The following is a 57671-nucleotide window of genomic DNA, read 5'->3' on the forward strand; positions in this document are numbered from 1 at the left end:
TGGTCCGACATCGTGGAGGATTCGAGAACGGATTGAAGGCGATGGAGAAGGGCGACGCCGGCCCGATGCAGCTCTTCGTGAACGAGACGCTGGGCGAGACGTGGGAACTGGCCGGCGAGCGCACCGATGAGCACGTGCTGCAGGCCCGGGCCGAGCCCTACAAGCTGCAAACCGTGCCCGTGGGTTGCCTGGTGCTCACGGCCGGCGTCGATGTGCAGCGCAACCGGTGGGAAATCACGGTGTGGGGTTGGGGCCGCGGCCTGGAGTCCTGGGTGATCGACGTTGTGGTGATCGAGGGCAATCCGGCGGTGGACGAGGAGTGGGCCGCCGTCACCGCCCAGCTCCAACGCCGGTACCGGCAGGATTGGCACGGCGGCAGTTTGGGGCTGAGTGCCATCAGCATCGACAGCTCGGACCAGACGCAGGCGGTCTACAACTGGGTGAGCAAGGCACAGCATGTCCTGCCGCAGCTGCGAGCCATCAAAGGCGATGGGAACGAGGCGATCAGCATCCTCGGGCCCAGCAGTCTGCAGGAAGTGAACTGGCGCGGCCGAAAGATCGCCCGCGGCATCAAGCTATGGCGCGTGGGCACGGATGCGGCGAAGGACCTGTTGCTTGGTCAGCTTGCCATTGACCAGCCCGGCCCGGGCTACGTCCACTTCTCTAACGAGCTCCCCCGCGAGTTCTTCGAGCAGCTCACGGCTGAACAGCGGGTGCTCGCCAAGCTGAACGGGCGCGATGCCTACCGGTGGGTGAAGCGCCGCCCGCGTAATGAGCAGCTCGACAACAGGAATTACGCGGTGCACGCAGCTCTTGGGCTGGGGCTTGAACGGCTAAGTGAGGAGCGGTGGTCCAAGCTAGAGGCGTGCGCGCAGCCGCCCAAGGATTTGTTCGCCTACACCGTGCCTATCGAAGTGAAGGATGCGATCGCACCGCCACATTTAGGAAGGTCGAATGACGCCACCGAATTTAATCATCGAGATCGCAAAGATGAAGTATTCTTTGCGCCAATCCAACTATGAACACGCCCGACCATGCTCAAGAATGTCCGCTTTCAATCATCGCGGACGAAGCTCGAAACGTCGCGATATGCTGCGGTGCGCAATGGTCTCCAGGCGCAACAGCCGACCTTATGCGACGATTAGCCGCTTGCCTAGGGGGGATGGAAATCTACATTCCGCGAGAAAGCGCAGCCGAAAGGCTGACGCGCCATGAAAAAATTCGGAATCGCTTCAATGGCCGCAATGTCAGAGAATTAGCTAAAGAATTCGGAATTTCGGAACGAACCATTCGACGGATATTGCGTGCGAGCGATTAGTTGGAACAAGTTCGATTTTATATTGTTATGCTTGCTGCTGCTCTTCCATCGTTCACGCCGCTGTTAGGGCAAAATTAAAGATAGCAAAAATTTTTTAATATAGGTGTTTTATGCTTCATACCCTGGGTCTGCGCATTGAACGGCTGCTCTATTTTGGCTTTGTATTGCTGCTTATTTGCGCTCTCGAAGTATATTTCACCGCTGCGGCTGCTTATTTCAATGCGACGGAGACACGCGCACTGGACTCTTTAATCGAAATTTTCGAAAAAGATCGCGACCAGCTCAAAGGGCTCTACGATGAGTCTAGAAAACCCTACCGCCCCTCGACGGATAGAGAAAATAAAGTGGCGGAGATGAGGGCTAGCCTCGGGCTGCCCGCTAAGAAAGGAGGGCCGCCCGGAGACGGGCCAACATATAAGAGCAAGGTAGAAAGCCTGCTTAACTCTTCGCCGGGAGCATGGCAAATTCAGGGGCAAATAGGAAGTTCACTTGATCTAGAGAAAAATCCCGATCAAATTCTTGATGCCCTGAAAAATTTGAAGAATCTTAGCAATCGAGAAAGAGGGACTGTACTCGGTATCGAAACACCTCGACTTTTAACCCTTCAATATGGCTCGGCAGATTTTAGGATATCCGCTCAGTTTCTCGCCGGGGGGCTATTAGTTGCACTTTATCCGCTGTCGCTCGTGTGGCTTGGTTCATTTTACATCACAAGACAGCGAGAACTTCTCGGGATACGGGCTACGCGAGACCTTAAAGATGTGTTCCCTCACATCTTAAACATCTTAGCTGTTGATTTCTCTGGGTTACGGCGGCGACTGGGTTTGAGTGTTAAGCCCCGAGACGCTCTCATAAACCTCGGGATAGCGCGAATAGCATCTATTTCACTTCGTAGCTTGTTCATAATTATCGCAGTGTTTCCCTACTTGCTGCATTAGGCTATTGCACTTTAGAACTTGTGGTTTTCTTTAAACTATCATATTTTTTGACCGGTATTGCTATAGTTGCGTATTTATTTCTAGTGCTTCTTGCAATATCATTGGTGGCACAAGAAGCATTGACCTTGCGCGGAAAGATATTCTATGAATAAGTGTATTCTTAAGTATTCTTTGATGATTGTCCTTGGCTGCTGGAGTTGCGCGCATAGCAAAGACAGAGAAATAACGATTCTTGCACCAATACGCTGCCCCGATTGGATCGAGGGAAGGAAAGAAGATAATTCTGTAAAGCTTAGCAATTTCAACTTTTTGGGGTTCCGCAACAAGTTCTGGATTTTGGGACTCGTTACCGGACTAAATTCAAATCGCAGCGGCCCCAATTTGCTTGAATCTGTGGACAGCGAATTAATATTTGATTGGTTGGACGCCTACTGTGCAAAAAATCCAAGTGCAGAGTTATTTGATGGAGCAAAAGAATTTTTGAATGAGGTCTCACGTCAGCGGAGACAGTAATTTTGATAAATATTGAATATCGCTGACGGATAATGTAGAGTTTGCATAACAAGCTATCCGCTGCGACTGCCGTACTCGAGATATCAATCCTTCTTCTGTCGTGCTAATTTTCGCGTCTCGCCTTTTTGCTGCGCGCGTGGCTTTGCTGCACCGCTACCATCATTTAGACTGCGGTTTAATCCAGTCGCCCCAGATATTTTTCTCTGGTTCAGGTTTAAGAATTAGCGAGACAACGTCGGACGCCCGAATGCGAACTGTGGATTCTTTTAGGGAAAAATATAAATGGGATGAGTTTTGATGAATTAGTTTCCCCTCTACTAGTTGCCGATCGGTCGTGACGAGTTCCGTCGGAATCTTCTTCAAGGCGTCGTCTGAAAGGCCAATTCTCACGGTTTGTGGTTTCGCGCCGCCGAGTTTAAGACTTACTTGTCCGTAGAACTGAGTGCCGAAACTCACCGCAGCACCGATTATGAATACCGTGCTGTACAGCCCAGTAAATAACATCTGGTCCCATGTAGTTTTATTTTTTGAAGTGACATGTAAGACGATATTTAAGTAAAACATTCCTCCAAGATAATGCGTGAAGACGATGATCATCATGTCTGTGTCGCTTCGGGAAAAAAATATATATATGGCGAATGTCTTCAGCATCGATTCTGCGATCTCTGAGCTTCGTGGAAAGCGGGCGTCGGCCCCTGTAATTTGTAATGTGAATGAAATTAAGAGAACCAGTGCGAGCGCTGAGTAGAAGAGAAAAGTTCCTGAGGCTCCAACAGCAAGTGAGCCAAACAGTGCTGCAGAAAGACAGCAAAAAAGAACCGTTTTGACGAGGGAGTGAAGAAAAATAACTTTAGGCCAAATCCTGCTTGGAAGTAGCTCTCTTTTGTCTTCAAGAGATTCTCTAAACCATGTGCTCCCATTTATGATTGATCGTGCGGCGAATAGATAGAAGCAAGTCAAATAGAATATAAAATTTGCGCCCGCAAGAAAATAACGCGCGTTAACGAACTCGATGTCTAAAATCCCTGATTTTGCCAAGTGTGAGTTCAAAACTAGAAAACCTGAGACATATATGAAACCTATGAATAAAGCGTAAAAAGATAGCCCAATTTCTTTAAAATCGGACAATTGTCGTATAAAGAGGCTGGGGTAGAGTTTTGAGCTCATTTTCGTGTCTGAATGATCCGGGGACGATATCAATTTATTAACGGGACAACGTTCCGAACTGTACCTCTTGCGAGCTCGTAGTGTCTGTCATAGCTCCGAAAAAAAGTCGCGTAGTGTTCTACGAGCTCAATACGTCGACTGGGTGAGCCGTCCCTTGTGCCAGTAAATTAGGGATCAGGGCTGGCTAGGTTTTTTTGTCTAAAGCAAGTCGTCGAAGACACATGCTTTTTGACATTGCCTCTGTGACTTGCCATGCTAATTCAGGTCTCATGCATGCATGGGCCTATACCGCCATTCGACCGATCAAGAACTGCAGCAGCTTCGCGCCAAGCTGTTTGCTTCGCTACATGAGCGCCTGACGGGCCCCACCTCGGCGACCGTCGACGGACGAGGCGTCCAGTACCAGCAGCGCGTCGATGAGCTGCGCCGCGAGCTGGCGGATATCGATGCCGAGCTGAATCGGCGCGCTGGCGTGCCGCTGCGCGGCCCCATCTACATCGTCTGAAGATGGGCCGCCGCGCGAAGCGCTTCGCCCGAAGCGCATCCCTTGCTGTGGCCGAGTCCGGGGCTGCGTCCGGCCCCAGCATGGCCGCCCACCACGCGGCCGGCCATGACCACGCCATGTTCGATTGGTACCCGGGCGGCGGCAGTGCCGACGCTGACCTCCTGCCGGACCTGGACCTGCTCACCGCCCGTTCGCGCGACCTCACGCGAAACAACGGCCTCATGGCCGGCGGCATCCAGACGCTGCGGGACAACATCGTGGGCGCGGTGCTCCGCCTCTCGTCCACGCCCGACTACCGCCTGCTCGGCTGGTCCCGCGAGAAGGCCCGCGACTGGGGCAACAACACCGAAGCCCATTTCCGTTCCTGGGCCGAGACGACGGAATGCGATGCGGGCCGTTCGCTCAACCTTCTGGGGCTCACGCTGCAGGCGCTGAGCGGCAGCATGGTCAATGGTGACGGGCTGGGCCTGCCCCTCTGGCTGCCGCGGCCGGGCAGCTCCTGGGGGACCCGCATCATGATGGTGGAGTCCGACCGGCTCGCCACGCCTTCGGCCTTGGCCGCCAATCCCAACATCCGCGGCGGGATCGAGTTTGACCAACACGGCGCGCCGACCTTCTACAACGTGCGCCGCACGCACCCGGGCGATGCCCTGGGTGCATGGGCATCCGGCGCCGACGAGTGGGAGCGCATTCCCGCGTTCACCGCCTGGGGCCGTCGCCGCGTCCTTCACCTGCACGACAAGGAACGCACGGGCCAGTCCCGCGGGAAACCCATCGTGGCCGCGGTCATGCGCGAATTCCACATGGCCGGCAAATACTCCAGCAACGAACTGGAGGCGAGCGTCGCCAATTCGCTGGTGGCCGCCTTCCTCGAATCGAACCTCGATGAGGAATCGGCCGGTGCGCTCTTCGGGCAGGACCCGCGCGCGCCTGGGGCGAGTCGGTCAAGCAGGCGCGCAACCTGCGGCGCATGCAGGGCGCGGCCATCATCCCGCTGCCCGTGGGTGCCAAGGTGTCGAGCTTCACGCCGGGCCGGCCCAATGCCGCATTCGAGGCGTTCATGCTGGCCGTGCTGCGCCACATCGCCGCGGGCCTGAATCTCCCCTATGAGCTGCTGCTGAAGGACTTCAGCAAGACCAACTACAGCAGCGCCCGTGCCGCGCTGCTCGAAGCCTGGCGCTACTTCCATGGCCGGCGCCGCTGGCTCATGGACTACTGGCTGCGGCCCATCTATGAGCTGTGGCTCGAAGAAGCCATCAACTCCGGCCTGGTCGAAGCCCCGGACTTCTACGCCAAGCGCTATGCCTACTCGCGTTGCCGTTTCATCTTCGGCGGCCGCTCGCGAAGACGCCATGGGCAATGTCGACGTTCGCCTCTTGCTGCTTGCCTTTGATTCGCCCGGCAGCGAAGTCGCCGGCGCCTTCAATCTGGCGGAGCGCATCCCGGGCCTGTGCGGTCGCAAGCCCATACAGGCCATCGCCGACGGCAGGCGTAGAAGCGTCTGAATTGCGAGAGCATCCGCAGCTCTTCGGATCTCAACGACTGACAAACGGCACCCGGACGCTATCGGACGCGCGGGGCAGCCGACCGGCCGTCCCAAGCCGGACAAGCACGGGTCGTTGACGTGGCGGCTCGAAGAAAATCGCGGCCACTCCATGGCCCCCGCCGTTCCGCCCCCCGTCGACACCGCCACCCGCGCCACCCCGCGCTGGCCCCGCCTTGCCGCCTGGGCAGCCCTGCTCGCCGCCGCCATCCTCATCATCGCCCTGGCCGGCCAATGGGCCGCCGACCGCGCCGCGCGCAACCAGGCCGACGAGATCCGCCGCGCGGCGGAGGTCCAGCTCTCGGGCCTGCGCGACGCCACCGGCCGCTACCGGCACCTGCCTTTCACCGCGGCCCTGCATCCCGTGGTGCTGGCACTGCTGAACGCGCCTGGGCAGGCCGCACTTGGCCAGAGCGCCAACCGTTACCTGGAAGAGCTCAACCGCCTGGCCGGCTCCGATGTGCTCTACCTCATCGACGCGCGCGGGGTCACGCTCGCCGCCAGCAACTGGGCGCTGCCGCAGAGCTTCGTCGGCCACAACTATGCCAATCGCCCGTACTTCACCGAGGCGCTGGCGGGACGCAGCGGGCGCTTCTATGGCGTGGGGCAGACCACTGGCGAGCCGGGGCTGTTCATGTCGGCGCCGGTGCGGGGCGATGGGGGGCAGGTGCTCGGGGTCGTCACGGTCAAGGTGAGCCTGCGGCAGGTGCAGGAATCGTGGCGCCTGGCCAAGGAGCCGATCCTGCTCACCGACGCGCGGGGCATCGTCTTCCTCAGCTCCGTGCCGCAGTGGCTCTACCACGCCACGCGGCCGGTGGATGCCGAGGGACTGGCGCAGGTGCGGCGCGACCAGCAGTACGGCCCGCGCGCCCGTTTTCCGCAGCTGCCCTGGCGGGTCACGCCGGACGGCGACCGGCCGGGCGTGCTGATCCGCACGCAGATCGACGGCCAGGTGCGCCGCTTCCTGGCCGTGAGCGAGCCCGTGGAAGACCTGCCCTGGACGCTCACGGTGATGGCCGATCACGAGCAGGTGCTGCGCACGCGTGAAAGCGCCTGGATGGTCGCCTTCCTGTGCCTCAGCCTGCTGCTGCTGGCCGGTCTGTACTGGCGCCTGCGCGAGCGGCGCTTCGCCGAGCAGCGCGACGCCCGCCGCGAGCTGGAGTTGCGCGTCGAGGAGCGCACCCACGCCCTGGGCGAGGCGAATGCCTTCCGCAAGGCCATGGAAGACGCGCTACCCGTGGGCATGCGTGCACGCGACGTGGACGGCCGCATCACCTACGTCAACCCCGCCTTCTGCCAGATGACCGGCTTCGAGGCCGGCGAGCTGCTGGGCCGGCTGCCGCCCTATCCCTACTGGCATCCCGACGAGGTGACGCGTCACTGGCACCACTACGAGGCCATGATGAGCGGCCAGCCCTCGCAGTCCGGCCACGAGTCGCGGCTGCGGCACAAGGACGGGCACGAGGTCATCACGATGGTCTACACGGCGCCGCTGATCGATGCCGAAGGCCGGCACGCGGGCTGGATGAGTTCGGTGGTCGACGTGACCGAGCAGCGGCGGGCCGAGCTGCTGCAGCGGCAGAACGAGGCCCAGCTGCAGCACGCGCAGCGCCTGGCCAGCCTGGGCGAGATGGCCTCCACGCTGGCCCATGAGCTCAACCAGCCGCTGATGGCGCTCAGCAGCTTCGCCAGCGCGGCCAAGGCCTTCGCGCAGCGCGGCGAGGGCGCGCTGCTGGCCCAGAGCCTGGACGACACCATCGCCCAGGCCCAGCGCAGCGCCGAGATCGTGCGGCGCATCCGCGGCTTCGTGCGCCAGCGCACGGCCGGCGCCGAGGACTGCGCCGTCGCCACGCTGGTGGCCCAGGCGCTGGCTCTGCTGCGCGGCGAGCTGCGCGAAGGCCAGGTGGTGCCCGAGGTGCGCATCCCCGACGACCTGCCGCTGCTGCGTGGCGACCGCGTGCTGCTGGAGCAGGTGCTGCTCAACCTCGTCTCCAACAGCCTGCATGCCATGCGCGGGGTGCCGCCCGCCGAACGCCGGCTCGAGATCGACGCCGAGCGGCGCGACGGCGGCATCCAGCTGCGCGTGGCCGACCGCGGCACCGGCATCGACCCGGCCATCGCCGACCAGGTGTTCGCGCCCTTCTTCACCACGCGGGCAGGCGGGCTCGGCCTGGGCCTGAACATCTGCCGCACCATCGTCGAGGCCCACCGCGGCCGCCTCACCTTTGCCGGGCGCGAGGGCGGCGGCACCGTCTTCACGCTCGAACTGCCCATCGCCCCACCATGACCCTGCCCGCCAACAACCTGTGCGTCGTCGACGACGACGAGGCCGTGCGCCGCTCGCTGGGGCTGCTGCTGCTGTCGCGCGGCTATGCGGTGCGCACCTTCGAGAGCGGCGAGGACTTCCTGGCCGGGGTCGACCTGCAGCATCCCGGCTGCGTGATCCTCGACCTGCGGCTGGGCGGCATGAGCGGGCTGCAGGTCTTCGACGCGCTGCGCGAGCGAGGCAGCGCGCTGGAGGTGCTCTTCCTCTCCGGTCACGGCGACATCCCCATGGCGGTGGAGGCGGTGCAGAACGGCGCGCTGGGCTGGCTCGAAAAGCCCTGCAACGACGAGCGCCTGCTGGCCGCCGTCGCCAAGGCGCTGGAGAAGGCCCAGGCCGGTGCCGAGCGCAGGCAAGCGCTGCAGGCGGCCCAGGCGCTGTGGCAGAAGCTCACGCCGCGCGAGATGCAGGTGGCGCGGCTGGTGGCCGAGGGCAAGCCCAACAAGGAGATCGCGCAGGAGCTGGCACCGGTGGAGCTGCGCACCATCGAGACCCACCGCGCGCATGTCTTCGCCAAGCTGGGCGTGGCCAACAGCCACGGGCTGTACCGCTTCCTGCGCGAGCACGGCCTTTAGAACGGCGCGTGCCGGGATTGGGGATAACCCCTGCGTAGCCCCACGGAGGCCGCCGGCCCGCGGCTACGGACGACGCCGCGCCGCCGCCGCGCCACACTGCCGGCCGGCCCGCAACGAGGCCGCTCCCGATCACGACAAAGGAAACAACCATGCAACGCAGTCCCTGGAAGGCAATGGCGAGTGGCGCCGTGCTCGCCGCCCTCGTTGCGGCGCCCGCCGCATTCGCGCAAGGCTATCCCGAGCGGCCGATCGAGCTGCAGGTGCCCTTCGCACCCGGCGGCACCACCGACATCGTGGGCCGCGTCATCGCCGATCCGCTGGGCAAGATCCTCGGCCACCCGGTGGTGGTGGTGAACAAGGCCGGCGGCGGCGGCGCTGTGGGCGCGCTGGAAACCGCGCGTGCCACGCCCGACGGCTACAAGCTGGGCGTGGCCACCGTGTCCAGCACGGCCGCCAATCCGGCGATCAACCCCAAGACGCCGTACAACCCGCTGACGGACTTCACGCCCATCATCAACATCGCGGCCACGCCCAACGTGATTGCCGTGAACCCGAGCTTTCCGGCCAAGGACTATGCGGGCTTCATCGCCGAGTTGAAGAAGAACCCCGGCAAGTATTCGTACGGCACCTCCGGCACGGGCGGCATCGGTCACCTGCTGATGGAGTTGTACAAGAGCGTGACCGGCACCTTCATCACGCACATTCCCTACCGCGGCGCCGGCCCGGCCCTCAACGACGTGGTGGCGGGCCAGGTGCCCATGATCTTCGACAACCTGCCCTCGGCGCTGCCCTTCATCAAGGCCGGCAAGCTGGTGCCCATCGTGGTGGCCGCACCGCAGCGCCTGAAGGAACTGCCCAACGTGCCCACCTTCAAGGAAGTGGGCCTGGAGCCGGTGAACCGCATGGCGTACTACGGCATCCTGGGGCCCAAGGGCCTGCCGAAGGAGGTGGTGGACAAGATCAGCGCCGGCACCAAGAAGGCCCTGGAAGACCCGGCCGTGCGCAAGCGCATCGAGGACACGGGCTCGATCATCGTGGCCAACACGCCCGAGCAGTTCGCCGAACAGATCAAGGCCGAGTACGCCGTCTACAAGGACGTGGTGCAGAAGCAGAAGCTGACGCTCGACAACTGAGGCGCGTCCTGCAGGCCGGCACGTCGCCGTGCCCGGCCTGCACCGCCAACGCCCGCCCGCCCGGCCTGTCCGTGCGGGCGTTTTCGTTGCGGCGGCCCCTCGCGACGCGATGGACAGCGTCGGGGCAGGATCGGCCGGCACCCACGCACCCACGCACCCACGCACCCACGCACCCACGCACCCACGCAGGCATCCGGCCCCCTCTCCCCTCGCGGGAGAGGGCTGGGGAGAGGGGGCAGCCGCCGTCGCAAGGTGCAAGCTGCAAAGCCGAAAGCGCAAGGCGGAAAGCGCAGGGGGCACGGCACAAGGCCGTTGCCGTGCGTGTGCCCCCTCTCCCCAACCCCTCTCCCGCGGGGGGAGAGGGGCTCAAGGCAGCGTTGGGGCTGGACGTCGCTTCAGCGTTGCATGACGTCGCGCAGCGAGACCTCGTCGCCCGTGTTGCCCCAACTGCTGCGCACATAGCTCAGCACTGCGGCGATCTCCTCGTCGCTCAGCACGTGGCCGAAGGGCGGCATGCCGTAGGGGCGGGGATTGCCCTCGGTGGCCGGTGGGTAGCCGCCGCGTCGCACCACCTGCACCAGGTTGACCGGGTTGGCCAGGTTGACCGCCCGGTTGCCCGCAAGTGGCGGAAAGGCGCCCGGCTCGCCCTGGCCCTGGTCGCCGTGGCACCAGGCGCATTGCTGGGCATAGACCTTCTCGCCGCGCGCCAGCAGCGATTCGTTGCGGCGCGGCGGCTGGGCGGGGGCGGGCGGGGACGGCTGCTGTGGCAGGTCCTTGAGGTACAGCGCCATGGCCTGCAGGTCCGCATCGCTCAGGTGCTGGGTGCTGCGGTAGACCACCTCGGCCATCGGCCCCAGCACCGAACCGTGCTCGGTGCGGCCGGTCTTGAAGAGCGCCACGACGTCCTGCAGCGGCCAGTTGGCCACGCCCGCCTCGTGCGGGGCATCGAGGGCCGGTGCATACCAGTTCTCGCCCGGCAGCATGCCGCCGGCCAGGCCGCGGCTCACGTCGGTCGCGCCCAGCGTGTTGCGGCTGCCGTGGCAGGCGATGCAATGGCCCAGGCCCTGCACCAGGTAGGCGCCGCGGTGGTGCTCGGCCGAGCGGCCGGGCTCGGGCACGAACTCGGCCGGCCGGAAGAACAGCGCTCGCCACACGGCCAGCGCGGCCTGCGTGTCGTAGGGAAAGCGCAGCGTGTGCGGCCGGTTGGCCTGCGTCATCGGCGGCAGGCTCTGCAGCCAGGCGAAGAGCGCGTCCGAATCCTCGCGCGTGACCTGCGTGAAGCTGGTGTACGGAAAGGCCGGATACAGCAGCCGCCCGTCGCGCGAGCGGCCGTGGTGCAGGGCGCGCCAGAAATGGTCGGCGTTCCATTGGCCCAGGCCCGTGAGTGGGTCCGGCGTGAGGTTGCCGGCGTAGAGCGTGCCGAAAGGCGTCTCGATGCCGCGCCCCCCGGCATAGGCGGCGCCGCCGCGGGCGGTGTGGCAGCCGGCGCAGTTGCCCGCCAAGGCCAGGTAGCGGCCGCGTTCGAGCTGCGCGGCCGAGGCCGCGGGCGGCGGCAGGTCGTCGCGGATCGGGGCCTCGCGGCGCAGGTTGAGCGCCACCACGGTGGCGGCGAGCGCGGCCAGTACCGTGCCCAGGGCCAGGGCGGTCCACAGCAGGGCGCGGCGCAGCGTCGACGGACGGGCCGCGGGTGCGCCTGGGAGCGGGGCGTTCATCGGTGCGCCTCCATCGCGCTGCACGCCACCGGCAGGCCGGCGGGCAGGGCCGAAGCGGGCACGGCCTTGTAATTCGCCGGCACCGGTTGCGCGGCCAGCCAGCCGGCGACGGCGCGGATGTCATCGCTCTTGAGGCGCCGGCCCACCTCGGCCATGCAGTCCGGCGCCAGGGCGCGCCGGTCGCCGGTGACCCAGGCGCCCAGCTGCGAGGCGATGTACAGGCGCGGCAGCCCCAGCAGCCCCGGGATGCCCGGCTGCACGCCGGTGAGCGCCGGTCCGTGGCAGCGGACGCAGGCCGGAATGCCGCGCGCCGTATCGCCCTCCAGCACCAGCGCCCGGCCGCGGGCGAGCTCCGCTGCGGGCAGGTCGGAGGGCGTGGGCGCGGGATAGGGCAGGTCCAGGCCGGCGAAGTACTCGGCCATCTCGCGCAGGTAGGCGTCCGAGAGCTGGGCCAGCAGGTGGTTCATGTCGGCCTGCTGGCGCCGGCCGTCGCGGAAGCTGCGCAGCTGGTCGTACAGGTAGCCGGCCGGCTTGCCCGCCAGCCGCGGGAAGTAGCCGGAATTGGTCGCCAGCCCCTCGCGACCGTGGCAGGTGGTGCAGGCGGCCATGCGGCGCTGCATCTCGTCGGCGGCCTGGGCGCTGGTCGCCGTGCCGGCCAGAAGTGCCAGGGCCAGCACGACCCCGCGTGCAAGGCGTGGGCGCACGCCGGGTCCCTGCCGCGCGCGGGCCGCCTCCGGCCCGCCTTGTCGTTTCGTCACCGTTTTCTTCATGGTCGACTCCGTGGCTCCGTTGCGTCCTCAACCCGCCGGGCGGGTCGCCCGGTGCAGGGCCCGCACCACGTCCGACTGCGTGATGATGCCCACCAGCCGCTTGTCGGCATCGATCACCGGCAGGTGGTGATGGCCCGCCTCGGCGAACAGCGGCACCAGCTCGGCGATGCGGCGGTGGCTGCTCACCACGCGCACCTCGCGGGTCATGATCTGGCCGACGGTCTCGGGCTTGTCGGAATGGGTGAGGCCGTCGCGCCGCAGCAGCGTGCGCAGGCGCTCGCCCACGCCCTCGCGCTGCTCCCAGCCCGCGTGCCGCAGGAAGTCGGCCCGCGTCAGGATGCCCACCACACGCTGCGAGCGGTCCACCACCGGCAGGGCCTTCACGCCCCGGGCGCGCATCAGCGTCCAGGCCTCGTCCAGCGGCGTGCCGAACTGCACCGACGCCGGCTCGGTCGACATTACCTCGGCGCACTGCAACTGGCCGAAGTTGCGCTCGTAGGCGGCCGATTCGGCGTACTGCAGGATGTCCTGCAGGTCGTCGCGGCTCACGTCCAGCACCTGGTTGTAGTGGGCCAGGGCCGCATCCAGGTCGGCGGCGGAAAAGCGGTCGGCCGCCGACGCGGGGGGCGGGGCCTGCGGCGCATGCGGATAGCGCCGGCCGGTCAGGCCGTTGTAGAGCATGCCCGCCAGCACCAGCAGCAGCGAGTCGACCAGCATCGGAAAGAGCGCGAAGCCGAAGCCCACCCCGCCCAGCGCCGCCAGCAGGGCCGAGGCGCCGCCCGGCGGATGCAGGCAGCGCAGCGCGAACATCACGGCGATGGCCGCCAGCACCGCCACCGCGCCCGCCCAGGCCGGGTCGGGAATCAGCAGGGCGCAGGCGCTGCCCACCAGCGCCGAGACGGTGTTGCCGCCCACCACGGCCCAGGGCTGGGCCAGCGGGCTGGCCGGCACCGCGAACACCAGCACGGCGCTGGCGCCCAGCGGGGCCACCAGCCAGGGGGCGCTCATGCCGGCGCGCAGCGCCCACCAGCGGGCGATCAGGGCCGTGAGCAGGATGCCCAGGCCGGCACCGGCGAAGGCACGCAGCCGTTCGCGGGCGTCCACCCGGGCGGAGGCGGGACGGAAGCGGGCCGCCAGATCGGCCCAGGAGAGAGATGGCATGGTCACGCAAGCAATGCCGGCGCGCGGGTGCCGGCGGGAAGAGGCTGGCCGGCTCGGGCGGCCGGTACGGGGCGGTCGGTCCGCCGGCCTGCATCCTACGTGGCGCACGGCTTTGGTGCATCTGCCCGGGCGCTCGCGGGCGACATCGGCGCGGCCCGCGGCATGCGATCAGCTGCAACCAACGTACCCGTACGCACGGGTCCGTCCAGACCCGCCGCCGTTCAGAAGCTCGGCGGTCCCAGGTGCTCCCAGGCCTGCCGAGCGCTGACGATGGGGATGCCCTCGTAGCTGGCCATCGGCAGCAGGTCGCGTCGGTCGCCCGAGACGATGAGGTCGGCGCCGACGCACAGGGCCGCAGCCAGGACGTGATCGTCGTCCGGATCAGTGGGTACGGCGCGCGGGACGTGGGTCGGCGAGACCACCAAGGCCAGCCGCCGTAGTTCGCCAACAATATCGAGCGGCGTCAGCCCCGCCTGTGTCAACGCCTGCACGAACTTGCCGCGACCCAGCACGTCCTCCAACTCGGCCAACAGGACATCGCTGCTGCACAGCTCGAACACGCCGGCGCGCGCAGCATTCAGCAGTTGCCGCGGCAGGCCCCTGAAGAGGACGCCCGAGACAAGCAGGTTGGTGTCGATGACGAATCGCATCAAGCCGTTGCCCCGTCGTCCGGTCGCTCACGCGTTCTTGCGGCGGGACTGGCGTGCGGCTTGCACCTCTGCTTCGATGTCGTCCTCGGACAGGGGGGGCAGATTCAGCGCATCGATCCGGGCAAAGGCGTCGGCCAGGCGGTCGGCTGCAGCAGCACGCTGTTCGCGCGCGGCCAGGAATTCCACGAAGTCCACCACCTCGGCCATGCGGCTGGGCGGCAGCTTCTTGAGGCCTTGCATCAGGCGTTGTTCAAGGGCGGTCATGGCAACAGTGGGCAACTCGGAGGAAGGACAGGGTGGGACGCCGTTGCCCGCGTCGAATCAACCACAGGGCAGCAGCAGCGCAAGTATGCGCGGATTCGGTAGAGCCTTTGCTCTGTGCGGGCCCATGGGCCGAGTCGAGAAGCAGGCCGCACGACTCGCCTGCGGGATGGCCCTGCTAGGCGCAGCCGACGCAGGTTCCCGTCAGGTTGAGACGCCGACCATCCCGCGCCCGGCCGGCCGCATGGTGCGGCCCGCCCACCTGGAGACATCTTCGTGACCCTCAATCGCCGCCTCTTCAACACCGGCCTCGCCAGCCTGGCCCTGCCGCTCGGCTTCGACGCCGCCGCGCAGGACGGCTATCCCAACAAGCCGATCCGCATCGTGTGCCCCTTCGCGCCCGGCGGCGGCTCTGACTTCATCGCCCGCGTGGGCTCCAACCTGCTGGCCAAGGGCGTGGGCCAGTCGGTGATCGTCGACAACCGGCCCGGCGCCGGCGGCACGCTGGGGACGGACTACGCGCTGCACCAGCCCGCCGACGGCTACACGCTGCTGCTGGTGGCCGGCAGCTACACGGTCAATCCGGCGCTCTACAAGCTCAAGTTCGACCCGGTGGCCGACATCACGCCCGTGATCCAGCTGTCCAAGGGCGCCTATGTCCTGTGCATCAACCCCAACAAGGTGCCGGCAAAGAACATGGCCGAACTGCTGGACTACATGCGCAAGAACCCTGGCAAGGTCGCCTTCGCCTCGGCGGGCAACGGCAGCCATCTGCACATCACGACCGAATACCTGTTCGGCATGGCCAAGGTCAAGGGCACGCACATTCCCTACAAGGGCACCGGCCCAGCCGTCACCGACCTAGTGGCCGGCAACGTGGACCTGCTGGTGGCGGGCACCGAGGCGCTGATGCCGCATGTGAAGGCCGGCAAGCTGCGTGCCCTGGGCGTGACCACGGCCCAACGCCTGGCGGCCTACCCCGACCTGCCCGCCATCGCCGAAGCTGGCCTGCCCGATTACGACGTGGTGGCCTGGCACGGCCTGATCGCGCCCAAGAACCTGCCGCCCGCGGTGCTGGCCAAGATCAACGGCGCCATCAACACGGGCCTGAAGGCGCCCGAGCTGGTCGCGCAGCTGGAGCCCACCGGCGTGTCGCCCGCGGGTGGCACGCCGGAGCAGTTCGGCGCGCTGATCAAGGCCGAGATCCCGCGCTACGCCAAGGTGGCCCGCGACAACAACATCCAGGCCCAGTAAAAACGGGCCGGCCGGCGCGGGCCGCCGGCCGTCTTCCCGCAACGCGGCGGCGCCTCCGTGCGCCGCCCGCTCCACGATCCCATGAACCGCCTCCACCGCCAGCCGCTTCCCGCCACCGACCTGCATTTCTACGATGCCCGCGCCGCCATCGAGGCGCTGCAGCCCGGCGCCTGGGCCCGGCTGCCCTACACCGCGCGGGTGCATGCCGAGAACCTGGTACGCCGCGCCGACCCGGCCCAGCTCGACGACTACCTGCGCCAGCTGATCGAGCGCCGCCGGGACCTGGACTTTCCCTGGTACCCCGCACGGGTGGTGTGCCACGACATCCTGGGCCAGACCGCGCTGGTGGACCTGGCCGGCCTGCGCGATGCCATCGCGGCCGAGGGCGGCGATCCGGCGGCGGTGAACCCGGTGGTGCCGGTGCAGCTGATCGTGGACCATTCGCTGGCCGTGGAGTGCGGCGGTTTCGACCCCGAGGCTTTCGCGAAGAACCGCGCCATCGAGGACCGCCGCAACGAAGACCGCTTCCACTTCATCGACTGGACCAAGCGGGCCTTCGACAACGTACAGGTGATCCCGGCGGGCAACGGGATCATGCATCAGATCAACCTGGAGAAGATGTCGCCGGTCGTCGCCGTGCAGGACGGCGTGGCCTATGCCGACACCTGCGTGGGCACCGACAGCCACACGCCGCATGTCGATGCGCTGGGTGTGATCGCCGTGGGCGTGGGCGGCCTGGAGGCCGAGAACGTGATGCTGGGTCGCGCGTCGTGGATGCGCCTCCCTGACATCGTGGGCGTGGAGCTGGTCGGCGAGCGCCGGCCGGGCATCACGGCCACCGACATCGTGCTGGCGCTCACCGAGTTCCTGCGGCAGCAGAAGGTGGTCGGCGCGTATGTCGAGTTCTTCGGCGAGGGCGCGGCGCGCCTGTCCATCGGCGACCGCGCCACCATCTCCAACATGTGCGCCGAGTACGGCGCCACCGCCGCGCTCTTCGCCATCGACGGCCAGACGCTGGACTACCTGCGGCTGACGGGCCGCGAGGAATCGCAGGTGCACCTGGTCGAGGCCTATGCCAAGGCGGCCGGCCTGTGGGCCGACACGCTGGCCGAGGTCGCGTACGAGCGCGTGCTGCGCTTCGACATCGGCACGGTGGAGCGCAACTTGGCGGGCCCCTCCAACCCGCACCGCCGCCTGCCGGCCAGCGCCCTGGCGGAGCGCGGCATTGCCGATGCGGCCAAGCTGGCGGCCGGCCGCGCCGACGAGGCCGCGGGCCGTCTGCCCGACGGCGCCGTGGTGATCGCCGCCATCACCAGTTGCACCAACACCAGCAACCCGCGCAACGTCATCGCCGCCGCGCTGCTGGCGCGCAATGCCAATGCCCATGGCCTGGTGCGCAAGCCCTGGGTCAAGACCTCGCTGGCGCCCGGCTCCAAGGCCGTCGAGCTGTACCTGCAGGAGGCCGGCCTGCTCGGCGAACTGGAGCGCCTGGGCTTCGGCATCGTGGCCTTCGCCTGCACCACCTGCAACGGCATGAGCGGCGCGCTGGACCCCGTGATCCAGCAGGAGATCGTCGAGCGCGACCTGTACGCCACGGCCGTGCTCTCCGGCAACCGCAACTTCGACGGCCGCATCCACCCGTATGCGAAGCAGGCCTTCCTGGCCTCGCCGCCGCTGGTGGTGGCCTATGCCATTGCCGGCACCATCCGCTTCGACATCGAGCGCGACGTGCTCGGCACCGACGCCCAGGGCCGGGAACTGCGCCTGGCCGACCTGTGGCCCAGCGACGCGGAGATCGACGCCGTGGTCGCGGCGAGCGTCAAGCCCGAGCAGTTCCGCCGCGTGTACGAACCCATGTTCGCGATCCGCGCCGAGGGCGAATCGCGCGCCAGCCCGCAGTACGACTGGCGCCCGCAGTCCACCTACATCCGCCGCCCGCCCTACTGGGACACCGAGGGCATGGGCGCGCTCGCGGCGCAGCCCCGCACCCTGCGCGGCATGCGGCCCCTGGCCCTGCTGCCGGACAACATCACCACCGATCATTTGTCGCCCTCCAACGCCATCCTGGCCGACAGCGCGGCCGGCGAGTACCTGGCCCGCATGGGCCTGCCGGAGGAGGACTTCAACTCCTACGCCACCCACCGCGGCGATCACCTCACGGCCATGCGCGCCACCTTCGCCAACCCGCAACTGGTCAACGAGATGGCCGTGGTCGATGGCGTGGTGAAGAAGGGTTCGCTCGCCCGCATCGAGCCCGAGGGCCGCGTGGTGCGCATGTGGGAGGCCATCGAGACCTACCTGCAGCGCCGCCAGCCGCTGGTGGTCATCGCCGGTGCCGACTATGGCCAGGGCTCCAGCCGCGACTGGGCGGCCAAGGGCGTGCGCCTGGCCGGCGTGGAGGTGGTGGTGGCCGAAGGCTTCGAGCGCATCCACCGCACCAACCTGATCGGCATGGGCGTGCTGCCGCTGGAGTTCCTGCCCGGCACCACGCGCCTGACGCTGGGGCTGGATGGCACCGAGACCTACGACGTGGAGGGCGAGCGCACGCCCGGTGCGCAGCTGACGCTGGTCGTCCACCGCCGCAGCGGCGAGCCGATGCGCGTGCCGGTGCGCTGCCGGCTGGACACGGCGGAAGAGGTGTCGGTGTACGAGGCCGGCGGGGTGCTGCAGCGCTTTGCGCAGGACTTCCTGGCGGGGCAGACTGCCCCTCTTCAACCGGCCACGCACTGACCCATGCCCATCCCCCAGATCAAGATCCCCGCCACCTACATGCGCGGGGGCACCAGCAAAGGCGTGTTCTTCCGCCTGCAGGACCTGCCCGCGCGGGCCCGCGAACCCGGCCCGGCGCGCGACGCACTGCTGATGCGTGTGATCGGCAGCCCCGATCCGTACGGCAAGCAGACCGACGGCATGGGCGGCGCGACCTCCAGCACCAGCAAGGTGGTCATCCTGTCGAAGAGCACGTGCCCCGGCCATGACGTGGACTATCTCTTCGGCCAGGTCGCCATCGACAGTGCCTTCGTCGACTGGTCGGGCAACTGCGGCAACCTGTCGGCGGCCGTCGGGCCCTTCGCCATCGCGGCGGGCCTGATCGATGCGGCGCGCGTGCCGGCGGACGGCGCGTGCACCGTGCGCATCTGGCAGGCCAACATCGGCAAGACCATCGTGGCCCATGTGCCCATGGTGGACGGCCAGGTGCAGGAGACGGGCGACTTCGAGCTCGACGGCGTGACCTTCCCGGCCGCCGAGGTACCGCTCGAGTTCCTCGACCCCGCCGAAGACGGCGAGGGCGGCGCCATGTTCCCGACCGGCCGCGTGGTCGAGCAGTTGGAAGTGCCCGGCGTCGGCACCTTCGCGGCCACGCTGATCAATGCCGGCATCCCCACCATCTTCCTCAACGCGGCCGAACTGGGCTACACCGGCACCGAGCTGCAACCTGCCATCAATGGCGACGCCGCCGCGCTGGCGCGTTTCGAGGCCATCCGCGCCTGGGGCGCCGTGCGCATGGGCCTGATCCGCGATGTGGCCGAGGCCGCCACGCGGCAGCACACGCCCAAGGTGGCCTTCGTCGCGCCGCCGCAGGACTATGTGGCCTCCAGTGGCAAGACCGTGCGCGCGGCCGACATCGACCTGCTCGTTCGCGCCCTCTCCATGGGCAAGCTGCACCACGCCATGATGGGAACGGCGGCTGTGGCCATCGGCACCGCGGCGGCCATTCCGGGCACGCTGGTCAACCTCGCGGCCGGGGGCGGCGAGCGCAGCGCCGTGCGCTTCGGCCATCCCTCTGGTCTACTGCGGGTCGGCGCCGAGGCGCGGCAGGTCGATGGGCCGGCCGGGCCGCAATGGCAGGTCACCAAGGCCCTGATGAGCCGCAGCGCCCGCGTGCTCATGGAAGGCTGGGTGCGCGTGCCCGGCGACTGTTTCTGAACCGGACGGCCTACACGCGCCAGACACTCCTTGCGCCCGACCGTCGAACCCCTCGCTTGCATGTCCACTCGCAAACAACTCAAGACCCTGGTCGAGGCCCGCCGCGGCGTGCTCGTGCCGGGGGCCTTCAATGCCCTCTCGGCCCGCGTGATCGAAGACCTCGGCTTCGAGGCGATCTATGTCACCGGTGCCGGCGTCACCAACATGTGGTTCGGCATGCCCGACCAGGGCTTCATGGGCCTGGCCGAGATCGCCGACCACACGGCGCGCATCCGCGATGCGGTGTCGCTGCCGCTGATCGTCGATGCCGACACCGGCTTCGGCAATGCGCTCAACGTCCATCACACCGTGCGCACGCTGGAGCGGGCCGGCGCCGATTGCATCCAGCTGGAAGACCAGGTCGCGCCCAAGCGCTGCGGCCACTTCTCGGGCAAGGAGGTGATCAGCACCGAAGAGGCCGTGAGCAAGATCAAGGCGGCCGTCGATGCGCGGCGGGATGCCGACCTGATGATCCTGGCCCGCACCGACGCCGCCGCCACGCACGGCTTCGAGGCCGCGGTCGAGCGCGCCCACAAGTTCGCCGAGGCGGGGGCCGACATCCTCTTCGTCGAGGCGGTGACGAAGGCCGACGAGGTGCGCGCCCTGCCGCAGCGCCTGGCCAAGCCCCAGCTGATGAACATGGTGATCGGTGGCAAGACGCCCATCTTCAATGCCGATCAGCTGGCCGGGCTGGGCTACGGCATCGTGCTCTATGCCAATGCGGCGCTGCAGGGCGCGGTGATGGGCATGCAGCAGGCCCTCACGGTGCTGCGCGACCAGAAGGAGGTGCAGGAATCGAGCGGCCTCGTCGCACCCTTCGCCGAGCGCCAGCGCCTGGTCGGCAAGCCGGATTGGGACGCGCTGGAAAAGCGCTACACGTGAGGCCTCCACCCATGCCCACGCGACGTGCCTGGCTCGGCGCCGCTGGCGCCGCGGTGGCCCTGCTGGCGGCCGGCTGCGCGCCCGCGCCGATGCGCCTGGACGGCACCTTCCTGCAGCCCTGGCGCAGCCACGAGGCGCTGTCGCTCGAGGAGTGGCAGCGCCGCCTGCGCGTGACGCGCGAGCTGGGCTGCCGCGAGGTGGTGGTGCAGTGGATGGGCCTGTACGGCGGCGCCAACGACTGGATGCTGACGCCCGCGCTGCTGCAGATGCTGTTCGACGAGGCCGCGCGCCAGGGCATGGGCGTGCGCCTGGGCCTGCCCTACGACGAGCGCTGGTGGACCACGCTGGGCGCCCGGCAGCCCGAGGCGCTGCCGGCCTTCCTGGACCAGACGCGCGAGCGCAGCCTGGCCGCCATGCGCAGCGAGCCCTGGCCGGGCCATGCCGCCTTCCGCGGCTGGTACCTGCCCTACGAGATCGACCAGTACAACTGGGCGACGCCGGAGCGGCGGCGCCTGCTCACCGCCTGGCTGCGCGAGCTGGCGGCCGAGCCCCTCAGGCGCAGCCAGCCGCGCCTGGCCGTCTCCACCTTCTACAGCCGCCTGCCCACGCCGGGCTCGCTGGACGGCCTGTGGGCCGAGATCCTCGACGCGGCGCAGCTGCGGCCCATGCTGCAGGACGGCGTGGGCGTGGCCGGCATGGGCAACTACGCCGGCCTGGAGCCGCTGCGCCGCCTGCTGCGCCAGCGCGGCGTGGCCTTCGACCTCATCGTGGAGCTGTTCGAGCAGTTGCCCAACCCGCCCGGCCAGCCCGATGGCTTCCGGGCCCGCGCGGCCACGCTGGAGCGCGTGCGTGCCCAGCTGGAGGTGGCGCGCACCTATGGCGCCGAGCATGTGCTCGCCTTCGCCATCGACCCCTGGCTGCTCGGCGACACGCCCGAGGCCAAGAAGCTGCTGCGCGACTGGCGCGGCGGCGACGCCTGAAAAAAGCGTCCGCGCGTGGCCGATGTCACACCGGGCGCGCCCGCGTCAGGTGCTGGTCACGCCCGCTCCGCAAAGCTTGCGAAAAGTGAACATATACTAAAAATGTATCAACATTCGCAAGTTGTGGACGGGCATGAAGGCCGCTGAATCGTTGTCTGCAGCGGCCTCCGTGGAGGACGCCACATCCCGTGCGGCCCAGGTGGCCGCCACCCATGCCGATGCCGTCGACCGCGAGGGCCGGCTGCCCACCGAGGTGCTTGACGCCTTGCGCGCGGAAGGGCTCCTGGGCCTGCTGGTGCCCACCCGCCACGGCGGCCCTGGGCTGCCGCTGCGCACCGTGGTCAACGTCTGCCGGCGCCTGTCGGAGGCCTGCGCCTCGACCGGCCTGATCTACGCCATGCACCAGTCGCAGTCGGCGGTGGCCATCCAGCATGCGCAGAACAGCGACTGGCTGCAGGGCCTGCTGGCCCGCATGGCGTCCGGGCAGTGGCTGGTGGCCTCGGCCACCACCGAAGGCGCCACCGGAGGGGCCATCCGCTCCAGCGCCTGCTTCCTCGACCCGCAGACGGATGGCCGTCTGCAACTGCGCAAGAACGGCGCCGTCATCTCCTATGCGCCTGCGGCCGACGTCTTCCTGGTCAGCGCCCGCCGCGCCGAGGACGCCGCCCCCACCGACCAGCGGCTGGTGGCCGTGCTCAGGGACCAGATCCAGCTGCACGCCCACGCGCCGTGGAACCCCATGGGCATGCGCGGTGCCCGCACCGACCGCTACGACCTGGTGGCCGACTGCGGGCCGGAGCAGGTCTACGCCGAGCCCTTCTCGGTGCACATGTCGCAGACCATGCTGCCCACCTCGCACCTGCTGCTGGGCGCCGTGTGGCTGGGCATCGCCGTGTCGGCGCTGGGCCGGGCCCGTGCCTTCCTGCGTCACCGCAACCGCGGCGGCGCGCCGCTCAACCCCATCGCCAACCTGCGCCTGGCCGAGGGCGAGACGCTGGTGCAGCAGTTCCGCGGCACGCTGGCGGCCTGCATGGCGCTCTACGAGGACGCCGCCGGGCCACAGACCGCCACCGAGCGCATGGTCAGCTACAACGCGCTGAAGGTCGGCGCTTCCGAGCTGGTGGTGCGCGTCACCGACATCGCGCTGCGCATCTGCGGCATCCAGGGCTACATGGAGCCGGGCGAGTTCTACCTGAGCCGCCACATCCGCGATGCCCATGCCGCGGCCGTGATGGTCAACGACGACCGCATCCTCGGCAGCCTTTCCACCGTGGTGCTGGGCGTGCCGCTCAACCGCGACCTTTGAACATCGAGGCCCCGCGCCTCCGCCTTTTCCATCCATGACCACGCCTGCCGAGATCGAACAACAACTCATCGCCCTGATCCAGTCCGCCATCCTCAAGAAGGTGGACCCGGAGGTGCCCCTGCTCGAATCCGGCCTGCTCGATTCGGTCGCTGCCGTCGAGCTGATGCTCGCCATCGAAAGCCGCTTCGGCTGCACGGTGCCGATCACCGAGGCGCAGGAGATCCTGTACTCGGTGCGCACGCTCACCGACTTCGTGGCCGCCAACGCCGCCTGAGGCCTGCCCCGCCCGCCATGCATTTCGACTACGACAGCGGCCGCTTCGTCCAGACCGGGTCCGGCGGTGAGCGGCCCGCCATCGTGGCCCGCGACGGCCACCTGGACTGGGCCCAGCTGCAGCGCGAGGCCGAAGCCTGGTGCGACGAGGCCCGCCGCCTGGGCCTGGGCGCGGACATGCCCATCGTCATCCGCGGCCACAAGGAAGCGGCCTTCATGGTGGCGCTGACCGGCGCGCTGATGCTGCGCGCGCCCTTCGTGCCGGTCGATGCGGTGTACCCGGCCGAGCGCCTGGCCAGCATCTGCCAGATCCTCGATGCCCACCTGCTCTACGACGCGGCCCAGGGCCGTTTCGAGGTGCTGCGCGACGGCCCTGGCATGCCGCTGGCCGAGAAGCAGCTCTGCTACGTGATGTTCACGTCCGGCACCACCGGCCAGCCCAAGGGCGTGCAGATCGGCCGTGAGAGCGTGCAGGGCCTGATCGACTGGATGCGGCTGGACTTCGGCCTGGGCGAGCGCCCGGTCTTCCTCGACCAGACGGTGTTCAGCTTCGACGTGTCGCTCTACGACGTGTTCGGCACGCTGGCGCTGGGCGGCACCATCCTCATGCTCGACCGGCAGGACGCCGCCTCGCCGCTCAAGGTGGCGGCGCTGATGGCCGAGCATGGCGTGACCACCTGGGTGTCCACGCCGTCCTTCGCGCAGCAGCAGCTGGTCAACCCGGGCTTCACGCAGGCCGCGCTGCCGCAGTTGCGCACCTTCGTCTTCTGCGGCGAGCCGCTGCCCGTGCCGCTGTGCCGGCAACTGCGCAAGCGCTTTCCCGATGTGCCGCTGCTCAACACCTATGGCCCGACCGAGGCCACGGTGGCGACCACGCTCCTGGTGGTGGAAGACGCCATGCTCGCCACCGACGCGCCGCTGCCCATCGGTCGTGCTAAGCGCGACAGCGCCGTGTACTGCGACGAGGGCGAGCTGTGCATCGCCGGCCCGCATGTGATGCGCGGCTACCTCAACCGGCCCGACCTCAACACCACGCGCATGTTCCTGCGCGACGGCCAGCGCGGCTTTCGCACTGGCGATCTGGGCACCGAGGCCGAGGACGGCCTGCTCTTCTGCCATGGCCGCATCGACGACCAGATCAAGCTCAACGGCTACCGGCTGGAGCTGATGGAAGTGGACGCCGCCCTGGCCACGCTACCGGGCCACCGCGGTGCCTCGGCCGTGGCCCTGCGCCGGCCCAACGGCGCTGTGGCGCGGCTGGTGGCCTTCGTCGAGACGGGCCGCGACGACCCGGCGCTGCCGGCCGAACTGGCCGACTGGAAGGCGCTGCTGGCCGCGCGCCTGCCGCACTACATGATCCCGTCGGAGCTGCTGCCCTGCGCGCAGCTGCCGGTGTCGGTCAACTACAAGACCGACCGCGCCAAACTGGCGCGGCTCTACGAGACGCTCAACGCTTGAAGGTGTCGGTGCGGGCCGGCTGCATCGTCAGCACCGGCTTGTCGGCCGTGCCGGTCATGAACAGGCTCAGGTGGTCGCCGGCCTGCAGCGCGGGCAGGGCCTGGGCCGCGCTCGCGGCGCTGCCGCAGGCCGCGGCCAGCTGGGCCTGCACCGGGTTCACCGAGCGCGCACCCGCCGCCATCGGCGCCACGTCGCGCACGACGGGCGTGCCGGCCGGCGCGATCTGCAGCTGGGCCTTCGCGCAGCCGGGCACCAGGTTGTAGAAGCGCAGCTCGGCCTTCAGCGCATCGGGCACGTCGCCCGTGTCGTCGATGGCGGTGAAGGCATGGCCGGCACCGTCGCGGCGCAGCACATAGGTGCCGAAACTGTCGGGCCGCACCTCCAGCGTCGCGGCCTTCTTGCCGCCCACCTGCACGGCGAAGGGCCGGCCACCGACGACGATGGCATAACTGGTGGCGGGCGCCTGCGGCCCGATGCGCTGCGCCGGGCCGCCGGCCACCTGCACCAGCAACGTCTGGTCCGTGGGATTGACCACGCGTACGAAGGACGAACCGGCGGGCGGGCGTGCGGCGTAGAGCTGGGACAGCGCACCGTCCTGGGCTCGGACGGGCAGGGCCGAAGCAAAGGCCGCCGCAACGGCCAAGTGCGACATCAAGGTGGCACAGGCAGGGCGGGCGCGGCCCGCGAAGAAGGGCATAGGCATAGGCATCCGACGGTGCTCAGGAGATGGCAGGGTGGTTCATATTCGTGACGGGTGCGCTCAGCGAACGGAAGGTACCTGGGGAGGCGCAATATCAATTCGGCGTGCGCAAAATCGATTAGAAATCCCTGGTTCTGTACAAAAACGATGGAGCTACGCGCGATAGCCGCAAGCTGATCGGGACGGCGCATCAAAACTGGAAGTAAAGGAACCGCGCTTCCCGGTGCAGGTTCATGACGCTGACCAGCAACAGCAGCAGCACCACGACCAGCCAGCCCGTGCTGGGCTGCCAGCGCAGCCATGCGGGCCGGCCTTCCTGCACGCGGCCCAGCGCGGGCGAGAAGCGGCCGAGGATCTGGTACGCATTGGGTGCGCCCCAGGCGATGGCCAGCAGACCCACGATGAGCAGCGCCTGCACATGGCGGCCGACGAAGGCCTGCCAGCCGGCCCAGCCTTGCGCCAGCAGGTCGGCCGCCTGGGCGACGCCCAGCGATTCCACGCCGCGCAGCCCGGCCATGCCTTCGAGCAACGCCAGTGCGCCCTGCACGTCATGGGCGCGGAAGAACACATGGGCCACCGTCACCGAGGCAAAGGTCAGGCCCACGCAGGCGATGAGCCACAGCCGCCTGCCGCGCGCGCCCTGCGGCGCGACGCGCGGCGCCAGGCCGATGCGCCAGGCGTGGTTGATGCACAGGTAGCTGCCATGCAGCAGCCCGTAGATGAAGAACTGCAGGCCCGCGCCATGCCACACGCCCGCCAGCCCCATGGTGTAGAGCGTGGGCCAGCCGATCATCAGCGCGAAGCCCAGCGGCGTGCGGCTGCCCACGGCGCCCACCGGCAGGCCGCGGCGGCTGCGCCAGCGCGAGACCTTCATGGCCATCGGGTAGTACAGGTAGGTGGTGAGGTAGCGCGTCAGCGTCATGTGCCAGCGCGCCCAGTAGTCGATGATGCTGGCCGCCTTGAAGGGCGAGTTGAAGTTCAGCGGAAAGCGCACGCCGAACATCTTGGCCAGGCCCAGCGCCATGTCCGAATAGCCCGAGAAGTCGAAGTACAGCTGCAGCGTGTAGGCCAGCGCGGCGCCCCAGGCGCCCCAGAACTGCGGGTCGCCCGGTGCCGCGAAGCCCGCATCGGCATAGGGCGCGATGCTGTCGGCCAGCAGCACCTTCTTGGCCAGCCCGATGACGAACAGCGTGCCGCCCACCGACAGGTTCTCGGCGCGGAAGCGGTAGGTCTCGGCCTGGTCGAACTGCGGCATCATTTCCTTGTGATGCAGCACCGGCCCCGCGATCAGGTGCGGGAAGAAGGTGACGAACAGCGTGTGGTTGAGCAGGCTGGCCTTCTTCACCGTGCCGGCCTGGCAGTCCAGCAGGTAGCCGATCTGCGTGAAGGTGAAGAAGGAGATGCCCAGCGGCAGCAGGATGTCCTGCACCGGCCCCGCGCGCAGCCCCAGGTCGGCCAGCGCACCCAGCAGCGTGGTGAAGTACTTGTAGTGGAACAGCAGCGCCAGGTTGCAGCCCACGCCCACGGCCGTGATCCACCACTGGCGCCGCTTGTCGGCGGCACTGCCGATGATGAGCCGGCTGAACACATGGTTGACCAGGATCGAGCCGGCCAGCAGCGCGACGAAGCGCGGGTTCCACCAGCCATAGAAGACGAAGGACGTCAGGCACAGCCACAGCGCCGCCCAGCGGCGGCCGGCCGCGGCCAGGGCGTAGTAGCCGCCCAGCGCCACCGGCAGGAAGAGGAACAGGAAGAGGTACGAGTTGAACAGCATGCGCGTCAGGGCAGGGCGGCGGCGGCGCGCGCCTCGTCGGCGCTCAGGGGCAGCGAGAGCGAGAGCTCGGAGAAGGTCCACACGACGAGCTTGAGGCTGGCGGGCCAGCGCTCCTGCTGCGCCAGGGCGGCCAGCATGGCGCCGGAGAAGTAGCCGCCGTCGTGGCTGAGCGTCCAGACCTCGCGGCCGAGCTGGCGGCCCAGGCGGCCGGGAAATTCGCTGCGCAGGCCGTTGGAATCGCCCACCAGCAGCACCTCGGCGGCGGGGCCGGCATCCAGCAGGCCGCCGCTGGCCACCGGCACGATGCGCTCGGGCGTGAAGCGCTCCAGCGCCGGGCGCCAGCCTTCAGGCAGCCGATCGAGGCCGGCCAGCATGATCAGGTCGCCCATGCGCGGCTCGGGCGCGGCGCCGCGCTGGTCGTCGAAGCGCTGGGTGCCGGGACCGCCCAGCATCGGCAGCGCGGCGCGCCCGATGGCATCGGCTGCCGCCTCGGCGCCCGCCGGGGCCATGTGCACGTCGGTGCGGTAGTAGGCCTGGGGCAGGGCCGCCAGCGCAGGGCGCAGGTCCACCTGCGACACGCCGGCCTCGGCCAGGCGCTGCTGCCAGTCGTCCAGCCGGGCCTGCATGGCGGCCGACACCGGCAGGCCGCACAGGTGCGCGGCCTCGATGCGCGACTTGTCCGGCACCGTGGCCACCACCAGCTGCACGCCGCGCGCGCGCAGCACCTGCGCCCAATGCCGCATCAGGGCCAGGCGGCGCGCATAGGCCGCGGCCGCGACGGCCTCGCCGGCCGCCGGGCGCAGGCCGTCGCGGTAGAACAGCCAGCCGGGGCAGCCCGGGGCCACCTGCGGACCCAGGTCGCCCAGCAGGCGCCAGCGCAGGCCGGCGCCCCAGCGCGTCCAGTCGGACTGGCCGGGCAGGGCGCCCAGGGTGCGGTTCATGGCGGCCTCGGCGCCGGCCTGCGGCCAGGCGCTGCGGTCCGCCGTCGCCAGCCGCCACAGCCCCCAGGCGAGGCCGGCGACCAGCAGCAGGCCGATGACGAAGGCGAAGCGGACGTGCCGGCGGTCGGGCGTGGCGGTGGCGGAGGGCGGGGGCGCCGGCGGTGCGGCCATGCTCACGCGAGCGCGGCCTGGATGCGGCGCTGCCACTCCTCGGCCGACACCACCGACGCGCTGTCCCACAGCCCGCGCGCGTCCGGTCCCAGGTGGAAGTTGGGCTCGAACAGCTGCCACACCAGCGCCTGCGGCTTCTGCTGGCGGAAGGCGTTCGATTCCACGTACTCGAGCAGCACGCGCCAGAAGCCCACGTCGCCCGGCTTCCAGTTGACCGACACCGGCCGGTCGAGCAGGTTCGACAGCTTCTGCGGAAAGCCGAAGTAGGGCTGCACCATGCTGTTGCCGGTGACGTGCACCGGCGAGGGCGCGTCGGCCAGCAGGCTTTCGCCATCGCCGGCGCGGCGCACCGAATAGATCTCGCGGCCCACGGCGCGGCGCTGCTCGGGCGAGAGGAAGCGGTCCGCCAGGTCGCCGTAGCGGCGTTCGTTGATCAGCGGCCCCAGCGCCATGCCGGTGCCGGGCTGGCCGGCCAGGTTGGGCACCTTCTGGCGGATCAGGTCGGCCGTGGCCTGGGCCGTGGCGTCGGCCGCGGGCTGCGCCCAATGCTGGTCGGTGCGGTAGTAGACCGGCTGGCCGGCGGCCTTGAGGGCCATCAGCAGCTTGTCGTCGTCGAAGGTGGCCACGCCCGCCGTCTGCAGGCGCGAGAGGATGCCGGCGTAGCGCTGGCGCATCTCGGGCGACATGGGCTTGTCCGCGGGCAGCTTCTCCTCGTAGATGCGCATCTTGTCGGGCAGCACCGGCACCACCAGGGCCACGCCCTTGGCCGCCAGCAACTGGCCGACCTGCGCCACGCGGGCCACGGTGGCGTCGATGCCCTTCCAGTCGGGCGTGGACAGGCTGTCCCAGGCCGCGAAGATGTAGTTGTCCTGGCCCACGAAGGCCAGGTTGTCGGCGGGCTGGGCGCGTGCCAGGCCGGCCAGGGCCAGGCCCATGGGCAGGCCCAGCAGGTGGCGGCGGCGCAGGCCGCTGGCGGTGCGGTCGTCGGTCATGGATGCAAACCCCTCGTGTGCGTGTCGTCCCGGTGCGCGCGGCGGGGCCGCGCGCCGGCGGGAATCAGTAGGAATAGGACAGCGTCATGAACAGGCCCTTGGCCCGGTCCGCGTCGCCGCCCAGGCGGGCGCGGTACTGCAGGCTCAGGTCGGCATGCGAGCGCTGGGCGTTGTAGCGGTCCTCGTTGAGCCAGTAGCGCAGGTTGACGCCGATGCCGGCGCCGGCCGACCAGCTGCTGCCGTTGCCCGCCAGCGCGAAGCTGCTGGCGCCGGCCAGGGGCACGCCGCTGACCCGCGCCTGCGTCGAGTACCAGTCGGCGGCCAGCGTGACGTGCGGGAACACCACCAGCCGGTCGCTGTACGAGGTCAGGAAGCTGCGGCCCACGCGCACTTCGCCGGCCGCGAAGCCCTGGCCGCGGCGAAGGCGCCCGTTGCCGGTGGCGAGCGTGTTGCCCGAGGCATCGCGCTCGGTGTAGTCCACGCCATGGTCCAGCAGCGTGTAGCCGGCCTGCACGTAGCCTTCCATCGTGTACCAGCTGGGCTTGTCCAGCCGCAGCGCCGTGCCCTCGTAGAAGCCGTAGAGCATGTAGGCCTGCCAGCCGCCCGAGGCCTTGCTGCCCTGGTAGTCGATGGTGGCGGCCTGGCTGTTGAGCGCGCAGCGCACCGAGGCGGGCCCCGCATTGATGGCACCCGAGCGCGTGGCCGTGCCCAGCAGGAACTGCCGCTCGATGCCGAAGGTGAGGTTGGTGCCCGCATCGGGCGTGAAGCGCGCGCCGATGGCGCCCGTGGTCGAGGGCCAGCCCGAGGCGCTGTTGAAGGTGCCCTGGTTCACAGTGGTCGTGCCGCCGCAGGGGTTGTCCACCACCTGCGCGCCGGTCACCGTGTTGCCGCTGTGCAGCGTGTTGGACAGCCGGCCGTAGACCTCGAAGGTGCGGTTGCTGCTGTTGAGGAAGGTCGGCGGGCGCCAGTAGGCCTCCACGGTGCTGAAGGTGGAATTGCCCGGCACCGAGATCGGCTGGCCCGCCAGGGCGTTGGACGGCGAGCGCGCGCCGCGGTAGCCCACCGAGGCATTGACGCCCCATTCGCGCGAGAAGTTGGCGATGGCGCTGCGGGTATCGAAGCGCTGCTGCTTGTCCAGCGTGAGCTTGCCCGCGTCGGCATCGTCGATGGCCTGCCGCAGCATGGCGGCGGCGGCCGGACGGTTGCCGACGGCGGCGGTGGCATAGGCCTCGTCCAGCACGTTGGTCTCGGGCGCCTCGCCGGTGCTGCGCGCCGCCACGAAGTCCTGCAGCGACAGGTCGTACTGCTTGCGCGCGCCATGGAGGTAGGCGCGCTGGCGCAGCAGGCCGGCGTCGGTGGGCTTGGCCGCCAGGGCCGTGTTCAGGCGGTCCATGGCCTCCTGCTGCTCCTGCGCATTGCCCGAGGCCAGCGTGGTGGTCAGCAGGTTCTGGTTGGCCTCGCTGTCGGGCTGCTCGGCCACGGCGCGGCGGGCCAGGGCGATGGCCTTGGGGTATTCCTGCCGGCCATAGGCCGCATAGGCGCGGCTGGCGGGGCTGTCGGTGCCCGGGTCGTCCCAGGGCGCCAGTTCGCAGACGGTGCCGTAGGGCGTGTCGCGGCACAGCTGCAGCGGCGCATGGGTCTCCAGGCTGTTGTCGGCATCGCTCCCCCAGCCGGCGAAGCGGCTGGCACGCTTGAGGCGTGCCTGCGCCTGGGCATCGTCCGCGGGCAGCGGGGCCAGCAGCGCCTTGGCGCGATTGGGCTGGTCGGCGGCCAGCGCCAGGTCGGCGCCGATCAGCCGGGCATTGCGGCGCTGGTCGTCGGTGATCCAGTCCAGGGCCAGCACCTCGTCGATGTCCTGCTGCGCGGCGGCGGTCTCGCCCAGCGACTGGCGCAGGTAGGCGCGCAGCAGCTGCACGCCGGTGTTCTCGTCGTCGGCCGACAGCGCCTCGGTGGCGGCCTTCTCGGCCGCGGCGTCGTCGCGCATGGCCTGCAGCACGCCGATCAGCAGCATGCGGTGGCTCGCCACGTCGGGCGCGATGCGCACCGCGTCGCGGGCCTCGGCCAGCGCCTCGCGGTTGCGGCCCTTGTTGAGGGCGGCATAGGCGGCCTGGGCGTGCAGGTTGGCGATCTGCTGCCGCGCCAGGCGCATGCGGGCCATGATCGCGTCCTTGTTGGGCGCGCCCAGGGCCATGGCCACGTTGCCGTACTGCACCACGTCGTCGTAGCGCTGCTGGTTCTCCAGCGCGTTGAGCCACAGCAGCGTCCAGGGGCCCTGGCTCGGATCGATGCGCACCGCCTGCTCGGCCAGCCTGGCGGCCTCGGCGTACTTGCCGTCGTTGTAGAGGGTGTAGGCCTCGGTGGCGATCGGGAAGCCGCGGCGGTAGGCCTCGGTGGTGGGCGCGGCGCCGGTGCCGGCGGGCGCCGGGCGCAGGTTGACCAGCGCGGCCTGCAGCTCGGGGCTGCCGTGGCCTTGCGCGATGGCCTGCACGGCGCTGCGCTCGGCCTCGTCCAGGCGGCCGAGCTTCTGCAGCGTGTAGACGCGCAGCAGCTGCAGGCGCGGCACGTCCGGCCGCAGCTTCAGGGCGGCGTCGGCGCGCTCCAGGGCCAGGGCATAGCGGCCCTGGTTGTAGGCGCGGTAGCCCTGCGCGGCCAGGCGCCAGGCGGTGCCGCGCAGGCGGTTGCCGCCGCGGCTCGCGCGCCCGGCGCGGGGCCCGGGCGCACGCGCGGCGGGGGCGGCGCGGCGTTCGCCGGGCCGCACGAACTGCGCGGGCGCATCGGGCGAGGGCGGCTCCTGCAGTTGCGCCAGGTCCAGGCGCGTCGGGATCGTCGGCAGGCGGCGGGCGCCGGCGCCCAGCACCACGTCGGGCCCGCCGGGCGGGAAGGGACCCTGCGGCGGCGCCGGCGGCGGCGCACCGCCGATCTGCATCAGCGGATCGGCGTCGGCGGAAGAGGGCAGGCCCCGCGGCTCGATGCGGGCCATGCGCACCATGGCCAGGCTGTCGCCCGACAGGCGCCGGCGCCAGCCGGGCAGCTCGGCCATCTGCAGGGCGTCCTGCGGGGTTTCGGGCACGGGTGCGGGCGCCGGCTGTCCGCCGGCCGTGGCCGTCTCGGGCAGCGCCAACCGGTAGGCGACACGCAGCTGGACGCCGGTGTCCTGCCCGGCGGGTGCCTCGGCGGCGAGGGGCGCGACCGAGGCCAGGGCCGGCATCACCGGCCAGGCCGCGGCCAGGGCCATCGCCAGCGTGGCTTTGCGGTGCAGCGGTTTCATGCGGGAGCCTGTTGTTGGGTGTGGGTTTCGAGGCCGACGAACTGCGAGTCGTTCTCCTGGAAGGCGATGGCCTCGTCGAGGGTGGCGTCGTCCAGCCAGCCGTTGTCCACCAGGATGGCGCCCAGCGGCCGGCGCGACTGCGCCTGCAGGCGCAGCGCGGCCTCCAGGTGCTCGGGGTCGATGGCCCGCCACGACAGCAGCAGCTCGCCCAGGCGCTGGCGTGTCTGCACCAGGTGGTCGTCGGAGGGGAAGTCGTGCATGGTCTTGTCCCACACCAGCCGCGTGCCGAGGAGCTTGTGCGACAGGAACAGGCGCCAGGCCCGCGCCGCGGCGGCGGCATTGATGAAGTTGCCCACCACCATGCGTGGCACCGACAGCAGGCCGTGCTCCCAGCCGTACATGCGGGTCACGAACCAGGCCCGCTGCAGCACGCGCCAGACCAGCAGCACGCCGTTGATGGCCATCACCGTCACCACCCAGCTGCCCGGGTGCAGCAGCGGCGGGTAGTGCACCGTGAACCAGCCGAACTGGTAGGCCAGGAAGAACAGCATGAAGTTCAGCACCAGCAGGTAGCCCAGCATGGCGACGAAGGAGGTCACCAGGCCCTTGCGGTCACGGTAGAGCAGGTACTTGGCCGCCAGCGAGCCGCGCCAGCCCACCTGTTCCCAGCCCTGGAAGCCGATGCCCAGCGTCCAGCGGGCCTTCTGCCGGTAGGCGGTACGGAAGGTGTCGGGAAAGAACTCCCGCACGCCCAGGGGCATGCGCAGGGCATGCACCTTCTCGCGCCCCAGGCCGAACCACGAGCTGCGCCGCGTCACGTAGTCCACCTCGAAGCGGCCGAAGATCTGCTTCATGCCCAGCTGGCCGAGGCGGTTGCCGATGTCGTAGTCCTCGGTCAGGCTGTCCACGTTGAAGGGCTGGTTCTGCGTCGCCTCGGCCAGGGTGTGCAGGGCGCGCAGCGAGAAGCAGGTGCCCACGCCGGCCGAGGGCACGGTGCCGGCCAGGCTCTCGCGCACCACCAGGTCCTTGCTGTGCCATTCGGCGAACTCGTCCATGTAGGTGCCGGCCACCAGCTCGAACCAGTGGCGCTCCAGCGAGGTCACCGGCAGCTGGATGAAGTCCATGCGCGGCAGCAGGTAGTTGTAGTACTTGAGCTCCAGCGGGTGGAGCACGTCCTCGCTGTCGTGCAGCACCACGCCGGCAAAGCGCTGGCCGGTGGACTTCTCGTACTTGAACACGGCCTGCACGACCCAGTTGAGGCAGTCGGCCTTGCAGGTGGGGCCGTCGTGCGGCACCTCCACGCGCACCAGGTGGCGGTAGCGCCGGCGCATGCGCTCCACCTCCTCGATGGTGCGTGCGTCGTTGCGGTAGGTGCCCACGAAGATGGCGTAGTCGCGGTACTCCAGCGTGGAGACCATGTTGGCCAGCATGGGCGCGATCACGTCGTACTCGTGCCACGCCGGGATCATGATGGCCATGGGCTGCTCGTCGCGTTCGCGCAGCTGCGCCACCGACAGCGGCGCATAGCGCCGCCGCACGGTGAGCGCGCGCCAGGCCTCGCGCACCCAGTACCAGAGGTCGATGAACAGGTCGTCCAGCCCCGAGATCAGCACGAGCACCGCCACGGTCGCCGTCAGCACCTCCAGCAGGTGGTAGTAGTCGGCCGCCAGGTACGGCCAGTAGAGCGAGTCCATGCGGGGATGCCGTCAGGACCCGAGGCGCGAGCAGGTCATCACTTGTTCTTGTCGTGGCGACGCTTGAGGCGATGGGCCAGCACGAAGAGCAGCAGGAGCAGCAGCAGCGCGAAGGCGATCACCGGCACGCCCCACGACAGGTGGCGGCGCCATTCGGCCAGGAAGCCGGAGCCTTCGGGCGCGGCGTCGCTGTTGGCCGCGGCGCTGCCGTCGGACCAGGCCACCGGGCCTTCATCGCCCAGCACGGCCAGGTCCCCGCGGTTGAGCACGAAGGGCTTGCCCAGCGCCGGCTGCGTGCCCAGCACCTGGTAGACGAGGCCGTACTGGCCGTGGCTGCTGGCCACCTCGATGGCGCTGGCCTGCGTCAGGCCGCCGACGTCCAGCCAGGGCGACTGCTTGCCGTTGATGCGCAGGTGGCCGTCCTTGACGGACACGCGGGCATTGGCACCGTCGACCGGCACCTGCAGCGCCAGGAAGGGGCGGGCGGGGTTGAAGGCGCCCTGGCCCTGCACCACCAGCTCGGCGCGCACGGGGCTCACGCCCGAGGCGGCGGCGATGCGCACCAGGCGCGGCAGCGTGGCGATGGCGTCGGCCAGGTAGGACTCGGGCACAGCCACCTGCGGGTGGTAGGCCATCAGCGGCAGCAGGCCGACGAAGGTGCCGTCGGGCGCGGCGTCGCCCGTGCGCAGGGCGGTCGTGCGCAGCACCTGCACGGGGTAGGCCTGAGGCGCCTCGTTGCAGCCGTCGTAGTAGGGCTGGCGCTGGATGGCCACGCGCAGCACGTTGTTCAGGCCCAGCACGTAGCTGGGCACGCGGGCGTCGATGCGCTCGGGATGGCCGTCGGCGTTGAGCTGGCGGGCGCCGAGCAGGGTGTCGTTCCAGTACACCGTGGCCACCGGGCGCGAGCGGCCCGCGCTGGGCGAGACGGCCAGGTCGACGCCGATGTCGGTGGGCAGGCGGCCATCGGCCGACAGCGCGGCCAGCGGCATGGTGACGGTCCAGTCGCCCTTGGCGAGCACGTCGAAGTTGGGGTTGGTGCCACCCCATTGCGTCGGATGGATGACCGTGCGGCTGGTGGCCTCGGCCTGGTCGGCCTTGTCGATCACGGCATTGCGACCGATGAGCACGTTGCGCCACGCGTCGGCGAAGGCACCGGCGGCCTGCGCGCCGGCATCTTCGGCCAGCACGATCACGGGCCGCGCACCCAGCGTGGCCAGGCGCACCATGTGCGAGGGCATGCCGTCGGCGGCCAATGCGGTCTGGCGGCCGCGCCAGTCCGACAGCGCGCGGGCGGCGTCGGCATCGGCATTGAGTTGCGTGGCCAGCGCGTCGAGCGCGGCATTCATCTGCTGGCGCAGGGTGGCGTCCATGACGAGCAGGTCGCCCGTGGCGGCGCCGGAGCCCAGCACCATCAGCGCGCCCACCTCGGCGGCATCGCGGATCTGGTGGCGGGCCTCGCCGGCGGCCAGGCCCGAGAAGGCGGGCAGGCCGGCCAGCGCGGGCGGGATCTGCCAGCCCTGGGTGTCGACGCTGTCGCCCACCGCGGGGAAGCTGCGCACGTTGATCTGGCGGCCGGCCTGTTCCATGGCCAGGCCGATGCGCCAGGCGCTGTCGTAGGCGCCCTTGGACAGCCGCTTGCCGGCCACGATCATCGTGGGCCTGGCGGGCAGCGCCACCCAGGCGTCGGCCAGGTTGGTCAGGGCGCCGCTGGTGAAGCGGTAGCTGAAGCGGGTGTCGGGCTCGACGGCCAGCACATTGCCCGAGGGACGCTCATAGGCGCAGATGCGCTCGGGCGAGTTGTTGATCCAGCTGACGCCCAGGCGCAGGAAGCCGTCGACGATGGTGCGGGTGTCCACCTTCAGCACCTGGCTGGCGTCGCCCTCGGCCGTGTCCACCCGGGTGGCATAGCTGGGCCGGCCGTTGACGGCCAGCGTCATCGAGGTGCGGGCCTCCTCGGGCTTGTAGTAGCGGCCGCGGAAGTCGATGCCCGCATCGGCAATCGCCACGTTGCGCGGCACCGGCAGGTAGAACTCCTGCTTGGCGTCGAAGCCGGTGAGCAGCACGGTGCGGGTGATCCCCAGGTCGGCCAGCGTGAAGCTGCGCGTGACCCAGGTCTCGCCCTGCAGCCGCTGCAGGGCGTCGCCCGCGGGGCTGGCCAGGGCGGCGACGGGGGCCAGCAGGCCGATCCCGAGGACCAGTGGAAGAGGATGAAGCAGGCGTTGGGGCAGTCTCATGCGAAGTCCAGGCTCGGAACGGAAGCGGGTTGGAGGGGCGGGGGCGCGAACTCGGCCACGGGGCGGCCGCACAGCGCATCGACGATGCGGCGGCAGGCATGGCCGTCGCCGTAGGGGTTGCCGCGGCGGGCGATCTCGGCATGGGCGTGCGGGTCGTCCAGCAGGCGCCGGGCGGCGCGCAGGATGCGCTCGGGCGCCGTGCCCACCAGGTGGGCGGTGCCGGCGGCCACGGCCTCGGGGCGTTCGGTCACGTCGCGCATCACCAGCACGGGTTTGCCGAGGTGGGGCGCCTCTTCCTGCACGCCGCCGGAGTCGGTCAGGATCAGGTGGGCGCGCCGCATCAGCCAGATGAAGTCCAGGTAGCCGACCGGCTCGATGAGGTGGACGTTGGGCAGGCCGTGCAGCAGCTGCATCACGACGCCGCGCACGTTGGGGTTCATGTGCACCGGATAGACCACCTCGACGTCGTCGCGCAGGGCCAGCTCGCGCAGGGCGGCGCAGATCTGCCGGAAGCCGTCGCCGAAGTTCTCGCGCCGGTGGCCGGTGACCAGCACCAGGCGGCGGCCGGGCGTCAGCCAGCCGTAGCGGCCGGAGACGGTGGCCGACAGCGCTGGATCGGCGTCCAGCCGGGCCAGCGCGGCGGCCAGCGCGTCGATGACGGTGTTGCCCGTCACCCAGGCGCGGCCGCCGAGGTTCTCGCGCCGCAGCGCGTCGCGTGCGGCGGGCGTGGGGGCGAACATCCACTCGCTCATCACGTCGACGACGCGGCGGTTCATCTCCTCGGGGAAGGGCGCCTTCATGTCTCCGCTGCGCAGGCCCGCCTCCACATGGCCGACCGGGATGCGCAGGTGGAAGGCCGCCAGGGCGCAGGCGGCGGCCGTGGTGGTGTCGCCATGCACCAGCACGCAGTCAGGGCGCAGTTCGCGCAGCACCTCGTCCATGCGCGTCGTGAGGCGGGCGCTGAGCTGGTTGAGCGTCTGGTCCGGCTGCATCACGTCCAGGTCATGGTCGGCCTTCAGGCCGAACAGCCCCATGGCCTGCGCCAGCATCTCGCGGTGCTGGCCGGTGATGCACAGGGTGCTGCGCAGCTGGGGCTCCGCAGCCAGCGCGGACACCAGGGGTGCCATCTTGATGGCTTCGGGGCGGGTTCCAAAAATCGAGAGGACGTGCATCGGAAAGCGGAAAACGCGCTGCGGCCACGGCACTCGGACGGCGGACTCCGCCGCGTCCCCGGGGCTCTTGGCTTCAACGGTATGGACTGTTAACTTTAGTTAACTATGGTATCGACCGTGCCAGACGAGACGCCGAACTGCAGGTCGAAAAAGCGCGGAAATGTGAACTATTGTTAACTAACGGCGAGCGTCGCTGTGCTTTCCCAGCGGAGCCTGACTCGGCGCACCCTGGCCATATGGCCGATGGCCCGGCCCAAAGCAAAAGGTCCCCCTGCCGGTGAAGGCAGGGGGACCTCGAAAAAAAGGGGGCAGCGGGAATCGCCGCCAGCCATGCGGCCCCGGCGCCCGGCATCTCCGGCCGCGCCTCCTGGGCGGGCAGCGAAGAAGTGCGGGGCCGGCGGCGGCCCGCGCTCAGTGGCGCAGCTTGTCGGCGGTGTCCTTGGCCGCTTCCTTGGTGTCGCCGTAGGCTTCCTGGGTCTTGCCAGCGGCCTTGTCGACCATGCCTTCGGCCTGCATCTTTTCGCTGCCGACGGCCTTGCCCACGGTCTCCTTGACCGAACCCTTGGCCTGCTTCAGGTTGCCCTGCACGGAATCCTTGTTCATGAATACCTCCTGGTCGAAGCGCCTGCGGCGGGATTGCCCCAGGCATTCGCGATGCGGCGAATGCATTCCATGCTAGGCAGACAAGGCGCGCCGAACAGGGCGGTGTACGCCATGCCGGCGTAGTGCGGAAAGCTTGCCGCCTGTAGGCGTCGGATGGCGTCGCCCGCCACGGGCACGCGCGCGCCACTGCCTCGCCGGCGTGGGCCAGTCCATCCCCCAGACGGTGCACGTTGTGGCAAAGCTACTAGCACGTCAGTTCCCGGTCCTGCAAGCAGCCGTTCGATTGACGTCATCGTTACGTCAGTTAACAATTGCGTAACAATTAGGCAAGCATCTCCTTTCTTTTCTCCATATTCGGCAAAGGCCCCGATGAGGTTCAGCACGCGGCACGCTCGGGGCTTCACGCTCATCGAGGTCATGATCGTGGTCGCCATCGTGGCGATCCTCACGGCCATCGCCCTGCCCAGTTACCGCGACTATGTGCTGCGCGGCCAGATGGTGGACGGCACCAACGGCCTGGCGACGATGCAGGCCAACATGGAGCGGTACTTCCAGGACAACCGGCAGTACTCCGACGTGAGCAGCAGCGTGCAGTCGCCCTGCCGCACCGGCACGGACCTGTCGCGTACGGTCGGCAAGTTCCTCATCTCCTGCGACAGCACGACGGCCAGCGCCTATTCGATCCAGGCGGTCTCCAGCGCGCTGGGCGGGCTGACCTTCAAGCTCGACCAGACCGGCAAGCGCTCCACCTCGAACCTGCCCTCCGGCTGGGGCGCCGACTGTGCCAATGCGTGGATCCTCAAGCGAGGCCAGACGTGTCCCTCCTGAGGCGCGGCGCGCGCGGGGGGCGGGGCCGCGTGGCCGGCTTCACCCTCGTCGAGCTGATGATCACCGTCTCACTGCTGGCGATCCTGCTGGCGGTGGGCGTGCCCTCGCTGGCCGACTGGGTCCGCAACAGCCGCATCCGCACCGCGGCCAACAACATCCAGGACAGCCTGCGCACCGCCCAGGCCGAGGCGATGAGCCGCAGCCGTCCCATGGTGCTGGTGTTCACCGACAGTCCGCCGGCCACCGCCCCCGCGTCGGTGGCCGTGCGCAGCGGCGGCAAGTTCTGGGCCGTCTACCAGCTGCCGCTGGACGGCTCGGCCGAAACGGCGCAACTGGTCGTCTCGGGCAACTTCAGCGGCGCGGCCGATGGCGTGGCGGTGACGGGGCCCGCGGCCCTGTGCTTCAGCAGCCTGGGGCGCGTCGTGTCCACCGGCGCGAGTTCGGGCCTGACGGCCGCCTGCCAGGTGCCCACCGGCACACCGCCGCAGCAGGCCTACAACATCACGCTCACGGGCGCCGACCGCCCCCTGCGCGTGACCGTGGGCCTGAGCGGCCAGGTGCGCATGTGCGACCCGGCCCGCAACATCACCAGCAGCCCCGACGGCTGCCCGAGCTGAGCGCCGCATGCCCCGCCACACCGATCGCGCCGCCCCGTCGCGCGGCCCCCGCCAGGCGGGTGTCGCGCTGATCGAGGTGCTGGTGTCCATCTTGCTCTTCTCCATCGCCCTGCTGGGGCTGATCGGCCTGCAGGCCCAGGCGACCTCGCTGTCGCTGGAGGCCGACTATCGCAGCCGCGCGGCCCTGCTGGCCGACGAGATCGCCGCCCAGGTCTGGATGAAGAAGACGGTCGCGCTGGACAACGACGCCATCACGAGCTGGAAGAACAAGGTGGCCTCGTCCGCCAGCCTGCTGCCCAGCGGCACCGGCGGCTTCGACCGCGTCGGCAGCACCAACGCGGTGGACATCACCATCACCTGGAAGCCGCCCTCGCGCAGCAGCACCGACGCCGCCAGCAGCTTCCGCACGCGGGTCACCGTGCCTTCGCTGTGAACCGGATGGCTGCACGCACGATGCTCCTTCGCGCTGCCGCGGGCCGGCGGTGCGCGCGCGGCGTTTCGCTGATCGAACTGCTGGTCGCCATGGCGCTGGGCCTGATCGTGGTGCTGGCCGTGATGAGCATGCTGGTGGTGGGCGAGGCCAACCGCCGCACCACCACCGGCACCAACGACATGACCCAGACCGGCGGCTTCACGGTCGCCACGCTCGACCGGGCGCTGCGCTCCGCCGGCGCCGGCTTCGCCCAGGGCTTCGACTGGGGCGTGATGGGCTGCAAGCTCCATGCGGCGCGCAACGGCACCAACGTGCTGCCGGTGAGCGCCGCCTTCCCGGCCCCCTTCGCAGGCCTGCTGGGCGGCGCGACGGACAGCGCCGACCTGCGCCTGGCGCCGGTGCTGATCGGCCAGGGCCAGAGCCAGACCGGCTCCGACATCCTCGTCACCATGGGCGGCAGCGCGGCGCTCGGCGACCTGCCGCGCCTGGTGCGCGGCAATGCCGGCACCCAGAAGATCCTGCTGGACAACACCCTCGGCCTGCAGGCCAACGACGTGCTGCTCATCAGCGCCAAGAGCGCGGGCGACTGCGTGGTCACGCAGGTCGACGGCAGCTTCGCACCGCCCGCGGGCGGCACCGACACGCTGCCGCTCGCCGGCCTGTACTTCCGCGCCAACACCACCAGCAGTTCGCTGGCCGGCATCGCCGGCAGTTCCGATGCCTACATGACCGCCCTCGGCAACCAGGATGCCGACAACCTGCAGATGCAGATGTTCGGCGTGGGCACCGGCGGCATCCTGTACCGCTACGACCTGCTGCGCTCGACCGGCAGCAGTGCCGCCGAGCCGCTGGCCGAGGGCGTCTATGCGCTGCGGGCGCTCTATGCCGTGGACAGCAGCGCGACGCCGGACGGCGTGTGGGACGGCGGCTATGTGGCGCCCACGGGCGACTACACCATCAAGACCCTGATGAAGACGCCGGACACCCAGCGCCGCATCGTCGGCGTGCGCGTGGCCATGCTGGTGCGCAGCCCCGTGTACGAGAAGACGATGGTGTCGCCGGCCACGTACGTGCTGTTCAGCGACCAGACGGCGCTCAAGTACCCGATCAACCTTTCCGACGACGACCGGCACTACCGCTACCGCGTCGTCGACACCGTCGTTCCCCTGCGCAACCTGCTGATGAAGCAGCCCGCCTCATGAGCCTTCGTCCCGTGTCACGGCCGCGTCGCGCGGCCGGCCTGCGGCGCCAGCGTGGCGTCGTGCTCGTCTTCTGCCTGATCGTGCTGGTGGTGCTGCTGGCCGGCGGCGTCGCCGTCACGCGCTCGATGAATGCCTCGCTGTCCAACACCGGCAGCCTGGCGCTGCGCCGCGACCTGGTCAACCAGGCCGAGTCGGCCATCAAGCGCGCCATGGACCAGACCTATCCGGTGGGCGGCACGGCCGCCGCCAACAAGGCGCTCAACTACAGCCCGACGCCGCTGGCCGTCAACGACATGGGCATTCCCAACGCGCTGCTCACCGACACGGCCTTCGCCGCCGTCGGCAGCACGGCCAACGACACGGACGGCGCCATCGGCGACCTGACCGGGGGCGTGCGCATCCGCTACGTGGTGGACCGCATGTGCGACATCGCCGCCCAGAGCGCCACCGACCAGGGCCGCGGCCACTGCGTGCCGATCACGCGCGAGGCCGTGGGCGGCAGCGCCCAGCTCGCCACCCGGGCGCCGCCGCCGGTGCAGCCCATCTACCGCGTCACCGTGCGCGTGACCGGGCCGCGCAACACGCAGGTCTTCGTCCAGAGCTCGTTCACCAAGCCCGAAAGCTGATGCGGGCCCGCCCCGAGCCGCCTCGCCTACCCGTCGTGAAGCACGAACCCGCCATGCCCAAGCCCCTCCTTCGATGCGCGCAGCGCCTGTGCTGCCTGCTGCTGATGCTGGTGCTGCCCTTCCATGGGGTGGCGCTGGCGGCGTCGCTGGCCGACCAGCCGGTGTTCTCCAGCTCCAGCGTGCCCGGCAACCTGGCGCTGGCGCTGTCGGTGGAATGGCCGACGGCCTCGCGCACGGCGCACACCGACAACTACGCCAACACCAGCCGCTTCCTGGGCTACTTCGACACCGAGAAGTGCTACCGCTACGTGCAGAACACGGCGGCCAACGTGACGGACGGCGGCATCACGATCGAGACCGGCAAGGGCGACCAGAGCTACTTCACGCCCATCGGCGCCGCCACCAACCGCACCTGCAGCGGCGCCTGGAGCGGCAACTTCCTCAACTGGGCCACCACCGCGGCCATCGACCCCTTCCGCTGGGCCATGACGGGCGGGCGTCGCGTGGTCGACACGGTCGACACCACCATCATCGAGAAGGGCTGGCATTCGGGCCAGGGCCTGTTCAACGACCGCAACCTGCCGCAGCAGTACATCGCCGGCGCGACGCCGTTCACCAGCGCCACATCGCTGGGCATTTCCATCAACGGCCGCGGCTTCGCGATGCGGCTGACGCCCACCACCGGCATCCGCGGCGACTACTACGCCAACACCGTCAACCAGAACCCCGCCGGCAATCCCACCTATACCAACTACGCCGATTCGCTCAACACCAACTGGGGTACCGGCGGGCCGGGCAACGGCGTGGGCACGGACAACTTCACGGCGATCTACAACGTCACCTTCGCCGCGCCGACCAGCGGCAGCTACCGCTTCCGCACCACGTCGGACGACGGCGTGCTGCTCTACGTCAACGACGTGCTGCAGATCAACCAGTGGAACGACCACGGCACGCAGCAGGACGTGACCGGCGACCTCGTCTTCACGGCCGGGCAGTCGGTGCGGGTGCAGGTCAAGTACTACGAGCGCGGCGGCGGCGCCGTCATGCAGCTGGAGATGCAGCCGCCGGGCGGCAGCTACGCCTCGCTGTCCTCCCAGCTCGCGCCGACGCTGGACTACACGGTGCGCGTGAAGGTCTGCGACCCCTCGGCCGGTGCTGGCGGCGTGGAGGCCAACTGCACGCAGTACGGCAACAACTGGAAGCCCGAGGGCCTGGTGCAGCAGTACGCGGGCGACATCCGGTTCAGCGCCTTCGGCTACCTCAACGACAGCTCGGCCACCCGCGATGGCGGCGTGCTGCGGGCACGCCAGAAGTTCGTGGGACCGACGATGCCGGTGCCCGGGCAGCCCGACACCGCCAACACGGCAGCCGCCGAATGGGACGCGACCACGGGCCAGTTCGTGCGCAACCCCGACAGGGACGATGCGCTGGCGACCTCCACCACGGCCGTGCCCATCGCCGACAGCGGCGTCATCAACTACCTGAACAAGTTCGGCCAGATCTACCCGGGCAGCTACAAGGACTACGACCCCGTCAACGAGCTGTACTACGCCACGCTGCGCTACTACCGCAACCTGGGCAATGTGGCCGAGTGGTCGAACCTGCCGGGCACCGGCAACGCCACCGACGTGGCGGCGCGTCGCAAGCAGCTCGACGGCTTTCCGGTGATCACCACCTGGGACGATCCCATCCAGTACTCCTGCCAGCGCAACTTCGTGCTGGGCATCGGCGACATCTACACCTGGAACGACAAGAACGTGCCGGGCAACAACACCGGCACCGACTCCGAGCCGCGCAAGCCCGATCCGGTCGCCAACGACGCCTCGGTCGACGCGGTCGTGGCCACCAACCGCGTCGGCGTGCTGCAGAACAAGGACGACTCGACGGTGAGCGTGAACCTGGCCTCGGTCAACACCGGCGCCGGCGCCTCGCGCTTCTACATGGCGGGCCTGGCCTTCGACGCCAACACCAAGGACATCCGGCCCGACAACGCCGCCGTGGCCAAGACCATCGGCAAGCAGACGGTGCAGACCTACTGGGTGGACGTGCTGGAGCAGCCCTTCCAGAGGAACAACAAGTTCTACCTGGCGGCCAAGTTCGGCGGCATGAAGGTGCCGGCCGACTTCGATCCCTATGCCTTCGCCGGCACCATTCCGACGGAGTGGTGGTCCACCAACGGCGACATGCTGACCGACGCCCGCGACAACCCGTTGAAGCCTCAGGCGCGCCCCGACAACTACTTCACCGCGGGCCGGCCCGACACCATGGTCTCGGGCCTGACGCGGGCCTTCGAGAGCATCGTGGGCAACATCAAGGCCTACACCAGCACCTTCTCGCTGGCGGGCCGGCAGGTGACCACCCAGGCCGACGTGTCGTATGCGGCGCAGTACGACTCCAGCAACTGGTCGGGCGAGGTCACCGGCACCGCCATCCGCTTCGACACCGACGGCACGCCCACCCCCGCCGCCACGGCCAGCTGGACCACCAACACCGCCTTCGAGGGCCAGCTGGGCAGCGGCGACGGCTGGAGCACCGCGCGCCGGGTGGTGACCTGGTCGGGCACCGCGGGCGTGGCCTTCCGCTACGACAGCCTCAGCAGCACGCAGAAGAGCGCGCTGGACACCAGCTACGTCAGCGGCAACGACGGCGCCAACTACCTGCAGTGGCTGCGCGGCGACCGCACGCTGGAAGGCCAGGGCTACCGCGCGCGCGTGGTCACCTCCACCGACAGCAGCGGCACCACGCAGCGGCTGCCGCGCCGGCTGGGCGACATCGTCAACTCCCGCATCGCGGTGGTCGGGCCGCCGGCGGGGCCCTATTCCGACGCCGCCAACCCGGGCTACAGCGCCTTCAAGACCGACGCCAACAATGCCGCGCGTCCCACCGTGCTCTACGTGGGCGCCAACGACGGCATGCTGCACGCCTTCCGCGGCGGCACCGGCACCACGGCCGGGCAGGAACTGTTCGCCTATGTGCCCTCGGTGCTGTTCGCCCGCGATCCCGGCGATGCCACCAATCCGGCCGACGGACTGCTGGCGCAGCTGGGCAAGCCCACCTACGCGCACCGCAACTATGTGGATGCGACCCCGCAGGTCATCGACATCGACTTCGCCCGCGCCGGTCAGGCCTTTGCCGACACGGCCGCCGGCCAGAGCCCGACGCCGGCCTGGCGCAGCCTGCTGATCGGCGGGCTGGGCAAGGGCGGGCGCAGCTACTACGCCATCGACGTCACCCGGCCCGACCTCATGACCACCGAGGCCACGGTGGCCAGCAAGGTGCTGTGGGAGTTTCCGAGCGCGGCGCAGCTGCCCTCCGCGGCGGGCGGCACCTGCAACCTCAGCAGCGGCAACTGCGTCGACATCGGCTACAGCTTCGGCGACCCGGTGGTGGTCAAGACCGCCAAGTGGGGCTGGGTGGCGCTGTTCACCTCGGGCTACAACAACCAGGACGGCAAGGGCTGGCTGTTCGTCGTCGATCCGCGCAACGGCCAGTTGCTGGAGAAGATCTCCACCGGCACCACCGCCGCCGACGGCATGGCCCGGCCCACGGCCTATGTGCGCGACTACAACGACTTCACCGCCGATGCTGTCTACGTGGGCGACCTCGGCGGCCAGCTCTGGCGCTTCGACCTGACGGCGCCCAAGGGCGGCGGCGCCTATCCCGCACCCACGCGCCTGGCGATCTTCAAGGACGGCAGCGGTGCCGTGCAGCCCATCACCACCGCGCCGCTGGTGGAGGTGCATCCCGTCACGCGCCAGCGCTTCGTGCTGGTGGGCACGGGCCGGCTGCTCGACCGCTCCGACATCCTCAGCAGCCAGAACCAGAGCTTCTATGCGCTGATCGATGGCGGCATCGGCAGCTTCGCCACCGCGGCGGCCGACGCCAGCGGCACCAGTGCCGGCAGCTATCCGGTGGACGGTCGCACCCGCCTGGCGGCGGTGACGCCCGCCGGCGCCACGGGCAGCGCCAACGGCGGCACCCTGACCGCGCCCGTGAACCTGGCCGGCAAGGCCGGCTGGTACATCGACCTGGGCCAGAGCGGCTCGGTGGGCTGGCGTGCCATCTCGCCGGCCACGGCCTTCAGCGGCCTGATCGCCTTCAGCGCCACGCTGCCCACCGGCGACGCCTGCAGCCCGGGCGGCCAGAGCCGCATCTATGCGCTCAACTACGCCAGGGCCACCTCGGTGCTCGACAGCAGCGTGGCCTACGTGCCCCAAAGCTCGGTGCTCACCGACCTGAGCTTCTACAACGCCCGCGGCAAGCCGCGCCTGATCGCCGGCAACACCAAGGGCGAGGTGGCCGCGCCCACGGGCAGCTTCTGGGCCTTCGATCCGCGCCAGCTGGGTTGGCGCGAGGTCGGCACGGTCAGGTAGGGGCGGCGGCGCCGGGCCGCGGCCGCGGCCCGGCGCGGGCGGCTTACAGCGGCGCGAACAGCGAGGGCGAGAAGTCGCCGTGCGAGCCGGCCGGCCGCCGGCCCAGGCTCCACGCGAGCAGCTGGTCCGCCGGCATCGGCCGGGCGAAGAAGAAGCCCTGCAGCTCGTCGCAGCCCATGCCCAGCAGGATGTCGCGCTGGCCGGCCGTCTCCACGCCCTCGGCCACCACGCGCAGGCCCAGCGCGTGCGACAGGCGCACCACCGCGTCGACCACGGCCCGCGCGTCGGCGCTGGTCTCCAGGTCGCTCACGAAGCTGCGGTCGATCTTGAGCTGGCGCGCCGGCAGCTGGCGCAGGTAGCTCAGGCTGGAGTAGCCGGTGCCGAAGTCGTCGATGGCCAGGAAGACGCCGATGTGCGAGAGGCCGTCGAACACCCGCTGCGTCGTGGCCACGTCCTCCATGGCCACGCTTTCGGTGATCTCGCACAGCAGCTGCTCGGCCTGGATGCGGTAGCGACTCAGGGCGTCGGCGATGCGCACCACCAGGTCGGGCTCGCGCAGCTGGTGGGCCGACAGGTTGATCGCCACGCGCATGTTCAGCCCTTCGTCCTCCCATTGCGAGAGCTGGCGGCAGGCTTCCTCGATCACCCAGTGGCCCAGCGGATTGATCAGCCCGAAGCGCTCGGCCAGCGGGATGAACACCAGCGGGCTGATGGGCCCCAGCGTCGGATGCGTCCAGCGCAGCAGGGCCTCGACGCCGCGGATCTGGTTGCGCTTGCCATCGATCTTGGGCTGGTAGTGCAGCTGCAGCTCTCCGCGCTGGATGGCCATCCGCAGGTCGGACTGCAGGCTCAGCTGGTTCTCGGCATTGGTGCCCATGCGCGACTCGAACATGGCGTAGTTGCCGCCGCCCGCGCGCTTGGCCGCGTACATGGCCGCGTCGGCGCACGCCACCAGCTTGTGCTTCTCGCCATGGTCCGGGTAGACCACGATGCCCACCGAGGCCGAGATCTGCACGGGCCGCTGGCCCACGAGAAAGGGCTCGCGGATGGCGTCCACGATCTTGCAGGCCACCTCGGTGCAGTCCGCGGCATAGACCACGTTCTCCATCAGCACCACGAACTCGTCGCCGCCGATGCGGGCCACGGTGTCGGTGCTTCGGGCCACCGCGCGCAGGCGGTCTGCGGCGTCGCGCAGCACGGCGTCACCCAGCGAATGGCCGAAGGAGTCGTTGACCGGCTTGAAGCCGTCCAGGTCCACGAACAGCACCGCCAGCTTCTCCTTGCCGCCGTCGGTGCGGGCCAGGGCATGGCCCAGCCGGTCGTCGAACAGCACCCGGTTGGGCAGGTCCGTGAGCGGGTCGAGGAAGGCGCGGCGGTGCAGCTCTTCGTTGGCTTCCTGCAGCTGGTGGTTGGCCTCCTTCAGCGAGCGCGCCAGCTGCATGGTGCGTCCGCGCAGGCGGGCATCGAGCACCGAAGTGAAGAGCGTGAGCATCAGCATCAGCAGCGTCGCCGCCATGACCATCAGGCCCAGGCTGCGGCCGCCGAGCGCGTCGGCACTCAGGCAGACGCTGCCTTCCACGAACCCCGCCGCCGCCATGCCCGCGTAGTGCATGCCGCTGATGGCCAGGCCCATCACCACCGCGGCGCCCAGCTGCAGCAGCCGGGCCCGGCCGCCGTCGCTGTCGCGCAGCAGGAAGAACAGCAGCAGCGCGGCCGCCGAAGCGCCCCAGGCGATGACGCCCGACGCGACCACCAGGGCCCAGTGCCAGCGGATGCCCGGGACGACGTCGATCGCGGCCATGCCCAGGTAGTGCATTGCACAGATGCCCAGCGCCATGGCGGCCGAGCCATACAGCAGCGATCGCGCCCCAAGACGACTGCGGGCGGCCAGTTGCAGCGCGAGGGCAGAGACCGCGACGGCCGCCAGCCAGGACAGGGCGGTCAGCGCATAGGTGTAGCCCAGCTCGATGGGCAGCGAGTAGGCCATCATGCCCACGAAGTGCATCGACCAGATGCCGGTGCCCATCACCAGCGAGCCGGCGGCGCACCAGGTGCGCGAGACGACACGGTCGCGCGTGTGCACGCGCTTGGCCAGGTCCAGCGCCACGTAGGAGGCGAAGGCGGCGATGAGGATCGAGGCGGCCACGATCCACAGGTCGTAGCGGGGAAGAAGCAGAGTCACGGCGGCGGTGGGCCCGCCGACTTGGAGGCCAAGCGCAGACCGTAAGAGGAAAAACGTCCAGGACTTCGTCTATACGCAGCCGGACCCGGGTTGGATGCAGCCGCGGATTGGACGGCTTTCGCTTGCCCCGGGCTGGCGTAGGGAGATTGCTGGCCGCCGCGCAGCCGTCAGTGGGCCGGCGAGGGCCGGCCTTCGCCGACGATGCTGTCGTGCTGGGGCTGCCACATCGCGCGGGCCGCCTGGGCATCGGCCCGGGGCGTGCACAGCCACATCTCGTGCCCGGGCCGGGCCCGTATCTGCAGGCCCGACGAGCGCAGCATGGCTTCCACCGCGGCAGCGTTGGGGGCCCACCAGTTGGTGGGGTCGCCGGCCAGGCGCTCCTCGATGAAGGCCATGCGCGGCCAGCCGGGTGCGCACAGCCGCGCGCGCTCGTCGATGCCGCAGTCGGGGGCGCCGTCCACCGCGTCGCCGGGCAGGGTGAGCGTCTGGAACATCATCAGCCGCCGGGTGCGGCGGGCCAGCAGGTCCAGCGCCAGCAGCGGGTAGCGCAGGTGGTAGAAGACGCCCATGAACCACACCAGGTCGAAGTCGCCCGGCTCGCCGGCCAGGTCATAGACCTGGGCGCAGCGGAAGTCGATGCGCCCGGCCAGGCCCATCTCGCCGGCGGCCCAGCGCGCCTGGTCGAGGTAGTGCGGGTCCACGTCCAGCGCCAGCACCTGCGCGCCGCGCCGGGCCAGCTCGAAGCTGTAGAAGCCGGCGTTGCAGCCCACGTCCAGCACGCGCCAGCCGCGCAGGTCCTCGGGCAGATGCGGCGCGATCTGCAGCCATTTGAAGCGCGGGAAGTCGCCGCCCAGCGGGTGTTCGGGCAGCGTCTGCAGGCCGCTGGGCAGGTGCAGGTTGTGGAACCAGGGGCCGAGTTCGCGCACGCGGCGGCGCTGGGCGTCGAGGGCGGCCTCGATGGCCTCGGGCGGTGGCGCGCTGGTCATGGCGAGGCCTCCGGCGACACGGCCACACCCATCGCCTCGGCCACATAGGCCTCCAGTTCGCGCGCCCGGTGTTCTGCGGTGTGCGCGCCCAGCACGCGCTGGCGCGCGGCCTCGCCGGCGGCGCGGCGCTGGTCCTCGGGCAGGTCGGTCAGCAGGGCCAGCACCTCGTCGGCGCTGTCGGCCAGGAAGATCTCGCGCCCCGGCGTCAGCACGTCCTCGATGCCCGCCCAGCGGTCGCTGATGATGGGCGTGCCACAGGCGGCGGCCTCGAACAGCCGCACGCTGGGCGACCAGCCGGCCGCCCGCATATCGGCGCGCGTGAGGTTGAGTGTGAAGCGCTGGCTGCCGTAGAAGGCGCGGTGCTCCGGCGGCGGCAGGTGCGGCACGTAGCGCACGTTGGCCGGCCAGTCCTCGGTGCCGGGATGGTTGGCGCCCGCGACCGCGAAACGGCCCTGCGGCCAGCGGCGTGCGGGGGCCAGCAGCAGCGTCTCCAGTCCGGCGCGGCGGTCGGTGCTGTCGGTGCCCATGTAGCCCAGGTCCAGGCTGCATGCCACGTCCTGCATCGCATGCAGCTGCGGGTCGACCGCGCAATACAGCACCCGCGCCGCGCGGGCGCCGAACTGCCGCTCCAGCCGCTCCAGGGTGGGGCCGCCGGTGAACGAGAGGTACAGGTCGTAGCCGGGCAGCTGGCTGTGCGAGAGGTAGGTGCAGGCCTGCTGTGCCAGCGCGGCGAGGGTGACGGGCGTGTCGATGTCATAGAAGGCCGTGACCCCGCGCGCCTGCTTCTGCACCCAGTCGCCCACCTCGATGCCGTCGGGCACGAAGGAGCCGACGATCACCAGGTCGGCGCCGGCGATGGCCTCGCCCCACTGCGTGCGCAGAGTCTCCAGGTCTTCGTACAGGACGGTGCGGCACCAGGGGGGATCGGGCAGATCGCGGTGGCTGGCATACCAGGGCACGTCGCGCTCCAGGAAGAGCACGTCGTGCCCGCGCTGCGCCAGGGCGCGAACCAGCGCGCGCCAGGTGGTCGCGTGGCCGTTGCCCCAGGAGGAGGTGATGGACAGGCCCAGGATGGCGATGCGCAGCGGGCGCTCGGCGAGGGAGTGAGCGATCTCCAGCGGTTCGGGCTGAGCGTCCCCGGACCATTCGGAAGGAGCACCTTCCAGCCGTCCGGGCTGAGCACCCCCCGACCGTTCGGGCTGAGCAAACCCCATCCGTTCGGGCTGAGCCTGTCGAAGCCGGGGCCCCTCCGTCGCCCGCGCGCCGTCCTGCCCTTCGACAGGCGCAGGGCGAACGGAGTGGGGTGCTGCGCCTGCGTTCATACCGCCTCCCGCACGCCGGGCGCCACATCGGCGCCCTCGAACAGCGCCTCCACCTGCGCGGCCCGGTGCGCATAGGTGTGGTGGGCCAGCACGCGCCGCAGGGCGGCCTGGCCGATGGCGCGGGCGCGGGCCGGGTCCAGCGCGTCCAGGTGGGCGGCGACGGCGGCCCCGTCCTCGGCCACCAGCACCTCGGTGTCCGGCTCCAGGAAGTGCTCGATGCCGGGCCAGGCGTCGGTGATCAGGCAGGCGGCCGCGCCCGCCGCCTCGAACACCCGGGTGGCCGGCGAGAAGCCGCAGCGCGCCATGCTCTCGCGGCTGATGTTGAGCACGGCCCGCGTGCTGCAGTTGAAGGCGTTGTGGTCGGCCGTGTAGACATGGCCCAGGTGCCGCACGTTGGCGGGCAGGGCGCGGTCCTGCCAGCCGCTGCCGCCCAGCAGGAAGGCGCGGTGTGGCAGGCGCCCGGCGGCATTGAGGAAGAAGGCCTCCACCCGGGCCTCGCGGTCGGGCAGGCGGTTGCCCAGGAAGCCCAGGTCGGCCTCGAAGCGCGGATCGGCCGCGACCGGGAAATGCGTCTCCGGGTCCAGCGCGTTGTAGACGGGCACGCAGCCGCGGGCGCCCAGTTCGAGGTAGGCCGCCACCACCGGCTCGCCCCCGCCGTAGGTCAGCACCAGGTCGAAGTCGGGCACCAGCGCGCGCAGCGGGTCGGTCGCATCGGCCTGCATGCGCGCCAGGGTGGCGGGCGCGTCCACGTCCCAGAACACCACCTGGGCGGTGGGCGCGCGCAGGGCCAGCACGGCGGACTCCAGCAGCGAATCGAACACGCCCACGCCGCTGGCCTTGACGATCAGGTCCGCGCCGCGGGCCTCTTCCACGCAGCGCAGCGCGGCGGCGGCGTCGTCGCCGGGATAGACCGTCACGCGGGCCCAGGGTGGGTCCGGGATGTCGCGGTGCTGCTGGCGGCCATAGGCATCGGGTTCGTAGAAGCGCACGCGGTGGCCGCGCGCGGCCAGGGCGCGCAGCATGCCGCGGTAGTAGGTGGCGGCACCGTTCCAGTAGGCCGAGACCAGGCTCGAGCCGAAGAAGGCGATGTCCAGCGGACGGGTCATGCAGGGCTCCGGGTGTGGGTGACGGTGGTGGCAGGGGCGGACGAGGAGAGCGCCCGGTGGATGGCCAGCAGCTGGTCCACGCGGTGAGCGCAGGTGTGGCGGGCCAGCACGGTGGCGCGGCCACGGGCGGCCATCTCGCGGGCCATGGCGGGGTCGTTCTTCAGCGCCCGCAGGTGCTGGCGCATCTCGTCGCCGTCGCGGGCGACGAGGTAGTCGCTGCCGGGGTGGAACAGGTGCTCGCTGTCGTTCCAGGGCGCGGTGACCAGCGGGATGCCACAGGCCAGCGCCTCGAACATGCGGATGGTGGGAATGCCCGGCAGCTGTTGCGCATAGGGCCGCCGCGGCACGTGCACCGTGCAGCCGAAGCGGGCGAAGGCGCGGGGCACCGCATGGTTGGGCAGCCAGCCGCGGTAGTCGATGCCGCAGGCGCGCAGGCGGCCCAGGGCCTCGGGCGGATAGCGCACGCCATGCACGCGGGCCGACAGGTGCAGGTCGGCCACGGGCTTGAGCAGGAACTCCTCCAGCTCGGCGGTGCGCTCCTCGTCGCCCCAGTTGCCGATCCAGATCAGGTCGCCGGCCCGCGGCAGGTTGGCCACCGGATGGAAGCGCCGCGCATCGGCCGCCTCGTGCCAGGTCCAGGCGCGGTGGGCCCAGCCCTGGGCCAGGTAGAGCTCGCGGATCACTTCGCCGAAGGCCAGCACGCCGTCGTAGTCCTCCAGCGCGTAGGCGCTCATGGCCTTCGGGTCGGTCCTGCTCCTGTGGTGCGTGTCGTGGAAGAACAGGCGGTAGCGGTGGTCGCGCCGGTGGCGGCCGATGCGCTTGACCAGGGCCGGGTCGCTCCATTCGTGCACCAGCACCAGGTCGGCGCCGGCGAGGGCGCGGTCCAGGTCCAGGCTGGCGGGCTCGTAGAGATGGCTGCGCAGGCGCGGATAGGCCTGACGGAAGCCTTCGAGGGCCGAGGGGCCCTGCTCGGCCACCATCTGGGTGCGGCTCCAGCTGTCCTGCGGCTCGTACACGCGCAGGCTGTGGCCGCGCAGCAGCAGCTCCTGGCAGACACCGCGCAGGAAGTGGGCGTTGCCATGGTTCCAGCAGGAGACCAGCGAATGGCAGAAGAGGACGATGTGCATCGGGTTCGGGGCTCCGTCAGATGAAGGGCTGGGCCGCACGCTGCGCGCCCGGGGCGCCGGAGGCCGGGCCGGCGGCAGGCGGTGTGGCAGGCGGATGGCGATCGGGCGCCTGCCTCAGCGCCTGGTACAGGCCGAGATAGGCGCCGGCCATGCGTGCGGGCGTGAACTGCAGCGCCCGCTCGCGGGCGGCGTCCGCCAGTTCGCGCCGCCGCGGCTCGTCGGCCAGCAGGCGCACCAGGGCGTCGCCCAGCGCGGCTGCGTCGCCGGGCGGCACGAAGATGGCGGCGCCTTCCCAGGTTTCGCGCAGGCTGTCGATGTCGCCCAGCACCAGCGCGCAGCCGCTGAGGGCCGCCTCCAGCACGGTCTGGCCGAAAGGCTCGTAGCGGGCCGGCAGGCAGTAGACGGCGGCGGCGGCATAGGCGCGCGCCATGCTGCTGGGGGGCAGCGGGCCGAGCGCGCAGAGCGGATGGGTGTCGACGGCCTGGCCGTCGGGTCCGCGGGTGGGGCCGGCCACGCGCACTTCCCAGCCCGCGGGCAGCGCAGAGGCAGCGCGGCGCAGCGTCTCCAGGTTCTTGGCCGGATCCCACAGCCGGCCGGCACTGAGCACCAGCGGCCGCTTGGTGCCGGCGACGAAGCGGCGCGGGTTGCGGCCATTGGGCAGCACATGGCCGGCGCGGTGCACGCCGTGGTGCCGTGCCACGGCGGCCAGCATGGCCTGCGTGGGGGCCGCGATGGCGCTGGCGCCTTCCAGGCCCGCGCGCACGGCGGCGCGGTAGCGGTCCCACTGGGCGGGCGCCGCTTCGCCATGCACGGCCTGCCACCACGACAGCACGCAGGAATGGGCCACCACCAGCGTGGGCGCGTCGAAGGGCAGGGCGCCGAAGGCGAACTGGTTCAGGTGCACCACGTCCGGCCGCAACCGGCCGGCCAGGGCCAGCAGCCATTCGCCGGCGCGGCGCACCTCGTCCCAGGGTTCGTGCATCCACTCCAGCGTGCCCTCGTGCACCTGCAAGGTCAGCCCGCGCACGGCGCCGGCTTCGGCGCGCTGGCGCTGCGTGGGCGGTGGCCCCAGTGCGGCCAGCACCACGCGGTGGCCCCAGCCCGCGAGAGCGCGTGCCAGTTCGATGCTGTGCTGCCACACGCCGCCGACGGTGTCGGTGGTCATCAGCACGCGCAGGGGCCGCGCCTCAGGCACGTCCATAGAGCTGGTCCAGCAGTTCGGCCACGCGCAGGGCCTGCCAGGCCTCGGCGTCGAAGCGCCCGCCTGTCGCCACGGCGCGGGCCCATTGCACCGCGGCGCGGCCGCCCCAGTCGTCGGGCGGGCCGGCCAGGCGCTCGGCGCGGGTGCCGTGGCAGCGCTCGGCCACGAAGTCGTAGAAGGAGCCGTCCACGTTGGTCATGCGCGCGCTGCCGCGGGTGCCGTGGAAGTGGGCCTCGATCACCGCGTCGCGCCCGGCCGAAAGGTTCCAGGAACAGGCCAGCCGCACGCTGGTGCCCGGCGCCAGGGTGAACTGGGCCAGGGCATGGTCCTCGACCTCGTCGGGCGCGGGGCCCAGGCGTCGGCCCTGCGCGTACAGCCGCGCCGAGGCTTCGTCGGCCACGGGAAAGTCCATGACCCACAACGCCAGGTCCACCAGGTGCGTGCCCAGGTCGATCAGGCAGCCGCCGCCCGCGAGCGCCGGGTCGCGGAACCAGGCCTTGTCGGGCCCATAGGCGTTGTGGAAGACCAGGTCGATGGCATAGACCTCGCCCAGCTCGCCGCTGCGCACCTGCGCGGCCACGGCCCGCGCGGCGGCGGTGTGGCGGTAGCACAGGTCCACGCCCAGCCGCCGGTCGGCGCGCTGCGCGGCCTCGATGACGGCGCGCGTTTCCGCGGCGGTGCGGGCCAGGGGCTTCTGGCAGAAGACGGCGAGGCCGGCCTCCAGCGCCGCGCGGGCCTGGGCGGCATGCAGGGCGCTGGGCGTGGCGATGACCAGGCCGTCGAGCGGCAGCCCGGCCGGCAGGTCGAGGGCGCCGGGCAGGGTGCGGGCCGCCGGGGCCAGCGCCGCCGCGGCATTGAGGCTGGCGGGGTCGCTGTCGCACAACAGCAGCGCCTGGGCGGCGCCGTCCTGCAGCAGGGCCTGCATGCGGTGGCGGCCGATCCAGCCCACGCCGAGAAAGCCGAGCTGGGCGGGCCTGAGCGCCGCCTGCGCGCCGTTCTGCCCTTCGACAAGCTCAGGGCGAACGGGGTCAGGGTCTTGGTGACCCCCTTCCCGTTCGGGCCCAGGGCGAACGGAGCCAGGGTCTTGGCGACCCCCTTCCCGTTCGGGTCCAGGGCGGACGGAGGCAGGGTCTTGGTGGCCCCCTACCCGTTCGGGCCCAGGGCGAACGGAGTCAGGGTCGTGATGACCCCCTGCCCGTTCGGGCTGAGCTTGTCGAAGCCAGGGCGCGCCTGCCGCCTGCGCGCCGTTCGTCATCCGCGCGTTCACGCGATGCCCTCCGGCACCACCAGCGCCTTGAGGAAGCCGTCGGGCCGCTCCCGGGTGAGGGTCAGGGCCTCGTCCAGCCGCGACATCGGCAGCTGGTGGGTGAAGAACTCGCGCGGGTCCAGCCGGCCTTCCTGCACCCAGGCGATGGCGCGGCGCATGCCGTCGATGTAGCGCGCGGGCTGGCGCTCGTGCGCGTTCACCACGTCCAGGCCGCGCCAGTTCCATTGCTGCAGGTTGACCTGGCGCAGGCCGTCCTGGTGGTAGCCGGCGATCACCAGCCGGCCGCCTTCGGCCGCGAGGGCGCTGGCCAGGTCGAGCGTGGACTGCAGGCCCGCCGCCTCGATCACCCGCTCGCACAGCCGGCCGCCGGTCAGCTCGGCCACGGCGGCGGTGGCGGCCTGCAGGTCGGCCACGTCCAGGGCCTCCTCGGCCCCGAAGCGCAGCGCCATCTGGCGCGCATAGGCCCGGCGCGAGAGCGCGATCACCCGCGCGCCGGCCTGGCTGGCCAGGCGCGTGAGCACCGCGCCCAGAAAGCCGATGCCCACGATGGCCACCGTCTGGCCCGCGCGGATGTCGCTGCGTTCCAGGATGTTGGCGGCGCAGGCCAGCGGCTCGCCCGGGAAGGGCAGGCCCTCCAGCGAGGGCGGCAGTGGCAGCACCGCGGCGGCGTCGGCGACATCGAATTCGGCATGGCCGGCGTAACTCAGCGCGGCGACGCGCTGCCCGGGCCGCAGCCCTTCCACGCCCGCCCCCACGGCCTCGATGCGGCCCCAGGCCTCGTGGCCCGGCGCGCCCGGCGGCAGCGGATAGTCGAACCAGGGCCGGCCTTCCCACACCGGCAGGCTGGAGGCGCAGACGCCGCAGCCTTCCAGGCGCAGCAGCACCTGGCCCGGGCCGGGCCGGGGACGCGCCACCTGCGCGACGGCGAAGCGGCCCGGCTCGGCGAGCACGGCGGCCTGCATGCTCGGCGCGGCCCCGGCCCCCGCGGCGGTGCGGTCGACCTCGAATGCGGCGGCGTCGTTCATGCGGCCTCCTTGCCCTGCAGCGGTGCGGGCACCTGGACGGCCTGCGCCACGCCGGCGCCGGCCTCGGCCGCCGAGCGGGCGGCGGTCTGGCCCAGCCGCTCGTGCAGCCAGTCCCGCAGGCGATGCAGCCCTTCGGCCACGCCCACGCGCGGCAGCCAGCCGGTGGCGGCCTGGAGGGCGCGGGTGTCGCTCACGTAGTAGCGCTGGTCGCCGGTGCGCCAGCCGTCGTAGCCCAGTCGCATCGGCGCCCCCTGCATGGCCTCGATCAGCGCCACCATGCGCCGCAGGCTCACGGTGTTGGCCGGCCCGCCGCCCACGTTGAACACCTGGCCGCGCAGCGTGTCCATGCGCGCGTCCAGCCGCAGCATGGCGTCGAGCAGGTCGTCCACATGCAGCACGTCGCGCACCTGCTGGCCATCGCCGTACAGCGTCAGGGGCTCGCCCTGCAGCGCCCGCAGCAGGAAGTGCGCGACCCAGCCCTGGTCCTCGGTGCCGAACTGCCGCTGGCCGTAGATGCAGCTCATGCGCAGCACCACCGTGGGCAGGCCGAAGCTGCGCGCGTAGTCGCGCACGTACTGGTCGGCCGCGCCCTTGGAGCAGCCATAGGGGCTGTGGAAGTCCAGCGGCCGGTCCTCGCCGATGCCATGGGCGGCCAGCTGCGCGTCCTGCGGCGCGTAGCCCTCGTCGCCCAGCTGCAGCGGCACGTCGTCGAGCGCGCCGTAGACTTTGTTGGTGGAGGTGATGAGCACGCTGGGCGGCACCGCCTGTCGGCGCGCGGCCTCCAGCACGTTGAGCGTGCCCAGCGCGTTGACCTCGAAGTCGGTGCGCGGATCGTCCAGGCTGGTGGTCACGGCCACCTGCGCCGCGAAGTGGAAGACGCGCCGCGCCTGCGCCACGGCCTCGCGCACGGCCGCGGCGTCGCGCACGTCTCCGGTCATCACCGACAGGCGCGCGCCGTGCTGCGTGCGCAGCCATTCGAGGTTGTCGGCCACGCCGGCGCGCGAAAGGTTGTCGAGCACCAGCACCCGCTCGCCCGCCGACAGCAGGCGGTGCGCCAGGTTGCTGCCGACGAAGCCGGCGCCGCCGGTGATCAGGGTCAGGCCCTCGCTGCCGTGCGCGTCGCGCGTGGCTTCTGCCGC

General features: G+C 70.0%; 48 protein-coding genes (2 of these 48 only partly in view). 24 read left to right on the forward strand and 24 right to left on the reverse strand.

What is annotated here, in order from left to right:
* The 4 genes from L0984_RS30030 to L0984_RS21680 form a co-directional block, all read left to right on the forward strand.
* Positions 1-36 carry the final stretch of a phage terminase large subunit family protein gene (locus L0984_RS30030; RefSeq protein ID WP_370646127.1) on the forward strand. The gene continues 768 nt to the left of window position 1, outside the view, so only the last 36 of its 804 coding nucleotides appear in the window; its start codon lies off the left edge, out of view; the stop codon is at positions 34-36.
* A 5-nt stretch (positions 37-41) separates the two neighbouring features.
* Complete coding sequence (locus L0984_RS30035; RefSeq protein ID WP_370646128.1) at positions 42-1022, forward strand: terminase gpA endonuclease subunit; 981 nt, start codon at positions 42-44, stop codon at positions 1020-1022.
* The gene (locus L0984_RS30040; protein WP_370646129.1) at positions 1019-1318 is read left to right on the forward strand and encodes a Mor transcription activator family protein; all 300 of its coding nucleotides are present in this window, start codon (positions 1019-1021) and stop codon (positions 1316-1318) included. Before L0984_RS30035 ends, L0984_RS30040 begins: the two co-directional genes overlap by 4 nt.
* Before the next feature lie 110 nt (positions 1319-1428).
* Positions 1429-2256 carry a hypothetical protein gene (locus L0984_RS21680; RefSeq protein ID WP_234196319.1) on the forward strand — a complete coding sequence of 276 codons (828 nt, stop codon included), beginning with the start codon at positions 1429-1431 and terminating at the stop codon, positions 2254-2256.
* A gap of 672 nt (positions 2257-2928) precedes the next feature.
* Here the strand turns inward: L0984_RS21680 and L0984_RS21685 are convergent.
* Entirely contained in the window at positions 2929-3369 is a 441-nt protein-coding gene (locus L0984_RS21685) for a hypothetical protein (RefSeq protein WP_234196321.1), read from the reverse strand.
* Between the two features lie 844 nt (positions 3370-4213).
* On the opposite strand from L0984_RS21685, the gene L0984_RS21690 reads away from it, so the two are divergent.
* From L0984_RS21690 to L0984_RS21715, 6 genes are all read left to right on the forward strand, one after another.
* Positions 4214-4441, forward strand: coding sequence for a hypothetical protein (locus tag L0984_RS21690; protein WP_234196323.1), 228 nt, complete (start codon positions 4214-4216; stop codon positions 4439-4441).
* A gap of 80 nt (positions 4442-4521) precedes the next feature.
* Entirely contained in the window at positions 4522-5538 is a 1017-nt protein-coding gene (locus L0984_RS21695) for a phage portal protein (protein WP_255697544.1), read from the forward strand.
* Positions 5454-5834, forward strand: coding sequence for a phage portal protein (locus L0984_RS29835; RefSeq protein ID WP_370646145.1), 381 nt, complete (start codon positions 5454-5456; stop codon positions 5832-5834). Before L0984_RS21695 ends, L0984_RS29835 begins: the two co-directional genes overlap by 85 nt.
* Before the next feature lie 262 nt (positions 5835-6096).
* Positions 6097-8271 (forward strand): sensor histidine kinase, encoded by a 2175-nt coding sequence (locus L0984_RS21705; protein WP_234196327.1) that lies wholly within the window; start codon positions 6097-6099, stop codon positions 8269-8271.
* On the forward strand, positions 8268-8882 hold the full coding sequence (locus L0984_RS21710; RefSeq protein WP_234196329.1) for a response regulator transcription factor: 615 nt from the start codon (positions 8268-8270) through the stop codon (positions 8880-8882). Before L0984_RS21705 ends, L0984_RS21710 begins: the two co-directional genes overlap by 4 nt.
* A gap of 149 nt (positions 8883-9031) precedes the next feature.
* Positions 9032-10015, forward strand: a complete 984-nt coding sequence (locus L0984_RS21715; RefSeq protein WP_234196331.1) for a tripartite tricarboxylate transporter substrate binding protein BugE — start codon at positions 9032-9034, stop codon at positions 10013-10015.
* A gap of 395 nt (positions 10016-10410) precedes the next feature.
* On the opposite strand, the gene L0984_RS21720 is transcribed toward L0984_RS21715, so the two are convergent.
* From L0984_RS21720 to L0984_RS21740, 5 genes are all read right to left on the reverse strand, one after another.
* Complete coding sequence (locus tag L0984_RS21720; RefSeq protein ID WP_234196333.1) at positions 10411-11727, reverse strand: c-type cytochrome; 1317 nt, start codon at positions 11725-11727, stop codon at positions 10411-10413.
* Positions 11724-12431 carry a c-type cytochrome gene (locus L0984_RS21725; protein WP_370646146.1) on the reverse strand — a complete coding sequence of 236 codons (708 nt, stop codon included), beginning with the start codon at positions 12429-12431 and terminating at the stop codon, positions 11724-11726. Before L0984_RS21725 ends, L0984_RS21720 begins: the two co-directional genes overlap by 4 nt.
* 93 nt (positions 12432-12524) lie before the next feature.
* Entirely contained in the window at positions 12525-13658 is a 1134-nt protein-coding gene (locus L0984_RS21730; protein WP_234196335.1) for an HPP family protein, read from the reverse strand.
* Between the two features lie 221 nt (positions 13659-13879).
* Positions 13880-14308 carry a putative toxin-antitoxin system toxin component, PIN family gene (locus tag L0984_RS21735; RefSeq protein ID WP_234196336.1) on the reverse strand — a complete coding sequence of 143 codons (429 nt, stop codon included), beginning with the start codon at positions 14306-14308 and terminating at the stop codon, positions 13880-13882.
* Between the two features lie 27 nt (positions 14309-14335).
* Complete coding sequence (locus L0984_RS21740) at positions 14336-14572, reverse strand: DUF2281 domain-containing protein (protein ID WP_234196338.1); 237 nt, start codon at positions 14570-14572, stop codon at positions 14336-14338.
* A gap of 273 nt (positions 14573-14845) precedes the next feature.
* On the opposite strand from L0984_RS21740, the gene L0984_RS21745 reads away from it, so the two are divergent.
* The 8 genes from L0984_RS21745 (at position 14846) to L0984_RS21780 (ending at position 24688) form a co-directional block, all read left to right on the forward strand.
* Positions 14846-15823: a tripartite tricarboxylate transporter substrate binding protein gene (locus L0984_RS21745; RefSeq protein ID WP_234196339.1), complete on the forward strand. Its 978-nt coding sequence runs from the start codon at positions 14846-14848 to the stop codon at positions 15821-15823.
* Positions 15824-15904: 81 nt separating this feature from the next.
* Positions 15905-18553, forward strand: coding sequence for a Fe/S-dependent 2-methylisocitrate dehydratase AcnD (acnD, locus tag L0984_RS21750; protein WP_234196341.1), 2649 nt, complete (start codon positions 15905-15907; stop codon positions 18551-18553).
* A 3-nt stretch (positions 18554-18556) separates the two neighbouring features.
* On the forward strand, positions 18557-19750 hold the full coding sequence (gene prpF / locus L0984_RS21755; RefSeq protein WP_234196343.1) for a 2-methylaconitate cis-trans isomerase PrpF: 1194 nt from the start codon (positions 18557-18559) through the stop codon (positions 19748-19750).
* A 60-nt stretch (positions 19751-19810) separates the two neighbouring features.
* On the forward strand, positions 19811-20671 hold the full coding sequence (locus tag L0984_RS21760) for an isocitrate lyase/PEP mutase family protein (protein WP_234196344.1): 861 nt from the start codon (positions 19811-19813) through the stop codon (positions 20669-20671).
* Between the two features lie 11 nt (positions 20672-20682).
* Positions 20683-21651: a DUF4434 domain-containing protein gene (locus L0984_RS21765; RefSeq protein ID WP_234196346.1), complete on the forward strand. Its 969-nt coding sequence runs from the start codon at positions 20683-20685 to the stop codon at positions 21649-21651.
* A gap of 133 nt (positions 21652-21784) precedes the next feature.
* Positions 21785-22957 carry an acyl-CoA dehydrogenase family protein gene (locus L0984_RS21770; protein WP_234196348.1) on the forward strand — a complete coding sequence of 391 codons (1173 nt, stop codon included), beginning with the start codon at positions 21785-21787 and terminating at the stop codon, positions 22955-22957.
* Positions 22958-22991: 34 nt separating this feature from the next.
* Positions 22992-23231 (forward strand): acyl carrier protein, encoded by a 240-nt coding sequence (locus tag L0984_RS21775; protein WP_234196349.1) that lies wholly within the window; start codon positions 22992-22994, stop codon positions 23229-23231.
* Positions 23232-23248: 17 nt separating this feature from the next.
* Complete coding sequence (locus L0984_RS21780; RefSeq protein WP_234196352.1) at positions 23249-24688, forward strand: AMP-binding protein; 1440 nt, start codon at positions 23249-23251, stop codon at positions 24686-24688.
* On the opposite strand, the gene L0984_RS21785 is transcribed toward L0984_RS21780, so the two are convergent.
* The 9 genes from L0984_RS21785 to L0984_RS21825 form a co-directional block, all read right to left on the reverse strand.
* Entirely contained in the window at positions 24678-25340 is a 663-nt protein-coding gene (locus tag L0984_RS21785; protein WP_234196648.1) for an alginate O-acetyltransferase AlgF, read from the reverse strand. The two genes, L0984_RS21780 and L0984_RS21785, sit on opposite strands and share 11 nt — an antisense overlap.
* Positions 25341-25578: 238 nt before the next feature.
* Positions 25579-27162: an MBOAT family O-acyltransferase gene (locus L0984_RS21790; protein WP_234196354.1), complete on the reverse strand. Its 1584-nt coding sequence runs from the start codon at positions 27160-27162 to the stop codon at positions 25579-25581.
* Positions 27163-27167: 5 nt separating this feature from the next.
* Entirely contained in the window at positions 27168-28274 is a 1107-nt protein-coding gene (locus L0984_RS21795) for an alginate O-acetyltransferase AlgX-related protein (protein ID WP_234196649.1), read from the reverse strand.
* Positions 28275-28276: 2 nt separating this feature from the next.
* Positions 28277-29266, reverse strand: coding sequence for an alginate O-acetyltransferase AlgX-related protein (locus L0984_RS21800; RefSeq protein WP_234196356.1), 990 nt, complete (start codon positions 29264-29266; stop codon positions 28277-28279).
* A 64-nt stretch (positions 29267-29330) separates the two neighbouring features.
* The gene (locus tag L0984_RS21805) at positions 29331-32534 is read right to left on the reverse strand and encodes an NfrA family protein (RefSeq protein ID WP_234196358.1); all 3204 of its coding nucleotides are present in this window, start codon (positions 32532-32534) and stop codon (positions 29331-29333) included.
* Positions 32531-34228 (reverse strand): glycosyl transferase family protein, encoded by a 1698-nt coding sequence (locus tag L0984_RS21810; RefSeq protein WP_234196360.1) that lies wholly within the window; start codon positions 34226-34228, stop codon positions 32531-32533. The genes L0984_RS21805 and L0984_RS21810 overlap by 4 nt, the downstream gene beginning before the upstream one ends.
* Before the next feature lie 38 nt (positions 34229-34266).
* On the reverse strand, positions 34267-36462 hold the full coding sequence (locus L0984_RS21815) for a cellulose biosynthesis cyclic di-GMP-binding regulatory protein BcsB (RefSeq protein ID WP_234196362.1): 2196 nt from the start codon (positions 36460-36462) through the stop codon (positions 34267-34269).
* Positions 36459-37634, reverse strand: coding sequence for a non-hydrolyzing UDP-N-acetylglucosamine 2-epimerase (wecB, locus tag L0984_RS21820; RefSeq protein WP_234196365.1), 1176 nt, complete (start codon positions 37632-37634; stop codon positions 36459-36461). The genes L0984_RS21815 and wecB overlap by 4 nt, the downstream gene beginning before the upstream one ends.
* A gap of 411 nt (positions 37635-38045) precedes the next feature.
* Positions 38046-38237 carry a CsbD family protein gene (locus L0984_RS21825; RefSeq protein ID WP_234196367.1) on the reverse strand — a complete coding sequence of 64 codons (192 nt, stop codon included), beginning with the start codon at positions 38235-38237 and terminating at the stop codon, positions 38046-38048.
* Positions 38238-38606: 369 nt separating this feature from the next.
* Here L0984_RS21825 and L0984_RS21835 point away from each other — a divergent pair, with 369 nt between their 5' ends.
* The 6 genes from L0984_RS21835 to L0984_RS21860 are packed head-to-tail and all read left to right on the forward strand — an operon-like array spanning position 38607 to position 46316.
* The gene (locus tag L0984_RS21835; RefSeq protein WP_305079920.1) at positions 38607-39065 is read left to right on the forward strand and encodes a type IV pilin protein; all 459 of its coding nucleotides are present in this window, start codon (positions 38607-38609) and stop codon (positions 39063-39065) included.
* A complete protein-coding gene (locus tag L0984_RS21840; protein WP_234196368.1) occupies positions 39053-39682 on the forward strand; it encodes a GspH/FimT family pseudopilin in 630 nt (209 codons plus the stop codon). The genes L0984_RS21835 and L0984_RS21840 overlap by 13 nt, the downstream gene beginning before the upstream one ends.
* Positions 39683-39689: 7 nt before the next feature.
* Positions 39690-40115 carry a type IV pilus modification PilV family protein gene (locus L0984_RS21845; protein WP_234196370.1) on the forward strand — a complete coding sequence of 142 codons (426 nt, stop codon included), beginning with the start codon at positions 39690-39692 and terminating at the stop codon, positions 40113-40115.
* A 20-nt stretch (positions 40116-40135) separates the two neighbouring features.
* Entirely contained in the window at positions 40136-41317 is a 1182-nt protein-coding gene (locus tag L0984_RS21850) for a PilW family protein (protein ID WP_234196371.1), read from the forward strand.
* The gene (locus tag L0984_RS21855; RefSeq protein WP_234196373.1) at positions 41314-41943 is read left to right on the forward strand and encodes a pilus assembly PilX family protein; all 630 of its coding nucleotides are present in this window, start codon (positions 41314-41316) and stop codon (positions 41941-41943) included. The genes L0984_RS21850 and L0984_RS21855 overlap by 4 nt, the downstream gene beginning before the upstream one ends.
* 53 nt (positions 41944-41996) lie before the next feature.
* Complete coding sequence (locus tag L0984_RS21860; RefSeq protein ID WP_234196375.1) at positions 41997-46316, forward strand: PilC/PilY family type IV pilus protein; 4320 nt, start codon at positions 41997-41999, stop codon at positions 46314-46316.
* 43 nt (positions 46317-46359) lie between these two features.
* Here L0984_RS21860 and L0984_RS21865 read toward each other — a convergent pair whose 3' ends face one another.
* From L0984_RS21865 to L0984_RS21905, 9 genes are all read right to left on the reverse strand, one after another.
* Positions 46360-48498 carry a putative bifunctional diguanylate cyclase/phosphodiesterase gene (locus L0984_RS21865; RefSeq protein ID WP_234196377.1) on the reverse strand — a complete coding sequence of 713 codons (2139 nt, stop codon included), beginning with the start codon at positions 48496-48498 and terminating at the stop codon, positions 46360-46362.
* Between the two features lie 167 nt (positions 48499-48665).
* Entirely contained in the window at positions 48666-49484 is an 819-nt protein-coding gene (locus L0984_RS21870) for a TIGR04290 family methyltransferase (protein WP_234196379.1), read from the reverse strand.
* Positions 49481-50698 (reverse strand): CgeB family protein, encoded by a 1218-nt coding sequence (locus tag L0984_RS21875; protein ID WP_234196381.1) that lies wholly within the window; start codon positions 50696-50698, stop codon positions 49481-49483. The genes L0984_RS21870 and L0984_RS21875 overlap by 4 nt, the downstream gene beginning before the upstream one ends.
* A gap of 104 nt (positions 50699-50802) precedes the next feature.
* The gene (locus L0984_RS21880; RefSeq protein ID WP_234196382.1) at positions 50803-51912 is read right to left on the reverse strand and encodes a CgeB family protein; all 1110 of its coding nucleotides are present in this window, start codon (positions 51910-51912) and stop codon (positions 50803-50805) included.
* Positions 51909-53039 (reverse strand): CgeB family protein, encoded by a 1131-nt coding sequence (locus L0984_RS21885; protein ID WP_234196384.1) that lies wholly within the window; start codon positions 53037-53039, stop codon positions 51909-51911. The genes L0984_RS21880 and L0984_RS21885 overlap by 4 nt, the downstream gene beginning before the upstream one ends.
* 16 nt (positions 53040-53055) lie before the next feature.
* Entirely contained in the window at positions 53056-54240 is a 1185-nt protein-coding gene (locus L0984_RS21890; protein WP_234196386.1) for a glycosyltransferase family 4 protein, read from the reverse strand.
* Positions 54227-55495: a Gfo/Idh/MocA family protein gene (locus tag L0984_RS21895; RefSeq protein ID WP_305079921.1), complete on the reverse strand. Its 1269-nt coding sequence runs from the start codon at positions 55493-55495 to the stop codon at positions 54227-54229. Before L0984_RS21895 ends, L0984_RS21890 begins: the two co-directional genes overlap by 14 nt.
* An 8-nt stretch (positions 55496-55503) precedes the next feature.
* Positions 55504-56532, reverse strand: coding sequence for an MDR/zinc-dependent alcohol dehydrogenase-like family protein (locus tag L0984_RS21900; protein ID WP_234196389.1), 1029 nt, complete (start codon positions 56530-56532; stop codon positions 55504-55506).
* On the reverse strand, positions 56529-57671 hold the 3' portion of the coding sequence (locus L0984_RS21905) for an NAD-dependent epimerase/dehydratase family protein (RefSeq protein ID WP_234196391.1). It continues 6 nt past the right edge of the window; only the last 1143 of its 1149 coding nucleotides appear in the window; the start codon falls outside the window, past its right edge; it ends in the stop codon at positions 56529-56531. The genes L0984_RS21900 and L0984_RS21905 overlap by 4 nt, the downstream gene beginning before the upstream one ends.

Origin of the sequence: Pseudacidovorax sp. NFM-22, assembly GCF_021401245.1 — a bacterium.
Taxonomy (GTDB): Bacteria; Pseudomonadota; Gammaproteobacteria; order Burkholderiales; family Burkholderiaceae_C; genus Xenophilus.

What these genes read in the sequence shown, in the direction of transcription:
- L0984_RS21845 (WP_234196370.1), top strand. Translation starts at nt 39,690, where the DNA reads ATGCCCCGCCACACCGATCGCGCCGCCCCGTCGCGCGGCCCCCGCCAG.
- L0984_RS21735 (WP_234196336.1), bottom strand. Translation starts at nt 14,308, where the DNA reads ATGCGATTCGTCATCGACACCAACCTGCTTGTCTCGGGCGTCCTCTTC.
- L0984_RS21800 (WP_234196356.1), bottom strand. Translation starts at nt 29,266, where the DNA reads ATGACCGACGACCGCACCGCCAGCGGCCTGCGCCGCCGCCACCTGCTG.
- L0984_RS21825 (WP_234196367.1), bottom strand. Translation starts at nt 38,237, where the DNA reads ATGAACAAGGATTCCGTGCAGGGCAACCTGAAGCAGGCCAAGGGTTCG.
- L0984_RS21875 (WP_234196381.1), bottom strand. Translation starts at nt 50,698, where the DNA reads ATGGGGTTTGCTCAGCCCGAACGGTCGGGGGGTGCTCAGCCCGGACGG.
- L0984_RS21740 (WP_234196338.1), bottom strand. Translation starts at nt 14,572, where the DNA reads ATGACCGCCCTTGAACAACGCCTGATGCAAGGCCTCAAGAAGCTGCCG.
- L0984_RS30035 (WP_370646128.1), top strand. Translation starts at nt 42, where the DNA reads ATGGAGAAGGGCGACGCCGGCCCGATGCAGCTCTTCGTGAACGAGACG.
- L0984_RS21885 (WP_234196384.1), bottom strand. Translation starts at nt 53,039, where the DNA reads ATGCACATCGTCCTCTTCTGCCATTCGCTGGTCTCCTGCTGGAACCAT.
- L0984_RS21810 (WP_234196360.1), bottom strand. Translation starts at nt 34,228, where the DNA reads ATGGACTCGCTCTACTGGCCGTACCTGGCGGCCGACTACTACCACCTG.
- prpF (WP_234196343.1), top strand. Translation starts at nt 18,557, where the DNA reads ATGCCCATCCCCCAGATCAAGATCCCCGCCACCTACATGCGCGGGGGC.
- L0984_RS21780 (WP_234196352.1), top strand. Translation starts at nt 23,249, where the DNA reads ATGCATTTCGACTACGACAGCGGCCGCTTCGTCCAGACCGGGTCCGGC.
- L0984_RS21705 (WP_234196327.1), top strand. Translation starts at nt 6,097, where the DNA reads ATGGCCCCCGCCGTTCCGCCCCCCGTCGACACCGCCACCCGCGCCACC.
- L0984_RS21695 (WP_255697544.1), top strand. Translation starts at nt 4,522, where the DNA reads ATGGCCGCCCACCACGCGGCCGGCCATGACCACGCCATGTTCGATTGG.
- L0984_RS21805 (WP_234196358.1), bottom strand. Translation starts at nt 32,534, where the DNA reads ATGAAACCGCTGCACCGCAAAGCCACGCTGGCGATGGCCCTGGCCGCG.
- L0984_RS21815 (WP_234196362.1), bottom strand. Translation starts at nt 36,462, where the DNA reads ATGAGACTGCCCCAACGCCTGCTTCATCCTCTTCCACTGGTCCTCGGG.
- L0984_RS21790 (WP_234196354.1), bottom strand. Translation starts at nt 27,162, where the DNA reads ATGCTGTTCAACTCGTACCTCTTCCTGTTCCTCTTCCTGCCGGTGGCG.
- L0984_RS21795 (WP_234196649.1), bottom strand. Translation starts at nt 28,274, where the DNA reads ATGGCCGCACCGCCGGCGCCCCCGCCCTCCGCCACCGCCACGCCCGAC.
- L0984_RS21860 (WP_234196375.1), top strand. Translation starts at nt 41,997, where the DNA reads ATGCCCAAGCCCCTCCTTCGATGCGCGCAGCGCCTGTGCTGCCTGCTG.
- acnD (WP_234196341.1), top strand. Translation starts at nt 15,905, where the DNA reads ATGAACCGCCTCCACCGCCAGCCGCTTCCCGCCACCGACCTGCATTTC.
- L0984_RS21715 (WP_234196331.1), top strand. Translation starts at nt 9,032, where the DNA reads ATGCAACGCAGTCCCTGGAAGGCAATGGCGAGTGGCGCCGTGCTCGCC.
- L0984_RS21870 (WP_234196379.1), bottom strand. Translation starts at nt 49,484, where the DNA reads ATGACCAGCGCGCCACCGCCCGAGGCCATCGAGGCCGCCCTCGACGCC.
- L0984_RS21785 (WP_234196648.1), bottom strand. Translation starts at nt 25,340, where the DNA reads ATGTCGCACTTGGCCGTTGCGGCGGCCTTTGCTTCGGCCCTGCCCGTC.
- L0984_RS21880 (WP_234196382.1), bottom strand. Translation starts at nt 51,912, where the DNA reads ATGACCCGTCCGCTGGACATCGCCTTCTTCGGCTCGAGCCTGGTCTCG.
- L0984_RS21720 (WP_234196333.1), bottom strand. Translation starts at nt 11,727, where the DNA reads ATGAACGCCCCGCTCCCAGGCGCACCCGCGGCCCGTCCGTCGACGCTG.
- L0984_RS21855 (WP_234196373.1), top strand. Translation starts at nt 41,314, where the DNA reads ATGAGCCTTCGTCCCGTGTCACGGCCGCGTCGCGCGGCCGGCCTGCGG.
- L0984_RS21895 (WP_305079921.1), bottom strand. Translation starts at nt 55,495, where the DNA reads ATGACGAACGGCGCGCAGGCGGCAGGCGCGCCCTGGCTTCGACAAGCT.
- L0984_RS21685 (WP_234196321.1), bottom strand. Translation starts at nt 3,369, where the DNA reads ATGATGATCATCGTCTTCACGCATTATCTTGGAGGAATGTTTTACTTA.
- L0984_RS21890 (WP_234196386.1), bottom strand. Translation starts at nt 54,240, where the DNA reads ATGGACGTGCCTGAGGCGCGGCCCCTGCGCGTGCTGATGACCACCGAC.
- L0984_RS21850 (WP_234196371.1), top strand. Translation starts at nt 40,136, where the DNA reads ATGCTCCTTCGCGCTGCCGCGGGCCGGCGGTGCGCGCGCGGCGTTTCG.
- L0984_RS21690 (WP_234196323.1), top strand. Translation starts at nt 4,214, where the DNA reads ATGGGCCTATACCGCCATTCGACCGATCAAGAACTGCAGCAGCTTCGC.
- L0984_RS21900 (WP_234196389.1), bottom strand. Translation starts at nt 56,532, where the DNA reads ATGAACGACGCCGCCGCATTCGAGGTCGACCGCACCGCCGCGGGGGCC.
- L0984_RS21710 (WP_234196329.1), top strand. Translation starts at nt 8,268, where the DNA reads ATGACCCTGCCCGCCAACAACCTGTGCGTCGTCGACGACGACGAGGCC.
- L0984_RS21835 (WP_305079920.1), top strand. Translation starts at nt 38,607, where the DNA reads ATGAGGTTCAGCACGCGGCACGCTCGGGGCTTCACGCTCATCGAGGTC.
- L0984_RS21680 (WP_234196319.1), top strand. Translation starts at nt 1,429, where the DNA reads ATGCTTCATACCCTGGGTCTGCGCATTGAACGGCTGCTCTATTTTGGC.
- L0984_RS21775 (WP_234196349.1), top strand. Translation starts at nt 22,992, where the DNA reads ATGACCACGCCTGCCGAGATCGAACAACAACTCATCGCCCTGATCCAG.
- L0984_RS21760 (WP_234196344.1), top strand. Translation starts at nt 19,811, where the DNA reads ATGTCCACTCGCAAACAACTCAAGACCCTGGTCGAGGCCCGCCGCGGC.
- L0984_RS21770 (WP_234196348.1), top strand. Translation starts at nt 21,785, where the DNA reads ATGAAGGCCGCTGAATCGTTGTCTGCAGCGGCCTCCGTGGAGGACGCC.
- wecB (WP_234196365.1), bottom strand. Translation starts at nt 37,634, where the DNA reads ATGCACGTCCTCTCGATTTTTGGAACCCGCCCCGAAGCCATCAAGATG.
- L0984_RS30040 (WP_370646129.1), top strand. Translation starts at nt 1,019, where the DNA reads ATGAACACGCCCGACCATGCTCAAGAATGTCCGCTTTCAATCATCGCG.
- L0984_RS21730 (WP_234196335.1), bottom strand. Translation starts at nt 13,658, where the DNA reads ATGCCATCTCTCTCCTGGGCCGATCTGGCGGCCCGCTTCCGTCCCGCC.
- L0984_RS21765 (WP_234196346.1), top strand. Translation starts at nt 20,683, where the DNA reads ATGCCCACGCGACGTGCCTGGCTCGGCGCCGCTGGCGCCGCGGTGGCC.